Source organism: Macrococcus sp. PK (assembly GCF_022501545.1).
Lineage (GTDB): Bacteria > Bacillota > Bacilli > Staphylococcales > Staphylococcaceae > Macrococcoides > Macrococcoides epidermidis.
This window is the reverse complement of sequence record NZ_JAEPRF010000007.1, coordinates 1-57,671: the sequence shown is the minus strand read 5'-3', so window position 1 is coordinate 57,671 and position 57,671 is coordinate 1. Positions and strand designations below refer to the sequence as shown.

At 33.7% G+C, this 57,671-nt stretch carries 56 protein-coding genes (1 of these 56 running past the window's edge); 21 read left to right on the top strand and 35 right to left on the bottom strand.

From position 1 onward, the window contains the following. The 14 genes from uvrA to fakB1 all read right to left on the bottom strand — a co-directional run. A protein-coding gene (gene uvrA, locus JJJ02_RS05910) for an excinuclease ABC subunit UvrA (protein ID WP_240837955.1) crosses the window boundary here: on the bottom strand, positions 1 to 1,054 show its 5' end (the start). Its footprint begins 1,769 nt before the window's first position; 1,054 of the gene's 2,823 nt are visible here — the first part of the coding sequence; it begins with the start codon at positions 1,052 to 1,054; its stop codon lies off the left edge, out of view. Positions 1,055 to 1,058: 4 nt separating this feature from the next. Beyond that, positions 1,059 to 3,038, bottom strand: a complete 1,980-nt coding sequence (gene uvrB, locus JJJ02_RS05905) for an excinuclease ABC subunit UvrB (RefSeq protein ID WP_240837952.1) — start codon at positions 3,036 to 3,038, stop codon at positions 1,059 to 1,061. Between the two features lie 130 nt (positions 3,039 to 3,168). Further along, a complete protein-coding gene (locus tag JJJ02_RS05900) occupies positions 3,169 to 3,399 on the bottom strand; it encodes a CsbA family protein (RefSeq protein ID WP_099580343.1) in 231 nt (76 codons plus the stop codon). Next, positions 3,396 to 4,043, bottom strand: a complete 648-nt coding sequence (locus tag JJJ02_RS05895) for a YfbR-like 5'-deoxynucleotidase (RefSeq protein ID WP_096077093.1) — start codon at positions 4,041 to 4,043, stop codon at positions 3,396 to 3,398. The genes JJJ02_RS05900 and JJJ02_RS05895 overlap by 4 nt, the downstream gene beginning before the upstream one ends. 15 nt (positions 4,044 to 4,058) lie before the next feature. Next, on the bottom strand, positions 4,059 to 4,598 hold the full coding sequence (locus tag JJJ02_RS05890) for a TlpA family protein disulfide reductase (protein ID WP_096077094.1): 540 nt from the start codon (positions 4,596 to 4,598) through the stop codon (positions 4,059 to 4,061). Between the two features lie 118 nt (positions 4,599 to 4,716). After that, the gene (locus tag JJJ02_RS05885; protein ID WP_240837950.1) at positions 4,717 to 5,157 is read right to left on the bottom strand and encodes a CHAP domain-containing protein; all 441 of its coding nucleotides are present in this window, start codon (positions 5,155 to 5,157) and stop codon (positions 4,717 to 4,719) included. Between the two features lie 343 nt (positions 5,158 to 5,500). Beyond that, entirely contained in the window at positions 5,501 to 6,529 is a 1,029-nt protein-coding gene (locus JJJ02_RS05880) for a LysM peptidoglycan-binding domain-containing protein (protein WP_240837948.1), read from the bottom strand. A 123-nt stretch (positions 6,530 to 6,652) separates the two neighbouring features. Further along, positions 6,653 to 6,970: a cytochrome c551 gene (cccB, locus tag JJJ02_RS05875; RefSeq protein WP_096077097.1), complete on the bottom strand. Its 318-nt coding sequence runs from the start codon at positions 6,968 to 6,970 to the stop codon at positions 6,653 to 6,655. Between the two features lie 112 nt (positions 6,971 to 7,082). Then, positions 7,083 to 8,184, bottom strand: a protein-coding gene (prfB, locus tag JJJ02_RS05870) for a peptide chain release factor 2 (RefSeq protein WP_240837946.1) whose coding sequence is annotated in 2 segments (ribosomal slippage) — positions 7,083 to 8,120 and positions 8,122 to 8,184 — 1,101 coding nt in all. Because the reading frame shifts where the segments join, the coding sequence is not laid out codon by codon here. A gap of 5 nt (positions 8,185 to 8,189) precedes the next feature. Further along, positions 8,190 to 10,718 (bottom strand): preprotein translocase subunit SecA, encoded by a 2,529-nt coding sequence (gene secA, locus JJJ02_RS05865; RefSeq protein ID WP_240837944.1) that lies wholly within the window; start codon positions 10,716 to 10,718, stop codon positions 8,190 to 8,192. 201 nt (positions 10,719 to 10,919) lie between these two features. After that, positions 10,920 to 11,483, bottom strand: coding sequence for a ribosome hibernation-promoting factor, HPF/YfiA family (hpf, locus tag JJJ02_RS05860; protein ID WP_240837942.1), 564 nt, complete (start codon positions 11,481 to 11,483; stop codon positions 10,920 to 10,922). Positions 11,484 to 11,544: 61 nt separating this feature from the next. Then, entirely contained in the window at positions 11,545 to 12,117 is a 573-nt protein-coding gene (locus JJJ02_RS05855) for a ComF family protein (protein WP_240837940.1), read from the bottom strand. Positions 12,118 to 12,220: 103 nt separating this feature from the next. Continuing rightward, positions 12,221 to 13,450 (bottom strand): DEAD/DEAH box helicase, encoded by a 1,230-nt coding sequence (locus JJJ02_RS05850; RefSeq protein ID WP_240837938.1) that lies wholly within the window; start codon positions 13,448 to 13,450, stop codon positions 12,221 to 12,223. 68 nt (positions 13,451 to 13,518) lie between these two features. After that, positions 13,519 to 14,373, bottom strand: a complete 855-nt coding sequence (gene fakB1, locus JJJ02_RS05845; RefSeq protein ID WP_240837936.1) for a fatty acid kinase binding subunit FakB1 — start codon at positions 14,371 to 14,373, stop codon at positions 13,519 to 13,521. Between the two features lie 142 nt (positions 14,374 to 14,515). On the opposite strand from fakB1, the gene JJJ02_RS05840 reads away from it, so the two are divergent. Continuing rightward, positions 14,516 to 15,145: a YigZ family protein gene (locus JJJ02_RS05840; protein WP_240837934.1), complete on the top strand. Its 630-nt coding sequence runs from the start codon at positions 14,516 to 14,518 to the stop codon at positions 15,143 to 15,145. 61 nt (positions 15,146 to 15,206) lie between these two features. Here JJJ02_RS05840 and JJJ02_RS05835 read toward each other — a convergent pair whose 3' ends face one another. After that, entirely contained in the window at positions 15,207 to 16,250 is a 1,044-nt protein-coding gene (locus JJJ02_RS05835) for a glycosyltransferase family 4 protein (RefSeq protein WP_240837932.1), read from the bottom strand. Between the two features lie 187 nt (positions 16,251 to 16,437). Here JJJ02_RS05835 and JJJ02_RS05830 point away from each other — a divergent pair, with 187 nt between their 5' ends. From JJJ02_RS05830 to pepT, 6 genes are all read left to right on the top strand, one after another. Next, positions 16,438 to 17,394 carry an LCP family protein gene (locus JJJ02_RS05830; RefSeq protein ID WP_240837930.1) on the top strand — a complete coding sequence of 319 codons (957 nt, stop codon included), beginning with the start codon at positions 16,438 to 16,440 and terminating at the stop codon, positions 17,392 to 17,394. Positions 17,395 to 17,461: 67 nt separating this feature from the next. Beyond that, positions 17,462 to 18,316: a YitT family protein gene (locus JJJ02_RS05825; RefSeq protein ID WP_111714287.1), complete on the top strand. Its 855-nt coding sequence runs from the start codon at positions 17,462 to 17,464 to the stop codon at positions 18,314 to 18,316. Between the two features lie 11 nt (positions 18,317 to 18,327). Next, positions 18,328 to 19,392: a GGDEF domain-containing protein GdpS gene (gene gdpS, locus JJJ02_RS05820; RefSeq protein ID WP_240837928.1), complete on the top strand. Its 1,065-nt coding sequence runs from the start codon at positions 18,328 to 18,330 to the stop codon at positions 19,390 to 19,392. 43 nt (positions 19,393 to 19,435) lie between these two features. After that, positions 19,436 to 20,194: a threonine/serine exporter family protein gene (locus tag JJJ02_RS05815; RefSeq protein WP_240837926.1), complete on the top strand. Its 759-nt coding sequence runs from the start codon at positions 19,436 to 19,438 to the stop codon at positions 20,192 to 20,194. Between the two features lie 12 nt (positions 20,195 to 20,206). Further along, a complete protein-coding gene (locus tag JJJ02_RS05810; RefSeq protein WP_111714285.1) occupies positions 20,207 to 20,692 on the top strand; it encodes a threonine/serine exporter family protein in 486 nt (161 codons plus the stop codon). 115 nt (positions 20,693 to 20,807) lie between these two features. Beyond that, positions 20,808 to 22,031: a peptidase T gene (gene pepT / locus JJJ02_RS05805; protein ID WP_240837924.1), complete on the top strand. Its 1,224-nt coding sequence runs from the start codon at positions 20,808 to 20,810 to the stop codon at positions 22,029 to 22,031. A gap of 62 nt (positions 22,032 to 22,093) precedes the next feature. On the opposite strand, the gene JJJ02_RS05800 is transcribed toward pepT, so the two are convergent. Both JJJ02_RS05800 and ytxJ read right to left on the bottom strand, forming a co-directional pair. Continuing rightward, positions 22,094 to 23,176, bottom strand: a complete 1,083-nt coding sequence (locus tag JJJ02_RS05800; protein WP_240837922.1) for a glycerate kinase — start codon at positions 23,174 to 23,176, stop codon at positions 22,094 to 22,096. Between the two features lie 76 nt (positions 23,177 to 23,252). Continuing rightward, positions 23,253 to 23,573, bottom strand: coding sequence for a bacillithiol system redox-active protein YtxJ (ytxJ, locus tag JJJ02_RS05795; RefSeq protein WP_111714282.1), 321 nt, complete (start codon positions 23,571 to 23,573; stop codon positions 23,253 to 23,255). A 142-nt stretch (positions 23,574 to 23,715) separates the two neighbouring features. Here ytxJ and JJJ02_RS05790 point away from each other — a divergent pair, with 142 nt between their 5' ends. Then, the gene (locus tag JJJ02_RS05790; RefSeq protein WP_111714281.1) at positions 23,716 to 23,928 is read left to right on the top strand and encodes a hypothetical protein; all 213 of its coding nucleotides are present in this window, start codon (positions 23,716 to 23,718) and stop codon (positions 23,926 to 23,928) included. A gap of 30 nt (positions 23,929 to 23,958) precedes the next feature. Here JJJ02_RS05790 and JJJ02_RS05785 read toward each other — a convergent pair whose 3' ends face one another. Further along, positions 23,959 to 24,852, bottom strand: a complete 894-nt coding sequence (locus JJJ02_RS05785; protein ID WP_240837920.1) for an EMYY motif lipoprotein — start codon at positions 24,850 to 24,852, stop codon at positions 23,959 to 23,961. A 104-nt stretch (positions 24,853 to 24,956) separates the two neighbouring features. Here JJJ02_RS05785 and JJJ02_RS05780 point away from each other — a divergent pair, with 104 nt between their 5' ends. Next, a complete protein-coding gene (locus tag JJJ02_RS05780) occupies positions 24,957 to 25,457 on the top strand; it encodes a GrpB family protein (RefSeq protein WP_239242346.1) in 501 nt (166 codons plus the stop codon). A 57-nt stretch (positions 25,458 to 25,514) separates the two neighbouring features. Then, on the top strand, positions 25,515 to 26,429 hold the full coding sequence (gene murB, locus JJJ02_RS05775; protein WP_239242347.1) for a UDP-N-acetylmuramate dehydrogenase: 915 nt from the start codon (positions 25,515 to 25,517) through the stop codon (positions 26,427 to 26,429). Positions 26,430 to 26,488: 59 nt separating this feature from the next. Here murB and JJJ02_RS05770 read toward each other — a convergent pair whose 3' ends face one another. The 4 genes from JJJ02_RS05770 to nrdI form a co-directional block, all read right to left on the bottom strand. Further along, positions 26,489 to 26,899, bottom strand: coding sequence for a FixH family protein (locus JJJ02_RS05770; RefSeq protein WP_111714277.1), 411 nt, complete (start codon positions 26,897 to 26,899; stop codon positions 26,489 to 26,491). A 128-nt stretch (positions 26,900 to 27,027) separates the two neighbouring features. Further along, positions 27,028 to 27,996: a class 1b ribonucleoside-diphosphate reductase subunit beta gene (gene nrdF, locus JJJ02_RS05765; RefSeq protein WP_239242348.1), complete on the bottom strand. Its 969-nt coding sequence runs from the start codon at positions 27,994 to 27,996 to the stop codon at positions 27,028 to 27,030. A 108-nt stretch (positions 27,997 to 28,104) separates the two neighbouring features. Then, entirely contained in the window at positions 28,105 to 30,210 is a 2,106-nt protein-coding gene (gene nrdE, locus JJJ02_RS05760) for a class 1b ribonucleoside-diphosphate reductase subunit alpha (RefSeq protein ID WP_111714275.1), read from the bottom strand. Then, positions 30,173 to 30,568, bottom strand: coding sequence for a class Ib ribonucleoside-diphosphate reductase assembly flavoprotein NrdI (nrdI, locus tag JJJ02_RS05755; protein WP_099580290.1), 396 nt, complete (start codon positions 30,566 to 30,568; stop codon positions 30,173 to 30,175). Before nrdI ends, nrdE begins: the two co-directional genes overlap by 38 nt. A 467-nt stretch (positions 30,569 to 31,035) precedes the next feature. Here nrdI and queF point away from each other — a divergent pair, with 467 nt between their 5' ends. The 4 genes from queF (at position 31,036) to JJJ02_RS05735 (ending at position 36,246) form a co-directional block, all read left to right on the top strand. After that, positions 31,036 to 31,533 (top strand): preQ(1) synthase, encoded by a 498-nt coding sequence (queF, locus tag JJJ02_RS05750; protein WP_096077122.1) that lies wholly within the window; start codon positions 31,036 to 31,038, stop codon positions 31,531 to 31,533. Positions 31,534 to 31,675: 142 nt separating this feature from the next. Then, positions 31,676 to 33,184 carry a peptide MFS transporter gene (locus tag JJJ02_RS05745; protein WP_239242349.1) on the top strand — a complete coding sequence of 503 codons (1,509 nt, stop codon included), beginning with the start codon at positions 31,676 to 31,678 and terminating at the stop codon, positions 33,182 to 33,184. A gap of 201 nt (positions 33,185 to 33,385) precedes the next feature. Then, positions 33,386 to 34,891 carry a peptide MFS transporter gene (locus JJJ02_RS05740; RefSeq protein WP_239242350.1) on the top strand — a complete coding sequence of 502 codons (1,506 nt, stop codon included), beginning with the start codon at positions 33,386 to 33,388 and terminating at the stop codon, positions 34,889 to 34,891. Between the two features lie 440 nt (positions 34,892 to 35,331). Then, positions 35,332 to 36,246: a diacylglycerol/lipid kinase family protein gene (locus JJJ02_RS05735; protein WP_239242351.1), complete on the top strand. Its 915-nt coding sequence runs from the start codon at positions 35,332 to 35,334 to the stop codon at positions 36,244 to 36,246. A 57-nt stretch (positions 36,247 to 36,303) separates the two neighbouring features. On the opposite strand, the gene JJJ02_RS05730 is transcribed toward JJJ02_RS05735, so the two are convergent. The 6 genes from JJJ02_RS05730 to JJJ02_RS05705 form a co-directional block, all read right to left on the bottom strand. After that, complete coding sequence (locus JJJ02_RS05730; protein ID WP_239242352.1) at positions 36,304 to 36,834, bottom strand: 5' nucleotidase, NT5C type; 531 nt, start codon at positions 36,832 to 36,834, stop codon at positions 36,304 to 36,306. Between the two features lie 108 nt (positions 36,835 to 36,942). After that, positions 36,943 to 38,001, bottom strand: coding sequence for a histidinol-phosphate transaminase (gene hisC / locus JJJ02_RS05725; RefSeq protein ID WP_239242353.1), 1,059 nt, complete (start codon positions 37,999 to 38,001; stop codon positions 36,943 to 36,945). A 95-nt stretch (positions 38,002 to 38,096) separates the two neighbouring features. Next, positions 38,097 to 39,611, bottom strand: a complete 1,515-nt coding sequence (locus tag JJJ02_RS05720; protein ID WP_239242354.1) for an ABC transporter permease/substrate-binding protein — start codon at positions 39,609 to 39,611, stop codon at positions 38,097 to 38,099. Continuing rightward, positions 39,611 to 40,534, bottom strand: a complete 924-nt coding sequence (locus JJJ02_RS05715) for an ABC transporter ATP-binding protein (RefSeq protein WP_239242355.1) — start codon at positions 40,532 to 40,534, stop codon at positions 39,611 to 39,613. The genes JJJ02_RS05720 and JJJ02_RS05715 overlap by 1 nt, the downstream gene beginning before the upstream one ends. A 92-nt stretch (positions 40,535 to 40,626) precedes the next feature. Continuing rightward, positions 40,627 to 42,399, bottom strand: a complete 1,773-nt coding sequence (gene recQ / locus JJJ02_RS05710) for a DNA helicase RecQ (RefSeq protein WP_240838091.1) — start codon at positions 42,397 to 42,399, stop codon at positions 40,627 to 40,629. Then, the gene (locus JJJ02_RS05705; protein ID WP_240837919.1) at positions 42,400 to 44,274 is read right to left on the bottom strand and encodes an ABC-F family ATP-binding cassette domain-containing protein; all 1,875 of its coding nucleotides are present in this window, start codon (positions 44,272 to 44,274) and stop codon (positions 42,400 to 42,402) included. Between the two features lie 144 nt (positions 44,275 to 44,418). On the opposite strand from JJJ02_RS05705, the gene JJJ02_RS05700 reads away from it, so the two are divergent. Next, entirely contained in the window at positions 44,419 to 45,231 is an 813-nt protein-coding gene (locus JJJ02_RS05700; protein WP_188018212.1) for a ZIP family metal transporter, read from the top strand. Positions 45,232 to 45,279: 48 nt separating this feature from the next. Here the strand turns inward: JJJ02_RS05700 and ltaS are convergent, their stop codons facing one another. The 4 genes from ltaS to JJJ02_RS05680 form a co-directional block, all read right to left on the bottom strand. Next, on the bottom strand, positions 45,280 to 47,217 hold the full coding sequence (gene ltaS, locus JJJ02_RS05695) for a polyglycerol-phosphate lipoteichoic acid synthase LtaS (protein WP_239242357.1): 1,938 nt from the start codon (positions 47,215 to 47,217) through the stop codon (positions 45,280 to 45,282). A gap of 219 nt (positions 47,218 to 47,436) precedes the next feature. Then, positions 47,437 to 48,399: a 5-oxoprolinase subunit C family protein gene (locus tag JJJ02_RS05690; protein WP_111714261.1), complete on the bottom strand. Its 963-nt coding sequence runs from the start codon at positions 48,397 to 48,399 to the stop codon at positions 47,437 to 47,439. 384 nt (positions 48,400 to 48,783) lie between these two features. Further along, positions 48,784 to 50,517: a bifunctional chorismate-binding protein/class IV aminotransferase gene (locus JJJ02_RS05685; protein ID WP_240837917.1), complete on the bottom strand. Its 1,734-nt coding sequence runs from the start codon at positions 50,515 to 50,517 to the stop codon at positions 48,784 to 48,786. Further along, positions 50,507 to 51,079, bottom strand: coding sequence for an anthranilate synthase component II (locus tag JJJ02_RS05680; protein ID WP_239242360.1), 573 nt, complete (start codon positions 51,077 to 51,079; stop codon positions 50,507 to 50,509). Before JJJ02_RS05680 ends, JJJ02_RS05685 begins: the two co-directional genes overlap by 11 nt. Positions 51,080 to 51,266: 187 nt before the next feature. Between JJJ02_RS05680 and queC the strand changes: the two genes are divergently transcribed. The 5 genes from queC (at position 51,267) to JJJ02_RS05655 (ending at position 54,082) form a co-directional block, all read left to right on the top strand. Next, the gene (gene queC / locus JJJ02_RS05675; protein ID WP_255724803.1) at positions 51,267 to 51,935 is read left to right on the top strand and encodes a 7-cyano-7-deazaguanine synthase QueC; all 669 of its coding nucleotides are present in this window, start codon (positions 51,267 to 51,269) and stop codon (positions 51,933 to 51,935) included. Beyond that, the gene (gene queD / locus JJJ02_RS05670; RefSeq protein WP_239242471.1) at positions 51,935 to 52,345 is read left to right on the top strand and encodes a 6-carboxytetrahydropterin synthase QueD; all 411 of its coding nucleotides are present in this window, start codon (positions 51,935 to 51,937) and stop codon (positions 52,343 to 52,345) included. Before queC ends, queD begins: the two co-directional genes overlap by 1 nt. After that, positions 52,342 to 53,052 (top strand): 7-carboxy-7-deazaguanine synthase QueE, encoded by a 711-nt coding sequence (gene queE, locus JJJ02_RS05665; RefSeq protein WP_111714256.1) that lies wholly within the window; start codon positions 52,342 to 52,344, stop codon positions 53,050 to 53,052. Before queD ends, queE begins: the two co-directional genes overlap by 4 nt. Before the next feature lie 64 nt (positions 53,053 to 53,116). Next, the gene (locus tag JJJ02_RS05660; protein ID WP_239242361.1) at positions 53,117 to 53,719 is read left to right on the top strand and encodes a hypothetical protein; all 603 of its coding nucleotides are present in this window, start codon (positions 53,117 to 53,119) and stop codon (positions 53,717 to 53,719) included. 108 nt (positions 53,720 to 53,827) lie between these two features. Further along, on the top strand, positions 53,828 to 54,082 hold the full coding sequence (locus JJJ02_RS05655) for a GlsB/YeaQ/YmgE family stress response membrane protein (protein ID WP_111714255.1): 255 nt from the start codon (positions 53,828 to 53,830) through the stop codon (positions 54,080 to 54,082). 33 nt (positions 54,083 to 54,115) lie between these two features. Here the strand turns inward: JJJ02_RS05655 and JJJ02_RS05650 are convergent, their stop codons facing one another. Together JJJ02_RS05650 and JJJ02_RS05645 are read right to left on the bottom strand one after the other, a co-directional pair. Continuing rightward, entirely contained in the window at positions 54,116 to 54,844 is a 729-nt protein-coding gene (locus JJJ02_RS05650) for a YwiC-like family protein (protein WP_239242362.1), read from the bottom strand. 114 nt (positions 54,845 to 54,958) lie between these two features. Further along, the gene (locus JJJ02_RS05645) at positions 54,959 to 55,795 is read right to left on the bottom strand and encodes an aldo/keto reductase (RefSeq protein ID WP_239242363.1); all 837 of its coding nucleotides are present in this window, start codon (positions 55,793 to 55,795) and stop codon (positions 54,959 to 54,961) included. Between the two features lie 127 nt (positions 55,796 to 55,922). Between JJJ02_RS05645 and JJJ02_RS05640 the strand changes: the two genes are divergently transcribed. Beyond that, entirely contained in the window at positions 55,923 to 56,708 is a 786-nt protein-coding gene (locus JJJ02_RS05640; protein ID WP_111714252.1) for a TIGR00266 family protein, read from the top strand. A gap of 67 nt (positions 56,709 to 56,775) precedes the next feature. On the opposite strand, the gene JJJ02_RS05635 is transcribed toward JJJ02_RS05640, so the two are convergent. Further along, positions 56,776 to 57,671: IS3 family transposase (locus tag JJJ02_RS05635; protein ID WP_240837915.1), on the bottom strand; the 896-nt coding region annotated here is incomplete at its 5' end.

Below are 57,671 nucleotides of genomic sequence, written 5' to 3'. Positions count from 1 at the left end.
TATGACCATATAAAATAATATGCTGTTCTTCTTCTGTTAACTTTTCGAAAGGTTTTTTCATACTGATATTAAAATGTTTACATGCTTGCTTTAGCAAAGTTGGATAGTAGTTAGAACTAATCGGTTCCCATGGTAGAATCGCTCCTTTATCAAGTGTGAGCGATTTATCCGGAATAACAAGGTCGACATCAACCGATAATTTAGTGCCTAATCCATCGCAATCAGGACAAGCACCAAACGGCGAATTAAACGAGAACATTCTCGGTTCTAGTTTCTCAATTGAAAAACCACAAATCGGACATGCATGATGTTCTGAAAACTTTACCTGCTCACCACCAATAACATCTACCACGACATTCCCTTCTGCAAGTTTTAAAGCATTCTCTAAAGAGTCTGCAAGTCTTGCTTCGATACCTGGCTTTACAACAAGACGATCGACTACTACATCAATATCGTGATTTTGATTTTTATTTAAATCAATTTCGTCGGTAACATCATATACTTCGCCATCAACCTGTATACGTGCATAACCTTTTTTAGAAATTTCTTCTATCAACTTCTTATGTGTCCCTTTTCGCCCACGAATAACTGGTGCGAAAATCTGAATCTTTGTACGCTCTTCCATCGCCATAACTTTATCTACCATCTGTTGAATCGTTTGTGATTCAATCGCAATACCGTGAATCGGACAATAAGGTATACCGATACGTGCATATAACAATCTCAGATAATCATAAATTTCAGTAACTGTCGCAACTGTACTTCGTGGATTCTTGCTCGTCGTTTTCTGATCAATTGATATCGCAGGCGATAACCCTTCTATCACATCGACATCAGGTTTATCCATTTGGCCTAAGAACATTCTGGCATAAGCACTTAGTGATTCTACATATCTTCTTTGACCTTCAGCATAAATAGTGTCGAAAGCTAAACTTGATTTACCTGATCCTGAAAGTCCAGTCATAACGACCAGTTTATCACGAGGTATTTCTATATCTATATTCTTTAAATTATGTGCTCTCGCACCTTTAACTACGATTGATTTATTTTTCATATTGTCACCCTTCAGCTTTAAGCTCAAATAAAATGTCTCTCAGCTCAGTAGCACGTTCAAAATCAAGTGCTTTTGCTGCTTCTTTCATTTCATGCTCAACTTTTTCAATCATTGCATTACGCTCTTTTACCGTTAATTTTTTCTTTTTCTTATCTTTAGTCGGTAAATCTTCTGCAACATCTGGTGTTGCACTAATGATATCGCGTACTTTTTTATTAATGGTCATCGGTGTGATGCCATGTTCTGTATTATAACGCTCCTGAATTTCACGACGACGATTGGTTTCATCAATCGCTATCTTCATTGAATCAGTCATTTTATCTGCGTACATGATAACTTTCCCTTGATCGTTACGTGCAGCACGACCGATTATCTGAATTAAAGAACGATGACTGCGTAAGAAACCTTCTTTATCCGCATCAAGAATTGCAACGAGAGATACTTCAGGAATATCTAATCCTTCTCTTAATAAGTTGATTCCGACAAGTACATCGAAAACACCTAATCTTAGATCACGAATGATTTCTATACGTTCTAAAGTTTTTATTTCAGAATGAAGATAGTTAACTTTAATTCCTGCTTCCTTTAAATAGGTCGTTAAATCTTCACTCATCTTCTTCGTTAATGTCGTAATGAGTACACGTTCATTTTTTTCAATACGTTGTCTAATTTCTTCCATTAAGTCATCAATTTGATGTTCAGATTTACGTACTTCAACAATTGGATCAAGTAATCCAGTTGGTCGAATAATCTGTTCTACCATTTCATCTGTATGTTCAATTTCATAAGGCCCTGGTGTTGCAGAAACATAGACAAACTGATGTCCTTTTGCTTCAAATTCTTCAAATTTAAGCGGTCGGTTATCAAGCGCACTCGGCAATCTGAATCCGTGATCTACCAACACATTTTTACGTGCCTGGTCACCATTATACATACCCCTAACCTGTGGCAATGTAACGTGACTTTCATCCATCATGATTAACCAGTCATCACCGAAATAATCAAGTAAAGTATACGGTGTTGCACCTAGTGGACGTAATGTCAAATGCACAGAATAATTCTCAATGCCTGAACAGAATCCCATCTCACGCATCATTTCTAAATCATAGTTCGTACGTTGCTCTAGACGTTGTGCTTCAAGTAATTTACCTTCTTCTCTAAATTTTTTCAGCTGTTCTTCCAATTCTTTCTCGATACGTTCAATTGCAATCTGCATTTTTTCTTCACGTGTAACGAAGTGACTGGCTGGAAATAATGCGAAGTGTTCACGTTCTTTAAGAACTTCTCCTGTTAAGTAGTTAATTTCGCGAATTCGTTCTATTTCATCTCCAAAGAATTCAACACGTACACATTGCTCGTCACGAGAAGCAGGAAAAATTTCGACGACATCTCCACGCACACGGAATGTACCACGTTTAAAATCGATGTCATTTCGTGCATACTGAATATCAATTAATTTACGTAATAATTGATTGCGTTCAATCTCCATCCCTACACGCATACTTACAACCATATCTTTATATTCTTCAGGGTTTCCTAATCCATAGATACAGCTTACTGAAGCGATGATGATCACATCATCACGTTCAAATAAAGCACTCGTTGCCGAATGTCGTAATTTATCAATCTCATCGTTAATCGATGCATCTTTCTCGATAAAAGTATCTGTAGAAGGCACATACGCTTCAGGTTGATAATAATCATAATAACTAACGAAATATTCAACACGATTATCAGGAAAAAACTCTTTAAACTCACTATATAATTGACCTGCTAAAGTCTTATTGTGAGCCATAATTAACGTAGGTTTACCAACCTCTTTAATAACATTACTCATTGTAAACGTCTTACCTGTACCTGTTGCACCAAGTAAAGTCTGATGACGCTTACCTTCTTTAATACTTTCTACGATTTTTTTAATCGCTTCTGGCTGGTCGCCAGCAGGCTTATAATCTGATTTAATAACAAACGGATGATGTTCCATATGCGCCCTCCTTTTCGATAATATTTTACCAAAAAAAAAATAAAAAATACAAACATTTGTTCGGACGAGATATTACACTAACTTTATCATATAAAAAGAAAACAGCTCAGAACATAAAATGTTTGAACTGTTAGTCATTTCCTTTATCTAATTTATAAAAGTCCACAATTAAATAACCAATAATTAGACTCATCGTATCTAAAAATACGATCATCTGTGAATGAAAAAATCCTTTATAGACTGATACACCGATTACTATAGTAGATAGTATCATGCCCGTGTATTTATTTCTGACAATCATACTAAATATAACGACCATAAGCGCTGGTAATAATGATGCTAACCAATACCATATCGTCATAGATCTGACTCTTTTACTTCTAATATTGATACCGTTAATTCCTTTAATTCTGAACGTGGAATAAATTTTTCCTGTAACATTTCAGGAAGTATATTTTCAAGGAAATCCTGTACACAATGTAAGTGGTCAAATTGTATAATTGTGCGTAAGCTCTTTTCATATATTTCAAAGAATAGCGGTTCTGGATTTCTTTTCTGGATTTCTCCAAAAGACTCGTATAGTAAATCAATTTTATCAGCCACTGAAAGGATTTGACCTTCTATCGTTTCATCTTTTCCTTCTTTTAATCGTTCATGATAAATCGCTCGATAGCTTTCCGGAAATTCAGAGTCTATAAAACGTGCAATCATCTGTTCTTCCACATCACTGAATAATTGCTTAAGCTCTTTAGAAGCATATTTAACAGGTGTTTTTATATCACCTGTAAAAATTTCAGGATAATCGTGGTTGAGTGCTTTTTCATAGACATTTTTCCAGTTAATCTCAGTGCCATGATATTCTTCAACTGTAGCAAGATACTGCGCAATTTTTGTAACTTTAAATGAGTGACTTGCTACATTATGCTCCTGATATTTGAACTTACCTGGACAGCGTATCAGCTTTTCTAAGTCAGATAAACTTTTAAAATATTGATGTACACCCACTACAATCACTCCTCTTTATTTTAAATCTGCTATTATTTTTTCTAACTTATTTCTATTGAGTTCACCAATATAAGTTTTTAAAACCTTACCATTTTTATCAACAAAAATTGTTGTAGGAATATTGTTAATCTTATATTGTTTCATTTGAGCTTCATCTAAAACTAACATCGGGTATTTCGCTTTATACTGCTGTATAAACGCAGTTCGCTTTTTCTCTTTGTCCTGCACATTCATACCGATTAATCCTACATGATTAGGTTTCTCGTTATCAAAAGCAACAAGTTCAGGCATCTCTTCATTACATGGGCCACACCATGATGCCCAGAAATTAATGATATTGATATCATGTTTTAATTGTTCTTTCAATTTAAATTGATTTGATTCTAAATCATTTACCGTTACATTACTAATATTTTGATTGTTGATAGGATGTTCATGGGTTGTTACCTGCTTTGCATCATCTGAAGCTGTATTAAATTGTGTCGCTTGATAAATACTATATCCCACTAAACTTAAAAATATAAAAAGAAGTATTGCCGTGATTAAATGCTTCATCTTTCCACCTCAATATTTATTATGTCTATCATAACGTAATTAGAAATAAGTTTAAACCTAAGTCAATATAAAAACAAAAAAGAAGATGAACTATTTAATGTTCATCTTCTGTATAATTTTAATAAATATATTGATAGTTTCCTTTTTGATATTTAGAAATCACACGATACGTCTTAACACCTTGACGAGGATAATTCATTTCTGATACTAAAATTGATCCATTTCTATATGTTCTTTCCACTACTGCAACATGACCATAATATCCACTTCGAGAAACAAGTACAGCACCTTTAATTGGTGATCTTCTAACTTTATATCCTGCATAACGTGCTTTATATGCCCAGTTTGCCGCATTGCCCCAATACTTACCAACCGGTCTTCCTAATTGTGCACGACGTTGGTATGCATAATATGCGCAACTTCCCCAGTAATAAGGATTTGAATATCCATAAGAACCAGCCTCAGCTGTTTTAACTTGTGATTGTGGCATAACTTCAGTAAGCTCGGCAGTAGTCAATAACATCATAGTAGTAATAAATGATAAAACGATTTTTTTCATGATTTCTTTTTCCTCCGAATAATATATTTATGTATAAATAATGAATTATTTATCAACAGAAATTATATTACCATAAAGAAAGTATTAAGAATTCAATGTTACGGATATGTAATACAAGTGTCATGACACACGTAATTTTTTTCATCAATATTACAAAAGTATGTTTAGTTTGTAATACTATAGTAGATTTATGCTTTAAATATTACTTCTCTCATTAAGGTTTCAAATTTTCAAATTATTATATATATATTTATATTTTATTAATTTATAGCATCGAAAATCGGAAAAACTAAAAAATAAAAACGCATGACATAATAGACACGCGCTTCTATTAAACACCATATTAATAACGATAATATCCTGTAATCGATCCACTAATGTAATTTACTGCTCGCTGGCCCACTCCAGCTTTTGGATTCAATGCATCAACCATCTGGCCATTGCCAATGTAAACTCCAACATGACTTCCATTATTAAAAAATACAAGGTCTCCTGGCTGTGGCTGTAGAACTCTTGTACCGACTGCCATCTGTTCATAAGTTGTTCGTGGAATTGATTTACCTAAAGCCTTTAAGACTTGTTGCGCAAATGCTGAACAATCTACAGCACTATTACTGTTGGCACCATAAACATATGATTTACCTTCAGCAATGCGATGGGCTATTCGTGCAACATCGCCTTCAATCATATTGAATGGTTTTTTTTGAGTCGACTTATCTACTAGTGTATTTGATTGAGTATTTTCTTCTGATATTGCATTCGATGACTCATTCAATGACTGACTATTTTGAGTATAATATTCAGCATCAATATTTTGGGCATCCGATACAGATGAATAGTTTTCATCTACTGTGACTTGAATATCAGTACTATCCATTTCTTCATTAATATCAGTTTCTTCTTTGTTTATAGATTCTTTTAATTCTTTTTGATCAATTTCATCAAGTATTCTTGCCGAATCCGGTGAAAGCGCCGGCGTTACATGATGATTTTTACGTTTTTTTTCTTTATATTTACGATAAGCATCTTCAGAAACAATTAGTTTTTTATCTATTGTCAACTCATTTGAAGATAATCTGTTCCAGAATCTAACTTCAAATGGTGTAATCTTAAATTTCTTCGCGATACTCTGTACTGTATCATCTTTTGTCACTTTATAATAATCTGATGAAATCTTTATTTTTTGTCCTGGCGTAAGCTGTGTTTCATTCAAATTGTTTAAAAGCTTTAATTCATAGACACTTGTACCATTTTCTTTTGCAATCGTATAAAGTGTATCACCTTGCTTCACATGATAATTACTTGCTTGTGCCTGTGAAGCAACTGTAATGATTGTTGTTAAGCCAACAATCGATAAAACTAATCTTTTCATATTGTACAAATGCCTCCTGTAAGCCCATGTGTTTACTTAAAAATAATATATCATATGTTCATCTAATTTCAGGCATTTGTTACGTACTTGTAATATTATCTTTAAGTATTCTATAAAATTTTATTATTTTTGTTTTGCTAAATACTTCGCTATATTTTCTGCATCTTTACCTTCAACTAAATTCTTTGGCATAGAGCCTTTACCATTCTTTATAATTTCTAAAATTTCCTGTTCAGAATATTTTCCTCCGACCTTTGTTAAGTTTGGTCCGCTTCCACCTTCTAAGTCTTTACCATGACATCCAATACATGAACTATTGGCAAATGCTTCTCTGCCTGGATCATTTGAAGTTGTTTTGTCCGTTGTTTTTTCTTCTTCACCATTTCCACATGCCCCGAGTACTAATGCTGAAAGTGCAAGTCCTGTAAATAATTTTTTCATGATAATACCCCCATATTTTATATTACTTTAATTATACCCAAAAAAGAGATAGTGACAAATGATTGTCTCTATCTCTTTTATCGTTAATACTTTTATTAAACATTTGGAATGCTTATAATTGGCTTTTTAAATAAGCATCAATAAATAAATCAAGATCGCCATCCATCACTGCTCCTGTATTTCCAGTTTCCGCATTTGTTCTGTGATCTTTCACCATTGAATAAGGATGGAATACATAAGAACGAATTTGTGATCCCCAGCCGATTTCTTTTTGTTCACCACGAATTGCCGCAAGCTCAGCTTCTTGTTCTTCAATCTTACGCTGATATAATTTCGCCTTTAACATTTTCATAGCCTGATCTCTGTTCTTAATTTGAGAGCGTTCGTTCTGACAAGTAACAACAATTCCTGTTGGAGTATGGGTGATTCGGACAGCAGAGTCTGTCGTATTGATGTGCTGTCCACCTGCACCACTAGCACGATACGTATCGACTTTAATATCTTCTGTCCTAACCTCAATTTCAATATTCTCATTATTTAGTTCTGGTGTTACATCGCATGATACAAATGATGTATGACGTCTTCCAGAAGAATCAAATGGAGAGATACGCACTAATCGATGAACACCTTTTTCAGCTTTTAAATAACCATAAGCATTATGGCCTTTAATTAAGATTGTGACACTCTTTATTCCAGCTTCATCCCCCGGTAAATAATCAAGTGTTTCAACTTTAAATCCACGTTTATCTGAAAATCGCTGATACATACGTAAGAGCATTTCTCCCCAGTCTTGTGACTCTGTTCCACCAGCACCTGGATGTAACTCTAAAATCGCATTATTTGCATCAAACTCACCATTCAGTAACATTTTAAGTTCAAATTCATTTGTATCTTCGGTTAAACTTTGAAGTTGTTGAATCAGCTCTGCTTCACTTTCTTTATCTGATTCTTCCTTCAACATTTCTATTAATACTTCAATGTTTTCATACTTTTCTACTAATGCATTAAAGCCATTTACAACTTCTTTTAAAGCATTATTTTTATTGATAATCTCTTGGGCTTTATCCCCATCATTCCAGAAATCCGGATTAGCCATCATCTCTTCATATTCCTGAATGTTTGTCTCTTTTTCTTCTAAGTCAAAGAGACCCCCTAAAGCTATCTATTTTCTCTTTAATCTCATTTAAAGCATTGTTAATTTCAAATTGTTCCATTCAGACTACTCTCTTCCGTGACAGTTTTTATACTTTTTTCCGCTACCACATGGACATGGGTCGTTTCGACCAATGTCTGGCTCAGTTTTTGTTTTCGGTTGTTTCTTCACTTTTTCTTTTCCGTCATTTGCAACCATTGCTTGTCCTATTGCAACTTGTTCACGTTCAACATGTTCATCTTTTTCGACGATAGATTTTAATACATATTTACTCACATCGTCTTCAATATTTTCAAGCATTGCATCAAACATCGTTAAGCCTTCATTTTGATATTCACGTAACGGGTTAATTTGTCCATAACTTCTTAAATGGATACCTGTACGTAACTGATCCATTGTATCGATATGATCCGTCCATTTCATATCAATTGTGCGAAGCAGAATCATACGTTCAAATTCTAAGAATTGTTCGCCCAATTCATCTTGTTGATGTAATAATTGTTTCTCAACAGCTTTCATAACAATTTCATATATTTCATCATTATCTCGTCGATTAATATCATCAACATTCAGTGCACCTTCAGTAAGGTACATATCTTCAACATAATTGATAAACGTTTCATAGTCATGCGTATCTTCTTCACCAGCAAAATGGAAGTCAACTGCGCGTCGTACAGATTGCTCAATCATGCCATGAACCATTGCTGAACAATCTTCAGTTTCTAGGATTTCATTACGTTCTTCATAAATAATTTCACGTTGTTTACGTAAAACATCGTCATATTCTAATACACGTTTACGGCTATCGTAGTTGTTACCTTCAACACGTTTTTGTGCGGATTCAACTGCTCGTGAAACCATTTTTGATTCAATCGGTGCTTCATCATTCATACCTAGCTTCGTCATCATTGTCTGCATACGTTCTGAACCGAAACGCACCATCAGTTCATCCTGAAGTGAAAGGTAGAATCTTGAGAAACCTGGATCACCTTGACGTCCAGAACGACCACGTAACTGATCATCGATACGACGTGATTCATGACGTTCAGTACCAATAACAGCTAATCCACCTAATTCTTTAACACCTTCACCTAATTTAATATCCGTACCACGTCCAGCCATATTGGTAGCAATCGTTACAGCACCTTTTTCACCGGCATATTGAACGATTTCTGCTTCTCGTTCATGGTTTTTAGCATTTAATACATTATGTCGAATACCGCGTTTCTTAAGTAAATCAGAAATATATTCACTCGTCTCAACTGCAACAGTACCAAGTAACACTGGTTGTCCTTGTTTATGACGTTCAATGACTTCATCGACTACAGCATGGAATTTACCTTTTTCAGAAGCAAAGATTAAGTCAGCTGCATCAACACGGGCAATTGGATTATTCGTCGGGATTTGTGTAACTGCCATATTATAGATATTCATTAATTCTTCTTCTTCTGTTTTTGCTGTACCTGTCATACCAGACAATTTATTATACATACGGAAGAAGTTCTGGAATGTAATTGAAGCCATTGTTTTTGATTCGTTTTGAATTTCAACTGCTTCTTTTGCTTCAATTGCCTGATGTACCCCATCTGAGAAACGACGACCAGGCATCGTACGACCAGTAAACTGATCGACGATAACAATCTCGCCATCCTGTACAACATAATCTACATCTTTCAGCATTGAACGATTTGCTTTTAAAGCGATATTAATATGATGCATTAAGTTAACGTTCTTAACATCATAAAGGTTATCTACTTTAAACATTTTCTCAGCTTTATCTATACCCTGCTCAGTAAGCTGAATCCCTTTAGTCTTCTCATCATAGTTATAATCTTCTTCATCACGTAACATCTTGACAAAGACATTCGCCTGAATATAAAGACTCGTTGATTTCTCAGCCTGACCTGAAATAATTAATGGCGTACGTGCTTCATCAATTAAGATTGAGTCAACCTCATCAATGATAGCGAAGTTTAAAGGACGCATAACACGTTCTTCCTTATACGTAACCATGTTGTCACGTAAGTAATCGAATCCTAATTCATTGTTCGTACTATACGTAATATCTGCATTATATGCAGCACGTTTTTCTTCAGTAGATAAATGATTTAAGTTAACACCTACTGATAGGCCTAAGAAATTATATAATTGAGACATTTCTTCTGCTTGTGTGCTAGATAAGTATTCGTTGACAGTTACAACGTGAACGCCTCGGCCTGTTAATGCGTTTAAATAAACCGGCATTGTAGCAGTTAACGTTTTACCTTCCCCAGTTCTCATTTCCGCAATATCTCCACGATGTATCGCTGTACCACCCATAATTTGAACTTTAAATGGACGCATACCTAACACACGCGTTGAAGCCTCACGGACAATCGCATATGCTTCAGGTAGAATATCATCTAAATATTTTTCTTGTTTTCTATAATCTTCAATCTCTTTTAAATCAGCTTGAAATTTCGCTGTTCTATTTTTAAGATCTTCATCGGATAATGAAGCAATTTCTTCTGCAAATGTTTCTACTTTATCAGCAATTTTAGATAACGTTTTAAGTTCTCTTTTATTGCCATCTAACATCTTTTTAATGAATCCCATTGTGTTCTCTCCTTTTAATACGTATACATACGTCTTCAACTAATAATAATAGCACTTATCGTGATTTTATAAAAATATTTCGTATATTTTATCTGTTAAAATAAACCATAAAAATTAAATATAAATAAATGATATATATTTATAGCGAGAAAAAAAACTGAAGCGAAAAATCGCTTCAGTTTGATATATACTTTAATTCAATTATTGGTTAACGGTTGTTTCAATAAGGCCATATTTACCATCTTTACGTTTGTAGACGATATTTGTATCGTTTGTTTCAGCATCATTAAAGATGTAGAAATCATGTCCTAAAAGATTCATTTGTAAAACCGCCTCTTCAGCATCCATCGGTTTTAAGTCAAACTGTTTAGAACGGATGATTTCAATTTCATCCTCTTTTTCAGCTGGTACTTCTTCAACTTCCGGTAAACTTGGGAAAACTTCTTTTTCAATACCTTTTTCACGGAATTTACGATTTACTTTTGTTTTGTGTTTACGTACTTGACGCTCTAATTTTTCAACAATTAAGTCAACTGCTGCATATAAATCATCGTGACGTTCTTCGGCACGTAATGTAACATTTTTAAGAGGAATTGTTACTTCTACTTTAGACTTTCCATCTTGATAAGTTTTAATCTTTACGTGTGCATTCGTATCCGGCACGTTTGTAAAGTATCTTTCAAGTTTGCTTAATTTCTCTTCGATGTAATTTCTGATCGCTTCTGTTACTGAGATGTTATCTCCATGGATTTCATATCTAATCATAATGAATCGCTCCTTTGAAACTATTCTTGTTGTTTCTTCCTACTTATATTTTACCAAATATTCAGGCTCTTGCAAACGCTAACACTTTGATTTCACAATGTTTATAGGATAAAAATACACTGCGCGCATGGCTGATCGTCAAACCTGTCGTATAAATATCATCAACTAATAAGATGCGTGAATTATCTTTAATAGGATGATTTAATCGAAAAGGATTTTCTTGACGCATTCGTTCAGTTTTACTAAGATTCATTTGTTTCTCACGAAATTCTGTCTCAATTATCTGATGATATGGCACTTTAACATATTTCATAATTTCTGTTATATGATTAAACCCTCTCACCTTTAGACGTTCTGCTGATATAGGCAATGGGATAATATAATCAAACTGTCTGAAATAGCGCCGATTAAATTTGGCATTTATACATGATGCAAATGCTTGTGCAAGTAGAATATCGAAATTCGATTTATACTGATGTATTAGATTAGCTGCCATTTCATGATAATCGCACACATAGTCGACTTTATTCACAAATCCGAAATGTTTCTCAAAAAACATACAGTCCAGACAGTTAGCTTCTCCTTCTTCAAGTTTTTTCTTGCAATTTGGACAACGTCTACACTCCGTTGTCATAAGCATTTTATCAATACAACTTTGACAGACAACATCAAGCTTTGAAAATAGATTGTCGATGGTTAAGGGATTGGCTATTCTCTCATGACAAATAATACATTGATTATGATACATGAGCACCCCTTATATTCATCTGTCGTATGTCTCTAACTGCTGCTAACATTGATAAACTAATGCCATCATGAAAGAAGATGACTTCTCCATTACTTTCATCACCTTTTCGATCTACCCTACCTGCAATTTGAATTAAACTGTCACTTCGAAATAGATGACTATTCATAACCCAGACACTTAATCCATGCATCGTAAACCCTCGTTCCAGTATTGTCGTCGTAAAAACAAATTGATAGCTTACATTTCTAATCGCTTCAATTTTCTCGTGACGTTCATCATCACCTGAATATACACATACAGTCTTTGTTTGTATATTTTTATTTAAAGAACGAAAAGTCTGTTCCATTAATCGTATATCATGGAAGAAGATTAAAATGATTTTATCTCCTTTGATATTTCTTAACATTTCATCAAGTTTCTTCTTTACTGATTCATGACTTAAATATTTAAACTGTGGGACAGGTAATGGTCTTTTGTGATGTCTCAACGGTAAATAAACAATATTTTCATTACAAGCGCGAATAATATTTTTTGGTGGTGTCGCTGACAAGTACACAAAAATACCTTTTGGCGTCAATGCTCTTTCTAATAATTTCATCAATCTAGGATCGTGTTGTGCTGGAAAGGCATCAATTTCATCAACAATAATCAAATCGAAGTGTGATTTAAAATACATCAACTGATGAATCGTACTGATAATAAAGTACGGCTGTGTTATTTCAGAATGACCCGCATATAGCGTACTGATTTGCTCTGTCTTCAAATAAATATTAAGTCGTAACGATAATTCTTTTACAACATCTGTACGAGGAGAAACAACAGCAACGTTTCCTCCTTCTCCTCTAACTTTCACGATACCTTCAAGGATCATCTCCGTTTTACCTGCACCGGTTACTGCATATAATAAACAAGATTGCTGAAGTGTTATTTGTTCTTTAATAAATTGAGAGGCATTACGTTGCTGTTCAGTAAGCTTAAATGGTAGATCAATCTTTATCTGTTCACTATTTTGTGGTGTTTCGTAATAGTGAATAAATAGCCTGGAATTTATACTTTGTGTAATACAGTTTCTGCAGTAATATATTATTTCTTTAAAGCCATGATGATAATAGTGATAGAATAGTTTTTTATCTTCATTCAAACAAAAATTACACTTTATTTTTCTTTCTATTTCGATTGCCGGAATCTCTGACTTCTGTTCTGAAACTAATTTTCTCATCATTTCCTCCATAAAAAAAAGCACACAAATAAATGTGTGCCGGTAATATAAAATATAAGACGATAATGTTATAAAATATCAAACTTTTTATTCGTAAATCCAAGACCTATCGACTTTTCTCCAAGGTGCGTTCCGATAACAGGTCCGAAATAACTTTTAATAAATTTAACATGTGGAAATTCTGCTTTTAAATCAGCGAGAATTGCATCCGCTTCTTCTTCAGCATTTGCGTGAATTAATACAGCCGTTACATGTTCGTAATCTTTAATTTCCTGTGCAAACAAATCTTTAATCTGCTTAAGTGCTTTCTTTTTTGTACGCACTTTGTCAAATGGTACAATTTTAGTATCTTCAAAGTGCAGGATTGGTTTTACTTGTAACATACTGCCGATTAATGCCTGAGCTCCAGTTAGTCGTCCGCCTTTATGCAGATTTTTTAAATCATCTACAATAAAATAAGCATTTGTATGTTGCTTCATCTCTTCTAAATCAGCAATAATCGCTTCAGGACTAAGTTTATCTTTCAGTTCTGTTGCACGTAAAACATAAAAGCCCATTGCCATCGCTGCAATTTCTGAATCAAACGCATGAAGATTAATACCATCAACCATCGATCCAGCTGTTATGGCATTTTGATAAGTACCACTGATACCACTAGATAGATGTATTGCAATACAATCGGTAAAACCTTCTGCTTTCAATTCCTCTAAAAGAGCGACATACGCACCTGTTGTCGGTTGACTTGTCGTTGGCAATTCTTTTTCAGTACGCATTCTTTCATAGAAAGTTTGCGCATCATACTTTTCTTCTAAATATATTTCATCCTTAAAGATAACATTCAGTGAAATGATACGAATATCCTCTGACTTCAGGATTGATTCAGGAATATATGCAGTTGAATCTGTAATAATAGCTGTTTTCATAAAATACCTCCGTCCCAATACATCCCAACATATATTTTATACCGTTTATTACTAAAAATAAAGTAATACAAATAGTCTAATAATATTTTGATGACTCTGTTAAAATGATATTACAAATAATTAATCAGTTATGAGGGATAAGATGCAAAATTATATCACGATAAAAAAAGAGATTGAAAATGAAGAGATTATTAATAAATCTCGCTTTATAACCTATCTATTTAAGATAGAAAATGAAGATGAAGCAAAAGAAAAAATTGCTGAAATTAAGAAAAAACATAAGGATGCTAATCATAATTGTTCAGCATATACTATCGGTGACCAGCATCAGATTCAAAAAGCAAGTGATGATGGGGAACCGAGTGGTACAGCGGGAGTCCCTATGCTTGAAGCATTAAAGAAGAATGATGTGCATAATACACTTGCTATTGTCACACGCTATTTTGGTGGCGTTAAATTAGGTACAGGAGGACTTATTCGTGCTTATCAGGGTGGCGTCGTTGAAGGGATTAAAGTCGCTGAAAAAGTTATTATAAAAAATGCATTAAAATATCATGTGATATTGAGTTATGAGAATACCGGTAAATTTGAGCATCTGATAGCAAGTGAACCTTTCGTTATTCTCGATACAATCTATACCGATAAAGTTACGTACGTTGTCCAGATCACAGCTGAGGATAAAGAGCAGTTTGAGCAGTTTATTATTGAGACAACACAGGATTCAGCCCAATACTCAATTGAAGAAGAAATGATGCTGCCCTTTGACCTGTAAAAAAAAGCAAGGAGAACAATATAAATTGTTCCTCTTGCTTGTTTAATTTATGTAATAAACATTATTTTAATAAACGACGTATCGTCTTTAACATCGGTTTATGATCATCGTCTATTAAACCAGTAAATTCTACAATTAATTCAATCGTTATAATAATAAGTGTCACAATTAATATTGCTCCAATTCGGGTAGAAAGATAAAGAATTATTGATGCGATGCTAAATAAAATCGCAATTGAATAAATTAAAATGACCGTTTGGGCATGTGTATAGCCTAAGCCGAGTAATTTATGATGTAAATGAGATTTATCTGCCTGCATAATGGGTTTACCTTGACGATACCTTCTAATCATCGCAAAACTCATATCAATAAATGGAACCGCTAATATAATAATTGGAAAGAACAGTGAGATTAAAGTGATGTTCTTAAACCCAAGTAAACTTAATACACCTATTATGAATCCTAGCATTAAAGCGCCATTGTCACCTAGAAAAATCTTTGCTGGATAAAAATTATATCGTAAAAATCCTATTAATGAACCTATTAATACACTGCATAACATCATAATAAAAATATTTTGTTGTAGTATCGCAATAAAACCTATCGTTCCTAAAGCAATCATCGATACGCCCGCAGCAAGTCCGTCTAATCCATCGACTAAATTGATTGCATTTGTAACAGCTACAATCCAGAGAATCGTCATCGGTATACTTAAATATCCGAATTCTATAACGACACCAAAAGGTAACGTTATGAGATCCAGCGTTATACCATGCATCACAACAATTAATGCCACACCTATTTGACCAATTAATTTAACAATTGCTGATAAATCAAACAAATCATCAATGATTCCAAGCATATTAATTAATACTGCACCAATAATAATCGGTTTAATTTCAGGTTCAACAGGATGTCCTATCCAGATTCCAATAAGAAAAGAAATTAGAATGACTACACCACCCAATACTGAAACTGGCTTTGTATGTACTTTACGAAAATTAGGCTTATCCAGTGCACCAACAACATGTGAAAATTTGATAATAACCGGTGTTAGAATAAACGAAATTATAATTGTTATCATTATTAATTTTAATGTAAACATAAGCCACCTCAAGCTCTTCATTCTTTTTTACTATAGCACATTATACGTATGTCGCCTATCAAATTATATGTAATAAATATGAAACAATATATTTTTAAGTTGAACATTTGTTTGACGAATGCTTAAATTTGTTACATAATAATACGGTTAAAAGAAAGTATCTTCAATTTAATGAAGGAGTTTTATTATGAGTTCTCGCGCACGAGTTAGAACACAAAGAAAACTATTTTTTATACTTGCCTCACTATTTATGGTTTGTATATTTATATTTGCATTACTTTTTATATATGTTTTTTTTCAGCTGAAACATACAACGGATACTTTACAAGATCCAAAATATTCACGTACAACATCTGAACTTCGCAACGCTAATATTGACTTAAATTCTGGTCAGCCTATTTCAATTGCTTTATTTGGTCTTGACTCGGATGCCGGTAGAGCTTTTCGTCAGGAAGGCAAGCGATCAGATACAATGATACTAGCAACGGTTAATCCATCTAAACAGCTTACGACAATTATAAGTATACCGAGAGATACGAAAGCAGATATTGTCGGGCATGGTACTAAAGAAAAAATAAATCACGCTTATGCTTATGGTGGCCCTAAAATGGCGATAGATTCAATTGAAAAATACTTCAATATGCCGATCGATTATTATGCAACTGTCGATATGGATGATTTCGTATTTATCATCGATAATATCGGAGGAATAGATGTCACAAGTCCACATACTTTCAAATTCGCTGAGTATGACTTTAAGGCCGGCAAGCAATATCACCTAAATGGAAAAGATGCATTAGCTTTTGCACGCAGCCGAAAAGAAGCGGGTGCAATGGGAGACGAAGGACGTCAAGTACGTCAACAGGTCATTGTAAAAGCTGTGTCTGATAAACTACTCAGCATAGAGTCCGTACCCAAATTCAATCAAATATTAAAGACGATTTCTGCTAGTGTTACAACAAATATAGCCTTTCAGGACATCAATAAATTAAGAAGACATTATCCCCCTGCTATCGGTACAATTAAGAAGTTGCAATTAAACGGCGAAAATAAAATTGATTCAGATGGTCTATGGTACTTCATCCCTAACGAAGCTTCTAAAGAAGATGTCAAACAGCAGATGAAAGATAATCTCGGGATTTAATCTTCAAAAATGTGTAAAGCAATGATCACACTGCTTTACTATTTTTTTGACAAAAAGGAGTAAAGATATGAATAAAACAGTGCTTATTGATATTTTATATACAGTAATAGGTTCAATCATCGTTGGTATTAGCTATAATTTATTTTTACTACCTGGTCAGATTGCAGCTGGTGGTATTTCGGGTCTGAGTACCATTTTAAATAAAATGATAGGATCAGATCCTGCAATGATTCAATTTCTATTTAATATCCCTATATTCATTATCGGTTGGTTTACATTAGGTAAATCATTCAGTTTAAAAACTGTTATCGCAACATTTATTGTACCACTCACAATATTTTTAACATCTAGCCTCGTCGAAAAAGGAACAACTGATGCATTATTAGCATCACTTTATGGTGGCATTGTGCTAGGTATTGGTCTAGGGCTCGTTTATCGTGGTAATGGTTCCACTGGTGGTACTGCTACGCTTGCTCAAATCGTAAAAAAATATACTGGTTTATCAAGTGGTTTCTGTCAATTAATCGTAGATGCATTTGTAGTAATTCTTAGTGCATTCGTATTTAATTTTGAACTTGCATTATATGCACTAATCTCAATATATGTTACAAGTAAAGTCATTGATATCGTACAATTACATGCTGGAGATAATAAACTTGTATTTATCATTACAACTAAAGAACAGGAAATCATTAAACTCATACATGAGCATGTTGAACGTGGTGTTACAAGCGTTAATGCATTCGGTGGATATAACCGAGAAGGAAAAAGTTTATTATTTTCTGTGATGGAACAAAAAGAAGCGATTTATTTCAAGCAGATTATTACACGCGAAGAACCCGATTCATTTGTCATCTTCATCAATACATCTGAAATAATTGGCAGAGGCTTTTCTAAGGCAAAAATTTATCGTAGTAAGTAAGGAGGAATTTTATGATTGAAGCAATTATCTTTAATGCTGCTGTCACTGTTAGTGGAATCTATTTATTTCATAGATTTCAATTTTTTGAAGAGAAAGAAATCGTTTTTTCAAAAAATTATATTACATTACTGATGACACTTATTTCATTTTTACTAATGACTTATCCCATTACATATCATACGATATCGTTTCATCTGGCTTTTATTCCACTTTTATTTCTTGGCCGCTATACTAATTTTTTCTATACATTATTTAGTGCCATTATCTTAGTCCTTGCAGAAATTTATATTTTTAATGAACCGCCAGTCGAAACATTCGATCTATTGATTATTGCAACACTTGCTAGTATGATTGGTCCCTTTATTAAACAAAGTGATTTTAATGCAATTCAGTGGTTAACTTTGATGAGTATTCTTATCACAGGTTTATACAATTTTTATAACAATAACTTTAATGGTTTAGAAATAATTCTGCTCGCTATTTCCAGCTTTATTTTATCTTTAACGTCAAGTATGATGTTTGTAGATATATGGCGCATATACAAAGTGATACAACGCTATGAAAAAGAAGATGAAATCGATCATCTAACTGGCCTAGGAAATGTTCGTGAGTTTGATCGTTATCTCAATATCGTGAGTAAAAATGCATCGGAAACGAAACATTCATTATCTTTACTATTAATAGATATTGATGATTTTAAAGAGGTCAATGATCGTTTTGGACATGATGCAGGAGATGCTGTATTAAAACAAATGGCACAAGTTGTAAAAAATTATGTGCCGACAGATTCCAAAACATTCAGAAATGCCGGTGAAGAATTTAGTGTCATCTTTACGAATCACTCACTTGATGATACTGTAAAAATAGCTGAAAGCATTCGACTCGGCGTAATGAACGCAACATTTCATCTCCCAAACAAAGAAGTGATTAACTTATCTGTAACAATTGGTATAGGTTATATTACGAATGAAGAGGTCAAGACGCACCGTAAAATATTTAAAGAAGCAGATGAAATGTTACATGCTGCAAAGCATCAAGGACAAAATACTGTAATGTTTAATCCCATCATAAAATAACAGGAAGTATACTTTCTGTTATTTTTTTATTAAGGAGGTCTATATGGTTTCTATTCAGTTATATGATGAAAAAAAAGTAAAAGATGTTGCAATGCTTGCCGGTAAAATATTATTGGAGTCTGGTGCAGAAACCTACCGAGTTGAAGATACAATGACCCGCATTGCCACTCACTATGGTTTACACAATACACATAGTTTCGTAACGCCCACAGCAATTATATTTTCACTCAATGAAAAAAGTTCTACGCGATTATATCGTATTTCCAGTCGTACCACCGATCTCGAAAAAATCTCAGAAGTTAATGATATTTCCCGTGCGATTACGAGTGGAAAAGTGACGTTAGAAGCTGCGAAACTTGCATTAGATGAATTGGAAAAAGCAAATTTGCAATATCCATTTTGGTTAAAAGTATTATCGAGTGCTCTTGTCTGTGCATTATTCCTTTTAATGTTCAAAGGTCAACCTGCAGATATTGTACCCTCTTTTATTGCTGGAGCGATTGGGTATTTTGTCTGTGATTATTTTAGTAAAATATATAAAATCCAGTTTTTCGCAGAATATGCCGGTGCGATGGCCATCGCACTTTTCGGATTATTCTTTGTAAATTATATATATAAAGGGGAATTTGATAAGATTATTATTTCAGCAGTGATGCCCCTTGTACCAGGGGTACCGATAACAAATGCTATACGTGATATGATGGCGGGTCAATTAATAGCTGGTATTTCTAAAGGGGTAGAAGCTGCCTTAACCGCATTTGCCATCGGTGCAGGTGTTGCCACAGTTCTTATAATATTCTAGGAGGATTAATCGATGACGTTATTATTTCAAACAATCATTAGTTTCTTTGCATCTGTATTTTTTGCAATCGTATTTAATGCTCCGCGTAAACTACTGATGGCATGTGGATTTGTCGGTGCAATTGGCTGGATGGTATTTACGATTGCAGAATCTACAAAACTTACTCTTGCTGTCGGAGTATTTTTAGGATCCCTATCGCTCAGTTTATGTGCACATCTTTTTGCGAGATATTATAAACGTCCTGTAATTATCTTTAACGTTGCAGGTATTATTCCACTCGTACCAGGAGGCGTTGCCTATGATGCAACAAAGAATCTTATTATTTCGGACTTTAGTGAAGCATTAGCGAAAGGTATGGAAGCCACACTTGCATCTGGTGCAATTGCATTCGGATTATTAATTGCAGAAATATTGTTCCAGACATTTCTTAAAGGTTATTCCCGTTTTAAATATAATAAACATCGCAGAAAGAAAGGCCAAAAACCAATCAAACTATAAATCGCATTTATTTTTAGTTTTCTATTTTCAAGAAAATTAAAAATAAGTGTGATTTTTTTGACATTTAAGATTAAAATAATTATATTAACTTATATTCACAACAGGAGGATTACAAATGAAAGATAAATTAATTGAACGATTAACACGCTATGTAACAATTGATACGCAATCGAATGCAGCAAGCACTACTACCCCATCAACAGAAAAACAATGGGATTTACTTAACTTGTTACAAATTGAAATAGAATCTTTAGGTCTTGAAACTGATGTCGATGAATATGGTTATTTATTTGCTACACTACCAGCAAATACAGACAAAGAAGTACCGACTATCGGGTTACTTGCACACGTTGATACTGCTACTGATTTCACAGGGACGAATGTGTCTCCACAAATTATCGACAACTTTAATGGAGAAGATATTACTTTAAAGAGTGGTTTAGTCATTGAAAAAGCAAAGTTCCCTGAACTAGAAATTTATACAGGTCATACATTGATGACAACTGACGGAACAACACTTTTAGGTGCTGATAATAAAGCCGGAATTACTGAAATCATGACAGCAATTGAATACTTAATCAATCATCCAGAAATCAAGCACGGAAAAATTCGTTTCGGTTTCACTCCTGATGAAGAAATTGGTCGCGGACCGCACAAATTTGATGTTGAACGTTTTGGTGCACAATTTGCATATACTATTGACGGTGGACGTCGTGGTGAATTGCAATATGAAAGCTTTAACGCTGCAGGTGTTGAAGTTGAATTTAATGGTGTTAACGTGCATCCAGGAAGTGCGAAAGACAAAATGGTTAACGCATTAAACTTAGCTGTGCGTTTCCAAAGTACATTACCTGAGCAGGATCGTCCAGAGCATACAGAAGGATATGAAGGATTCTATCACTTAATGGATATGAACGGTAACGTCGAACATGCGAAACTTTCATACATTATCCGTGATCATGACCGTGAAAAGTTCGAAGCACGTAAAACAACTATGGAAGACATTATTAAATCATTCCAAACTGAATATGGTAATGATGCAGCGAGCATTTCAATTAAAGATCAATACTTCAATATGGGCGAGAAAATCACACCTCATAAAGCGCTAATCGATGTACCGTTAGAAGTTATGAAATCATTAAATATCGAACCAATTGTTGAACCGATACGAGGGGGTACAGATGGTAGTCAGTTATCATTTATGGGGTTACCTACTCCAAATATCTTTACAGGGGCTGAAAACTTCCATGGACCATATGAATACGTATCAATCGATGATATGGAAAAATCAGTGATGACGATTGTTGGTATATTAGCTAAATTTGAAGAAATCGCATAAATCATATAAAAAGGGAAGAGGGCTAAGACTTATGTCTCACCCTCTTCCCTTTTAATAAATAATTATTGTTTTCTTGTAGCCATCACAATTTGCTTTGCAGTATTCTGTAATTGAATACCGATTTGAATATCTTCAGTATCCAAGCTTACTTCAGGATAAATATTAAGCTCAATCGCTTCTTTATCATTACTCATTTGCTTATATTGTTTTCCACCCATTAAATATATGTTTATCTTATCAGGATTCTGCAGCTTATTAATTTCACTAACGACTAGAGAACCCGTCGTTTCATTCACACTTCCACCACCATATATCACCATATCTGCTTCGTTTATCAAACTGCCGATGTGTGTACGCATAAAAATTAGTTCAGCAGATGTTTTCGTCTCAGCATTGAATAGCTGTTCAAACACAGCGCGAAGGCCACCACCATCGCCACCATAAATTGAAGCATTTAAATCAATACCAAATTTCTTAAATTGCTCTGAAATATACCAAATACTATTATCTATAGTCTGTTTCGTTTCAAAATCAAACTCACTATTCGCAATATGACTTTCTTTACCATATATCTTATACTGGTGGTCACTCACTACTGTAAATGAAACTTCTTTTAAACGATCATCCATATCACCCAACTCAATATGTCTAATTTCTTTTAGATCACTCTGTTTAAGTGAACCATCTATTAATATGTAATCTCGATTATAGAATTTTGCACCGAATGCATTGAGCATCCCAAGACCTGCATCAAAAGTGGTGATGCCACCAATTGATATGATAAATGATTTTACCCCCATATCTAACCCTTGTGTAATCAATTGGCCAAGACCATAACTCGAAGCTGCTAATGGATTTTTACTGCTTAAAATCATCTTTCCATCAATGAGCATAGTGTCCTGTTCTAAAATAGCCACTTCTACTTCAATCGGCATTAATAAATCACTGCTGACATTTCGTTTGATTTTACGACCTTTTTCCCATACTAATAAAGCGTCTATCATATTTTTATCGCTCTCAAATAACGGGACCATTACGATATTTGCAGTATTATCAACTGCTTTAATACCATCAAAAACATATTGATTCGCGTGATGAGAGAATAAAATATCAAAAAATGAATCCATAGCAACTAATATCTTCATCTTTTCCTCCAAAATAAATAACTAATAGTAGCACTATTAGTTAATATAATTATTATTTATTTCTGAATCTTCTTCACTATTCTTCTGCTTTAGAAAGATTAGCAATTGTTATATTTTTATGACTGTCATGCCACATAACTTCTCCATTATTAAAGTAAAATGCTTGAGGTGATTCATGTTTGATGTTTGTCTTCGCTTCAATATAATTGGATAAATCACGTGCATCCTGAACGATTAAATAATATGCGTTAATATCGCGTTCATAAGCAAAATTATCAAATTGATCATATGCACTCGCAGATATTGGGCATGTGTTTGAATGCTTCAGAAAAAATACCTTACTATTCGATTCAAGCATCTCTTCAAACTGTTCAATCGTATTCAATTTTATAATCATGATTTCACCCCATAATTGTGCTTTCGATTTTTAAAATATATCATGGTAAGATTATTTTTGCAATGTATTATTTAATATTACCCCTATCTCAAATAATTACACATTGGTATAATGACTTTAACAAATATTTGGAGGTTACACGATGAATAACAATAAATTCCCTCTTAAACGCTGGACCTTTATCGATACATTAAATACTTGCGTTTTAATTTATGTGTTACTCTTTTTTAAGGATATTAATAAAAATCCTACGCTTACTATCGTTATATTTATTGCAATAGCAATCTGGATATTAACCGTGATTGCAAAGAATATCATTATTTCTAAACATGATAAAAATGAAACACTCAAATAAAAGTATAAAAGGCAGTTGCCTTTTATACTTTTATTGTTTTGCTTCTAAACTATTTAAAGCATCATAATACTTTTCATCAATCGACTTAATATATTTCGTATTTTCTAAAATATTTTGAATCGGTAATTTTTGAAGTTCACTTTCTGTCTTCATGGCAACTTTGCGTTCTTTATAATAATTAATTAAACTGTAATATGTTTCAATTGTAGCTTTGCGCATCCCGATTACATTTTTAGATTTCAGTTTCGTTTGATTCAATTTATTGACGCTTGATTTTAGTAATGGAATTAACGTTTCATCAATATACACTTGTTTCTCGTTCACACTTCCACTTGATGTTAAATAAGCTACTTTTTCTTTTAAAATATCGCTATTGTCATTTACTAATTTAGTTAATGTATCAAAATCTTCGGACTCATTACTATTGCTTTCTGCTTTTTTTGCATACTTTTCATTTAAAGCTTTATTTTTTTCAAATACTTTCGTATATTCTAAAATTTTTTCATTGGATAATATTGACTGATTAAATAGCTTCATATATCGATCAAGTTCAGAAATGAATTGTTTCTTTTTATTTAAGTTTCTCACGTATATACTATGAACATCTTTAACTTCTTTCGTATCAGGATTAACTGCCATAACTTTTTTCTCATAAGTTTTAAGTTGTGGTTTTATTTTTTCCTTGATATCTAATTCCATCTTTTTTAACTTTTTCTTTTTCTCTTCTGTAACTTCTGAGCCTAGTAATTGGTCGGCTTTATCCAATCCTAAACCATCGATTTGTTGAACCAGTTTCTTTTCTTCAGATTGTACATCTTTCATTTGAGCTTTATAATCATTAATATCAGACTTTACTTTATTACCGCAACCTGCAATAACTGTACTTATAAATAATATTAATACAATAGAATATAATTTTTTCATATATGCTCTCCTCAATATCAATATTATACCTAATTTAGCCGAGAAATAAAACCTACATTCATTAATCAAAGGGCTATAGTTACTTATGAAAGGAAAAATGGTACATGCAAAAACAGAAACCAATACTTACAATCAATAATAGAACAGAACAATACAGAAAAAAATTTGAAGAGATTAATAAAATGCTAAGCACACTATTAGACACTCCTATTATCAAAACATTGCATGTCGGTTCTACTTCCGTAGACGGAGCCTTAACAAGTGGTATTATTGATATACTTGTTGTAGTAAAAAGTTTGCATGCAATGACAACACTTGATGAAAAACGTCTAAACCTGCAACACTTTTATCGATTACATCACCCCTATCGAAAGAAGTGTGTATATGCACAGTTTAGTGATTTACAATCACTAACTGAAGTTGTGCGTTTACATATCGTAGAAGAAGACAGTAAAAAATTAAATCATTACTTAACTGGCCAAGCTATTTTAATAGAACAAATTCAAGCGTTTAATCAATATAAGAAAGATCTTAATCATGAAATTTCTGTGAAAGAATATGAAAATAAAAAGTCAGAATGGTTCAAACGAAAACTGTCAGTTTAAAATCATTCCTTTAACTGATATAATTAAGTTTGAATTCACCGAAAGGGCGTAATAAGAATGCAAGTAACTGAAATATATAATCAATTGACTACAATTATCGATCCTATCCATATTAAAATGAATGAACCATTAAAAAATTACACGTATACAAAAACAGGTGGTAATGCTGATATATATATTACGCCGATAAAATATTCCGAAATACAAAAAACAATTCAGTACGCTAATGAACACAATATAACAGTAACTTTCCTAGGCAACGGATCAAATATTATCATCAGAGATGGTGGCATACGTGGTATCGTTATTAGCCTGCTCGGATTAACGGATGTACAGGTTGAATACGATACGATTATTGCCAGCAGTGGTGCAGCGATTATCGACGTATCACGTATTGCACGCGACCATCATTTAACAGGATTAGAATTTGCCTGTGGAATACCTGGTTCTGTTGGTGGGGCAGTTTATATGAACGCTGGTGCTTATGGCGGAGAAGTTAAAGATGTTATTGAAAGTGCCACTGTAGTCAATCAGCACGGAGAAATCCTTACATTAACGAATGAAGCGCTAGCCCTAGATTACAGAACTAGTATTATTCAATCAGAACATTATGTCGTACTTGAAGCAACATTTAAATTACAACGTGGCGATATTAATTTAATACAATCTCAAATGGATATCTTAACAGAACGTCGTGAAGACAAACAACCATTAGAATATCCTTCTTGTGGTAGCGTTTTTAGAAGACCACCAGGACATTTTGCCGGTCAACTGATACAAGAAGCTGGGTTACAGGGCTATCGTATCGGAGGAGTGGAAGTCTCTAAAAAGCATGCTGGTTTTATTGTAAATGTCGATAATGGTACTGCAACAGATTATGAAGAAATGATTGCGCATGTACAAAAGGTCGTATTAGAAAATAGTGGTATTGAATTACAGCCTGAAGTTCGCGTTATTGGTGATAAGATTTAAAGGGATATGGACACGCGTGTCCACATCCCTTTTTATAATACAATAATAAATTTTAGAACTTATTCAACAACGATATCTGCATTAGGCATCGTATGCTGATTGTGTGCAGTCACATGACTAATGACATTATAGTTTCCTTTTTCTTTAAATGTATATTCTAAAGTATATACGCCATCTTTAGCTTTTTTAACTTTTTCTTTCACAGAATTTTTCATATCTTTATCTTTAATGATTTCAAACATGACTTCATCCGCTTCGTTTACAAAAGTCTTACCATGTTTAACCGTTGCAGTTATCTTCACTGAATCACCTGCTTTTGCTTTAGCAGGCACCTTTAAATCAACAGTTAAAGGTGTTACTGATTTAGATTCTGAATGCGTTCCGTGCCCTTCATGACCTTCTTGTTGTGTTTCCTGACCACATGCTGTAAGCATTAATGCACTTGCTGCAATGATGAATAATTTCTTCATAGTTATCCCCCAAAAATTTAATGTCCATACTATTATCATGAACTTCATTCTGTTATTCAATGAACAAACTGTGACAAAGCATAAAAAAACAAGCTAATGCAAAATTTGTCATTAGCTTGTCAAATTATTTAATTTTCGAAGACAAAATCTTCATCAGTCAAAGCTTCAACATTTAATGCAATAACATATCCATCACCTTTTACACTAAAGAAATCGTGATTTTTCGTCGATGTATTTAAAGCATTTTCAATGATCGGATTAAAATCCTTTTCGTCAAAGTATGGTTCGAATCCTAAATTCGCTAAAGCTTTATTCCCATTGTATTGTACATAGTTTAAGACATCTTCAGTTAAATCTACACGATCATACAACATCTTTGTATAGCTTTCTTCATTCGCATATAACTTTTGAAGCATATCATACATATCTTTATCCGCTCGTAGCTTCTCATCATCTGTTAATTCATTGCGCAGACTTTGTGCGTCAAGACCTGTAAATACACCGTGAATAGATTCATCAAGTAAAATTTTTCGGATAATTTCTCCTGAAGTTGTCATTTTCCCTTGTCCAGCTAGGAATAATGGGTAGTAGAAACCACTATAGAATAAAAATGTCTCAAGAAATACTGATGCTACACGTGCCATGTACTGATCATATATAGAGGCATCTTTAGCCCATAATTTATGGTAACGACCAACGATTATATCGGATTTAAATTTAAGATGTGGTTCATTAACTACCCAGTTGTCTAATAAGTCATTTGTTTCAGAAGACGGTAGTAATGTCGTAAAAATATGTGAATAACTCTTCGCATGAATTTGTTCCATCATGCCCATAAATGAGTACACTGCCTTTTTACGTAAATCCTGTGTGTGTAATCCGATTAACGGCATACCATCATCTGCCTGATGCGTATCTAGCCCTGTTAAACCTGCAAGTGCATGATTAAACGTGTACTTCTCATCTTCAGTTAGTTCTTTCCAGCTTGCAATATCTTTTGATACTTTAAATTCAGATTCTACCCACATTTGTGAGATATTTTGACGCCAGAACATATTCGTCATATCTTCTTGTGTATTCCAGTTAACAGCTTTCATTTTGTCAGTCCTTTGTATAAGTGATTTTAAAAGCAGTAATAAGAGACCTTGCGGCCTCTTTATAATTTAATTATTCATTGTAGTTATCGTTTATTATTAATACAGATATTACACTGCACAGCTTGTACATTCTTCTACACTTAATAATTTATTACGTGTATAGTACAGAGATTTTAACCCTTTATGATGCGCATAGACATAAAGTCTAGATAATTCTCTTGTAGAAATATCAGAGTTAACAAATAAAATTGTTGATATCCCTTGATCCACGTGCTCCTGAATTGTTGCGATTAAATCAATCAATTTCATTTGGTTCGTATTGAATGCTGATTTATAGAACCACATAGACTCCGGAGATAAGAATGGCATTGGATAGAATGTCTCTGCATTACCATATGTTCTACGTTCAATCTGATCAACTATCGGCATTACTGAACTTGTTGCATTTTGAACATATGAGATACTTTGCGTCGGTGCAATCGCTAAACGGTATGCATGGAATAAACCATTTTTCATCACAGCTTCTTTTAATGTCGTCCAGTCTGCTTGTGTCGGTACATCCATACCTTCAAATAAAGCTTTCACTTTATCTGATTTCGGTGCATAATCAGTCGTTTCATATTTCACGAAGTACTCACCTGTTGCATAGTTTGATTTTTCAAAATCTGCATAACGTTCGTTGCGTTCCATCGCAATCTGCATTGAACGTTCAATTGAATAATAGTTCATCATCATAAAGAATGTTGCAGCAAATTCCTTCGCTTCTTCACTTTCATAGCCAATTTTATTTTTTGCTAAGTAACCGTGTAAGTTCATCACACCTAGCCCTACAGAATGTAGTTCACGGTTTGCTTTTGCAACACCAGGAGCGTTCTTAATATCAGCAGCATCACTAACTGTCGTTAATGCGTCCATACCGATATGTACTGAATCCTGGAATTTCTTAGATTCCATAACATTAACGATATTAAGTGAGCCCAGGTTACACGAAATATCACGTTTAATTTCATCTTCTGTACCATAATCATTTATCACTGAAGTTTCTTGTAACTGGAAGATTTCAGTACATAAGTTACTCATCTTAATTTGACCGAGGTTAGAATTTGCGTGAACTTTATTCGCGTTATCTTTAAACATTAAGTAAGGATACCCTGATTGTAATTGTGTTTGGGCTATTAAGTTTAACATCTCACGTGCGTCTTTTGATTTCTTCATCACATTCGGATTTTGAACAAGCTCTTCGTACATTACTTCGATATCTAAATCGTCTAATGTTTGCCCATATTCACGCTCTACAGTATGCGGCGCAAACATAAAGAATTCTTTTCCTTCTTTAGCGAGTTCAAAGAATTTCGATGGAACGATTAATCCAGTAGAAATTGTTGATAATCTTAAATCTTCATCCGCATTTACTTTCTTAGTGTCCAAAAATTCTAATACATCATAATGGAAGATATTTAAATATACAGCACCAGCACCTGGGCGTTGTCCTAATTGATCAGCATAGCTAAATCCACCTTCTAAAGCTTTCGCTACAGGTAACACACCTTTTGCTACACCTTTAATACCTTTAATAGCTTCACCACGTGCACGTAACTTTGATAAGTTAATCGCTACACCGCCACCAATTTTAGATAATTGTTTCGCTGTGGAATCGATATAGTTGATTGAATTTAGACTGTCATCTACTTCAAGTAAGAAACAAGACACTAGTTCACCACGACGCGCACGACCTGCATTTAAAAATGTCGGTGTCGCCGGCTGATAACGCTGTTCAATCATTGCAGAAACTAATGCTTTTGCTTTTTCTTTATCGCCTTTTGCTAAGTATAATGCAACGATAATAACGTGTTGTTTATAGTCCTCTAAATATTGTTTCTTATCATTTGTCTTTAATGCATAATCTTTAAAGAATTTACTTGCAGACATGTAGCTTGCAAATTGGAAAGGAATGTTCTCAGCATATTTAATGATTTCCATTAAATCTAACTCCGAATATTCTTCAAACAAATTATAGTAAAAATCCTGATCTACTAAAAAACGTAATCGCTCTAATGGCGTGTCAAAATGGATTGTAAAGTCATGAATTTCTTCTAAATAAACAGCTAATGCCTCCTGATCTTTCTCTAAATCAAAGAAACCATCTTCACGGCGCTTTGTAACCTGGTTATTTAATTCAATATGATTGTATTGTTTCTCTTCTACTGTTTTCATAACATTCTTCCACCTTTTTATTAAATAATTCTACGTCTCGATTATTTCCATGAAGTTCAAACTTCATAAGAAGCGGAACGTGGTATGTTTCACTAATCGTATCACCAGCTTTGGCGAAGTTTTGTCCCCAATTACGGTTTCCACTTCCTACTACTGCCGTTAAATGATGATGATATCTTTCTAAAAATTGCGATACTGCATCTGGAACTTGTCCAAAACCAATAGTACCAGTGACTATGATAAATGGTTCTGACACACCTTCTTCCATGGCAGTTTCAAGAGGTATCACACGAGGTTGTCCTGACTTTTGAATAAAACGACGCACATTCCCTGTTAATGAATAATATACAATTAACATTGGCCTCACTCCTAACTGTAAGGAATGTCACTAAAAAATACATGAAACATTTCAAACCAATAATGTATGTATTATGAAACGTAATTTTCTATTTTTAGTTTAATATTATCTTGTGTTGTTTTTCTTTTTTAACACAAGATATAGTGGTGCATTCGAAACACACACACAAGATATACGATTAATTATAGCACTTAAAAATTGCTTTTCAATCTTAACAACTCCAAAAAAAATTAATTTTAATGTTGACTTTTTATCAAATTTTTTAATCCATTGATACGACTATATTTAATTGACTTGAAAATTTGTAAGGTTAATAATGAAATTTAATTCTATAAAATTCTGTTGAAATTTCATTTAAAAAATGATATAAATTAACAACTTCTCTTCACTAAAGGTGTATATATGTCTTTTTACATATATCGAGATATCTATTATAATAGAACAATCAAAAATATCGGAGGCAGAAAATGACTGGCAGACAAAAAGAAGAACTACAAGATATCACATTACTCGGTAATCAAAACAATAAATATCTTTATGAATACGATCCATCAATTTTAGAATCGTTCGATAACAAACACCAGGGCAGAGATTATTTCGTAAAATTCAATTGTCCTGAGTTTACAAGCCTTTGCCCTATTACAGGTCAACCTGATTTTGCAGCCATCTATATCAGCTACATCCCAAATATAAAGATGGTCGAGTCAAAATCTCTTAAACTTTATTTATTCAGCTTTAGAAATCATGGTGACTTTCATGAAGACTGTATGAATATTATTATGAATGATTTAATTGATCTTATGGATCCACACTACATCGAAGTATGGGGAAAATTCACGCCACGTGGTGGAATTTCAATTGATCCTTATACAAATTATGGACGTCCAGGGACGAAATATGAAGAAATCGCGAATTATAGATTAATGAACCATGATCTATATCCTGAAACAATTACTAATAGATAAATTTGCATTTTTAAAATGATTACTATTCAAAAAGTTGAATTGTCTTAAAATTAAAATAAGTGTATTATATATGAATAGTTTATGTGTATAAACTATTCGTCTTTTATTTGTACAACTTTATTTGAAACAAGGGGGAAATGGTATGGCGCAACACACGCGCGAAGAAGTGGTCAACAGTATGCCGAGAACAGGTTTCTTCGGTCATCCTAAAGGCTTATTTACATTAATGGTCACTGAGTTTTGGGAGCGTTTCAGTTATTATGGTATGAAAGCAATCTTGGTGTACTATCTTTATTACTCAGTTAAAGATGGTGGATTCGGATTACCAGATGCTTTAGCTATGCAGATTGTATCAATATACGGTGCACTTATTTATATGAGTGGTGTAATTGGTGGATGGCTTGCCGATCGCTTTATCGGAACTCGTAAATCTATTTTTTATGGTGCTATTCTGATCATGATTGGTCATATATTATTATCATTGCCTAATAACTTTACTTTATTATTAGTTGCTCTATTATTTATTATATTAGGTACAGGTTTACTCAAACCTAATATCTCATCAAACGTAGGAGAATTGTATCAAAAGAATGATCCTAAAGTTGATTCAGCATTTACATTATTTGTAATGTCCATTAACTTAGGAGCCTTTATATCCCCATTATTTGTTGGTTGGCTGCAGGAAAATATAGGTTTCCATGCCGGCTTTATGGTAGCTGCTGTAGGTATGTTCTTCGGACTTATAATTTATGTCTTTCGAGCAAAGCCAACTTTAGGTTTATCAGGTTTAGATGTTCCTAATCCAGTTACGCCAGAAGAAAAGAAGAAAACATTTACGATTGTAGCAATCTTGATTGTTATCGTAGCATTATACTTCATCATTAGCGCAGCTTTAGGTAAATTATCATTAGCAAGCTTTATGTATTTAGTATCAATCGTCGGTGTAGTATTACCGTTCTACTATTTTGCAAGTATGTTGTTGTCAAAGAAAGCAACATCAGATGAGAAAGCACGCGTAAAAGCGTATGTGCCTTTATTTTTAGCAGCAGTAGCATTTTGGAGTATACAGGAACAAGGATCAACTGTCCTCGCGACATTTGCTGATAAAAATACGCAGCTCAATTTAAATACTCTGACTAATGGAGCGATTGATTTTAAAATACCAGCAGCTTGGTTCCAATCATTAAATCCATTATTTATCGTTACTTTAGCCCCATTATTCGCATGGTTATGGGTTAAACTTGGACGTTTTAATCCACCGACAGTAATCAAATTCAGTATCGCTTTATTTTTAGCGGCATTCAGTTATTTAGTGATGGTCTACCCGTTAACGCATGGTGGTAACTTAATGCATCCTGCATGGTTAGTCCTTAGTTATCTTCTCGTAACAATGGCAGAATTATGCTTATCACCTGTAGGGCTCGCTACTACTACAAAACTTGCGCCACAAGCATTTTCATCACAAATGATGAGTATATGGTTCTTAGCTAATACAGTTGCACAAATTGTTAATGCGCGATTAGTCACTTACTATGACTCAGTTGAAAAGTATCAATATTTTAATAATATTGGACTTGTCACACTAGGTATAGGCTTTCTATTATTAATCGTCAGTCCATTTATGAAGAAATACATGCGTGGTATACATTAATACCTTTGATTTGTTTATCAATGAGGATGATTCCGTATCGGATCATCCTCATTTTTATATTGTTACAAACAATTGAACAAGTCTTGTTTAGAAAATTTCGACTATTAACTGAAAGATTGAATGTAACAATAATAATGGTAAAATAATATTCTAAAATAATATAAATTTTCGAAATATTTATAAATCGAAAGGGATGAAAAAATGAAGTATACAAGAGAACAGATGGTTGAAAGTGTGCCTCAAACCGGTTTCTTCGGCCATCCGAAGGGGTTAGGAATTCTTTTCTTCGTAGAATTCTGGGAACGATTTAGTTATTATGGGATGAGAGCGATATTAGTTTACTACATGTATGATACTGTAGCTAACGGCGGTTTAGGAATGAGTGAAACTACAGCTGCGAGTATTGGATCAATGTATGGTGCTTTAATCTTTATGACTGGTATATTAGGTGGATGGCTTGCTGACCGAATATTAGGTTCAAGACGTGCCTTACTATACGGTGCGACACTTATTATGCTGGGTCATATTGCAATGAGTTTACCATTTGGGATTCCTGCATTTTTAGCTTCAATGTTTTTAATTATTGTGGGATCCGGATTAATGAAACCTAATATTTCAAATGTACTAGGTGGTTTGTATCATAAAAATGATAACCGCATGGATGCAGGTTTCGTAATTTTCTATATGTCAGTGAATATGGGGGCATTCTTATCTCCATTAATTGTTGGTGAATTACAAAAGCAATATAACTATCATATCGGATTTTTAGCTGCTGCAATCGGTATGGCATTAGCTTTGATCGCCTATGTTGTATTTAACCGTAAATCTTTAGGTTTAGTTGGTGTTGAACCGACACATATTCTTGAAGGTGAAGAAAAATCAAAATATAAAAAAGTATTTTCAATTGCATTTTTAGTGATTGTTTTACTCGTTGCAATCGGTATTTATAGTGGATTCCTTACTTTCAATACTTTCTCAATTATAGTAACGATTCTTGGTGTGGTAATCCCAATCATTTACTGGACAACAATGTATCGTAGTAAAGATGTAGATGATATCGAGCGCTCTCGACTAGTTGCATATGTTCCATTATTCTTAGCGAGCGTTATGTTCTGGTCTATTCAAGAGCAAGGTGCTAATACGTTAGCAATATTTGCTGCGAAATTTACTCAGCTCGACCTTAATAAAGTTTCAGGAATTGATTACTTAGTACCTGCAGCATGGTTCCAGTCATTGAATCCATTATTTGTTGTCGCTTTAGCACCTGTCATTTCTGCTTTATGGTCTAAATTAGGTAAATTTAATCCATCTACTCCGATTAAATTTGCGATAGGAATATTAATGGCAGGTATCAGTTTCTTAATCATGGTTATCCCTGCCCAAGATGCAAGTTCTACGAATTTAATTAACCCAATGTGGTTAGTTGCTTCATTCTTTATCTGTGTTATTGGTGAACTTTGTTTATCACCAACAGGTTCTTCTACTTCAGTTAAATTAGCACCAGTTGCATTTAACTCACAAATGTTAAGCTTGTGGTTCCTATCAAATGCGACAGCACAAGGGATAAACGCTCAATTAGTTAAATTAATCGAACCACTTGGATACGCGAACTACTTCTTATTTATTGGTAGTCTGGCAATTGGATTATTTGTCATTATTCTCTTATTAAGTCGATTTATTTCTAGAAAAATGCAGGGTATTCACTAACTTGCTCATTATGTTAAGCATTTATTCTTTTCAAAATAAAACATAGAAAAGCAGGATGGCCAATTAAAGTCATCCTGCTTTTCTATGTTTATTCATTGTTTTAAATCTTTAATCGCTTTGTTCTCTTCCATTTCCAATGGCTTATGATAATGTTCGCAATCTTCCCATTCCAGATAGTCTTTAAACGAATCATAAGAGGCTTATGTTTATGCATTTTTTATTCCTCCATAAAATAGATAGTTGATATACAAAATATATTATAGTATATTTTGTATATCAACTATTTTATTTCCTTTTCTGAAATATAAGTATTATATTCTTAACTCAGTGCCAATAATTCTGAATTATCATAGAGATGAAATGCGTATAATTATTGATTAGTCACATACAAAACGGGAATAGTAGGATATGATAATATATTGAGAATGGGGTGAAACTTTATGCAAAAATTTAAAACAGGTATATTATTCTATCATGATCATTCAGGACAAGGCGATGTTCATCAAATCATCGGTGAAGTATCTAAAAGTTTAACAAGATTTATCGATCATTTAACAATTTATCGCAGTGCAGAACAAGGTGAAATATATACTTACTTAAAAGAAGGTAAATCAGATTTTGATATTTATCTTATACTAGGTGGGGATGGTACTGTACATGAACTCATAAATGGTATTATCGATGGCGATCATCATGTACCAATCGGTATACTGCCTGGCGGTACATTTAATGACTTTACAAAGACTTTAAATCTTCTTTCAAACCCAGTAAGAGCGGTTGAACAATTATTAACTGCAGAAGTGAAATATTATGATGTTATGCAAACGAATGAGCGATATGCACTCAACTTTGCAGGAATGGGTCTTATCGTTGAAAATTCAAATAGTGTTAATCCAGATTCTAAAAGTAAAATCGGGAAATTCAGCTATCTTTTTTCAACGATAAAAAATGTTACAAACCCAACTTTCTTTAAATATGATATCGAGATTGATGGTACAAAATATCATGGAGAATCTTCTATGATTGTTGTAGCGAACGGTGCTTTCGTCGGTGGTAATAAAATTCCTTTAATTGAACTATCACCTAATGACGGCAAGCTAAATGTATTTATCTTCAAAGAAAGTGGTTTGAAGCTATTTACTGAAATGATTGCTATGAAGTCTGAAATTAACTGGAATGAAATCAGCCAGAATATCGAACATTATTCGGGAGAAAATATTACGATCAATACAAATAAAGAGATGGATGTCGATGTGGATGGCGAAATTGATCTTGAAACACCACTTTCAATTCAAGTAATACCTAGTAAACTTAAAATACTCACGGCAACAGATCGTGTTGTTATCAATGAATAATATTTAAGGCAAGTGACTTTTGTCACCTGCCTTTTATTTTTATATTAGATTAACGCATTAATCTTCAAAGAAATACTTTTCAACATCCAGCCAGCTCTTCATTCTGTCGTATTCCTTTATACTTTGGTTATGCACAGCGTCAAAGATTAGACCAGTACCTTTAAAAGCTGCCAGTTGTCTTGGGTTATCATCAATTAAATAATCCGTTCCCACTACACCTTTATTACCACAGAAAATGAAATGCTGAGGATCTAAAAATGGAAAGTGTTCGCGTAACCATTCATACTTCGCATCAAATGAAGTTGGAACATCCATCGCTGCTGTTGCAATATAAACATCAAAGTGCTCATTTAATCGTTCAACGACACGAATTGCATCAGGTAAAACTTCTAAATCTCTAAAAAATGCACGATCAAGTAATAATTCATCTAGTTTATCGACATGCTCTGGATATTCAGTACGCAATTTTTTCTCATATAAATCTTCTTTCGTTAAAGACATTCCCGTACTTTCATTAAATTGAAAGATTACTTTCTTTAGCGTATCAGCTAATACTTCATCCATATCAATTGCAATTGACTTTTTCATTCTTCCACCTCATTTAAATTTTTAAAGAAATTTATCGCTTAATTTCTATTATAAATCAATGCATTTAAAAAGCTAAACGATACGTTTACCATATCGTTTAGCTTAGTATTATTCACCAAAGAATGCTGTTAAGGCAGCATCAATCTTTCTATTATCCTCAACTTGTCCAATGGTTACGCGAACACCAATTGGCATAGGACGAGATATGACACCATGTTGAATGAAAGTGTCAAACAACGCTTGTGGCTGATTTGTCTTAATAAAGATAAAGTTCGTCTGACTCGGCAGAAAATGTTTGCTGTATGGTTTTGCAAATAATTGCTCACGTTGTGCTTTATTTAATGCAACATATTTCTTTAAATGGGCCTGATCTTCTAAAGCAGTAATAGCAGCCAGTAAAGACAAAGTAGTAACATTAAAAGGTAGCTTTACCTTATTAAATTCACTTACGTATGCTTTCGAAGTCATTGCGTAGCCTACACGCATTGCTGCTAATCCATACGCTTTAGAAAATGTACGTAATATAATTAAATTTGGAAATTCTTTTAGTAACTTGACGCCATCCGGATAATCTTTTGCATCTACAAATTCAAAGTAAGCTTCATCTAACACAACAGTAATTGATTGAGGTACTTTACTTAAGAATGTTCTTAATTCAGTTTCAGTTACATACGTTCCAGTAGGATTATTCGGATTACAGATCCATATTATATTCGTATTATCTGTTATCGCTTCCGCCATTGCATCTAGATCAAAGTAACCATCTTTTAGTGGGACTGTTTTTAAATGTGTACCTTCAATTAATGCATGTGTAGCATACTGTACAAAAGTACCTTCACTTGTTAAAACATCGCCTTCAGGAACAAGTACTGCTCGAGATATCGACATAATGACTTCATCAAGACCTGCACCGACAAAAATCTGTTCAGCCGGTACATCATAAAATGCAGATAATTTTTCTTTTAATGCATTCGCTTCTGGATCCGGATAATAATTTAAACCTGTCAGAGACTTTGCTAACATTTCTTTTACTTTAGGCGTTGGGCCAATTGGATTTTCATTTGAAGCAAGTCTGCTAAATTCACCTTCATAACCGGTCTTACGTTTTAAAGCTTCATCAGATAATCCAGCCGAATACACTTGTAACGATTTTAATTGTGGTTTCAAAAATATCCCTACCTTCTCTAATATATAAAAGTATATTAGAATCATGATATATGAAATGACAATTTGATACAAATATTTCGATGATATGACCTTTATTACTTAATCAGTTTTTCTTTCTTTAAATACGCACGCGCTATACTTTCTGGTGATTTATTCTGATAAGTTACAGCATAGTTCATCGTCTGCATTTCTTCATCAGTGATCTTACCGGCTAATTGATTGAGTGCCTTCACAACTTCCGGATGTTCTTTAATCGTTTCATCTTTTAATAATGGTGCCCCTTGATAAGGAGGGAATAGATGTTTATCATCTTTTAATACGACCATGCCATATTTTTTTAATTCAGCATCGGTAGAATATGCATCAATCAAATCAATTTTTCCTTGCTCGATTGCCTGATAACGAATTTTTGGTTCCATCGTTCTTACATTATCAAACTTAATCCCATATTTCTTCTGAATCCCTTTATAACCATCCATACGATCGTTAAATTCTAAAGTAAACCCTGCACGGACTGTGGATTCTATTTTTTGTAGATCACTGATGGATTTCAATTGATATTTATCTGCATATTCTTTTTTTACAGCCAGTGCATACGTATTATTATATTGCATTGGCTTTAATAGAGACATCTGATACTTTTTATTGATACTGTCATTTGCCTGTTGATATACTTCTTTTTCAGTCGTAAATTTTGCATCTTCTTTTGTAATCTCACCTAATACTGTCCCCGTAAATTCCAGGTAACCATCGATATTATCTGATTTCAATGCGTTAAATAAGAATGTTGTCTTACCCATACCAGGTTCAATATCAACATTAACATCGGTCTTGTCTTCAATGATTAATTTATACATGTTGGTAATGATCTCTGGTTCAGTACCTAATTTACCTGCAAATTTCATTTGGTTATCCTTCTGGAAGAATAATGGCCAAACTGCGACTAATAGAAATGTTAATAACAGTAATCCTGTAACAATCATCATCTTACGATAACTTAATTTCTCCATACGTTTTAGTACAAAATCAAATAACAGCGCAAGTAAGGCTGCAGGTATTGCACCGAGCAATAATATATTCATATTATTTCTATCAATACCCAGTAAAATTAAATCTCCCAGACCACCTGCACCGATAAATGCAGCTAGTGTTGCTGTACCTATGATTAGCACCATAGCAGTTCGTATGCCTGCCATTATTACAGGCATGGCAATAGGAATTTCTACATTTTTTAACTGTCGGTATGTATTCATACCGATACCTTGTGCAGCTTCTTTTAAAGAAGGATCCACTTCTTTAATGCCGGTATAAGTATTACGCAGGATGGGTAGTAAGGCATAAATTACTAAGGCAATAATAGCTGGAACTCGACCAATACCGAAAAACGGTATCATTAAACCAAGCAGTGCTAATGAAGGTATTGTCTGCATGATAGCAGCAATATTAATAATCGGTTCAGCGATCTTTGTATGTCTCGTCAGCCATATTCCAATCGGAATAGCGATTAAAGTTGCAATCAGTAAAGCAATAAATGATATTTGAATATGCTCAAATAATGTTTGTAGCAATTCCCATTTACGTTCTTGAAAAGTATTAATAAATGCCTTCATTATTTCGCCTCCTGACTTAATTGTTTAAATACATTGTCACGCGAAATAATACCAATCGTTTGTCCCGCTTCAGTAACAGTCAAATATTCATGCTGACTTAATAGTATAAACATTTCTTTAGCAGATGCATTGGCGTCAATTGCAGCAGTAGTAACAATATTTCTATCAGATTCAATATAATTGCGTACGTATGTAACATGATTTGCATTATCACCGATAAATGATTTTACGAATTCATTGTTTGGATGATTGATAAAAGAGTCTGGTGTACCAATCTGTTCAATATGTCCTTCGTTCATCAAACAAATGCGATCTCCTAATTTCAAAGCTTCGCTAATATCATGTGTAACAAAAACGATTGTCTTATGTATTTCTGATTGCAGGCGAATTAAATCATCCTGTAACTTCTCTCTTGATAATGGGTCAAGAGCGCTAAAGGGTTCATCCATCAGTATAACAGGTGGATCAGCCATTAAAGCACGGACTACACCTACACGTTGTTGTTGTCCTCCTGACAGTTCACTTGGATATCTGTTTTTAAATTCAGCAGCAGGCAATCCAACCATATCAAGCAGTCGGTCAGCTTGAGCATCTATTTTATCCTTTGACCATTTCTTCATCAATGGCACCTGACTAATATTTTCTTTAATCGTCATATGCGGAAATAATGCAATTTGCTGTAGCACATAACCAATATCCCAGCGCATTTCATCCAGCTTATAATCACTTATCGGTTGCTCTTTAAAGTATATATAACCTTTTGACAATGGAATCAATCGATTGATCATCTTTAACGTCGTTGTCTTACCACTACCAGAAGGTCCTATTAAAACAAAAAACTCTCCTTCAGCAATATCAAAGGAAATATTATCAACAGCAATTTTATCATTATACTGCTTTGTCACATTTTCAAAACGTATCATATGCCACCTCTTAAAAAGTTTAATGTTAACTTATAGCCTATTATATTGAATTAAAACACATATTTTTAAAAAAAAGACATGACAATTGCTTGTCATGCCGAATATGTTTTGATTGCGTCAATAAATTCTGGACAGTAATGTTTTAATTTATATGACCCTACACCTTCAATAAGAATCATTTCATCTTTTGACACTGGTTTTTTCGTGGCAAATAACTGCAGCGTATGATCTGAAAATATCGTAAATGGCGGCACAGATAAATCATCAGATAAACGTTTACGCACATCCTTTAAAGTTTTGAGTAATATTTCATCCACTGTTTCAATCGTAGTGATTTTTACACGTTCATTATAAGATGCGTGCTTGTAATATGTCATCACCTGCTTATCTCCGGTTAATATTTCTCTAGCACTTTCGTGACAAAATAGTTTACCTTGCTGTTCAATGATATATCCATTGAATAATAACGTTTCGATAAAAGACTGAATTGCATTTGTAGGATAATTTTTCAATAATCCAAATGTACTGAGCTGATGGTATCCCGGATGCGTCACTGAATCATCTTCCTCACCATGCAATACTTTAGTAATCAATAATTTATGAACCGGTTGCTTTATACGAATCATACAGCTTAATATTTTCTTTGCTTCAGTCGTCATATTATAATTTTCTATTTCATGTATACAGTTAGAACATTTCCCACATTTATTAAGATGTTCATCAGGGTTAAAATAATGAATAATGGTCGACTGTAAACATTGTTTCGTCTTTGTATATGCGATCATCTTATTTAGTTTTTCTTTTTTTAGCTCCTGCACATTTTCATCATTGCTCGTCTCGATAAAAAACTGCTGTAATTTAATATCCTGCTCACCAAACATGAGTAAACATTCACTATCTAATCCGTCACGTCCCGCACGACCTGCTTCCTGATAATAACTTTCGATGTCCTGAGGTAGATTATAATGGACAACGTAACGCACATTGGATTTATCGATTCCCATGCCAAAAGCATTGGTAGCAATCATGACTTTAACATCATCTTTAACAAACTTTGATTGATGTTCATCTTTCATATCTTTATTTAAACCTGCATGATAGATGACATGATCAATAGCTTCTAAATGTAGCACTTCACTTAAACTTTCGACTTGTTTTCTCGTATTGGCATATATAATGCCTGAATCTTCTTTATGTGTTCCAATGAATTCTAATAGTCGCTTTTGCTTCTGATACGTTGGGTCGATCATAAACTTTAAATTATCGCGTTTCGTACTTGTTTCAATCACATATTGGTTTTCAATATATAATAAATTACATATATCTTCTTTGACATCCACAGTTGCTGTTGCAGTAAGCGCCATTATAGTAAACGGATGCGGTAAGCTCATTACAGCTTTGATCGATTCGCGATAGCTTGGTCTAAAGTCGTGTCCCCACTTTGAAATACAGTGTGCTTCATCAAAAGCTATCAAATTGATATTTAATTGGTACAACAAATGAATAAAATGACGTTGATTAAATCGTTCAGGTGCCACATAAACAAACTGATAATCACCGTTTATCAAACCCGTTTCTATCTGTTTTGTTTCCTTTATTTTTTGTGTTGAATTTAAAAATGCCGCATGAATACCACTCGCATTCAAGCTATCAACCTGATCTTTCATCAAGGAAATCAAAGGACTTATCACAAGCGTTAATCCGCCTTTTAATATACCTGGTATTTGATAACAGATTGATTTACCTCCACCTGTCGGCAAAATACCTAATGTTGCATGATTATCCAATGCATTTTGAATCAATTCGCTTTGACCAGGTCTGAACGTTTCATAACCATAGTACTCTTTTAATACTTTCTCCATGATTTACTCCATTCGCTCACTTAATTCGTCCCATTCTTCATAGTATGCTTCATATTCCTCTTCCAAAGCTTGTCTTTCATTCGTTAATTGATTGAGTTTATCATAATTTGTCGTCTCTGCTGCAATGGATTGATCGATTGCTTCTAACTTAGTTTCCAGTGTTTCAATTGCTTCAGATAGAAACTCAAAACGACGTTTATCTTTATAAGATACACGTGTTGATTGCTTAGCTTGTTCTGGCATTGCTTTCTCCTGAACAAGCGCTTCCTGTTTCTTCTGCTCATCTGCTATTTGTTTAAAACTTAAATAATCGTTAAAATCTCCAAGTACTTTATCAATATGCTGATGATTAATAAACCAGTATGTATCCACTACTTTATTTAAGAAGTAACGATCATGACTAACAGTAATGACTGCACCACTAAAACTTTCTAAATAATCCTCTAAAATCGTTAATATCTCTGTATCAAGATCATTTGTCGGCTCATCCAGTAATAAAACATTTGGTCCTTCAATCAATATACTGAGTAGATATAATCGTTTACGTTCTCCACCACTTAAACGATGAATATATGTACCATGCATACTTGAAGGGAATAAGAATCGTTCAAGTAGTTGGGTAACAGATATTTTTTCTCCAGTCGATGTCGTTGCAGCTTCTGCCTTTTCACGCAGGAAATCGATGACACGTAAATCCTGATTTAACTTAACATCTTCCTGTTTATAATAACCGAGCTTCACTGTCTGACCTGTGATCATCTCTCCGTATGTTGGCTTCATTACGTTTGCAATAATATTTAGCAATGTAGATTTTCCAGTACCATTTTGTCCGACGATACCGATACGATCTGATGTTTGAACGATTGTGCTGAAATCTTTAAATAAGATTTTATCTTCAAACTGCATTCCGATTGATTCGAATTCAAAGACTTGTTTCCCTAAACGTTTGTGCGCAAGATTGATTTCCATCGTCTCTTTCGTTTGATGCTGTTTAACTTTATCCTCAATATTTGCGAAACGGTCAATACGTGCCTGTTGTTTTGTAGTACGTGCCTTTGCACCTTTTCGCATCCAGTCGAGCTCTTGTTTGTATAGCTGTTTCTCTTTTTGTTCCTGTTTGCTTTCAATGATTTCTAATTCTGCTTTGTGTGTGATGTAATCGTTGTAATTACCTTTATATAAATAAAGTTTTCCGTTTCTTAGTTCGACGATACGATTCGTTACTTCATTCAGGAAATAACGATCATGTGTCACAACTAATACAGACTTTTTATACTGTTTAATAAACGTAATCAACCAGTGAATCGATTCGAAATCAAGATGGTTTGTAGGTTCATCAAGCAGTAATAAATCTGGTGCTTTTAAAAGTGACTTCGCAAGTGCTACACGTTTTTTCTGACCACCAGAAAGTGAGGTAATGGGCTGAGATAAATCTTTTATACCAAGCTTCGTTAAGATTGATTCTGCTTCAGCACGATAACTGAAACCATCAAGCTGTTCTATTTGTTGTTGAATAATACTTAACTGTTCAATAAGTTGATCATTCACTTCTGTTTCCATTTGCTTGAGCAGTGCATCATACTTTTTAAATTTCTGCATAACCGGATGTGTTTCATCGATAACGTTATCCACGATTGAAAGCGACTCATTTAACTCTGGTTGTTGCGCTGCATACTCAATTGTAAAATCTTTCGGATGCGTTACTACGCCATGATGATCTTCTATTTCTGCAATACACTTCAGAAGTGCACTTTTTCCTGTGCCATTTATACCAACAAGTGCAATTTTATCTCCAACAGAAATGCTTAATGATATATCATCAAATACTGTTTTAAGACCGTATTGTTTAGTTAAATTTTCTATTTTATATGCTTCCATATTCGCTCTCCTCACATATAATACATTTCACTATCTCATAGTATGATATTCAAATTCGATATTCTGGTTTGTTTTTTTATGATATAGTAATGTATTATAAACTTCAGTATTATATTATACACTTTTTTACCTAAGGAGGTACACATGTTCGAATGGTTTAGTCAATTATCTCCTGTTGCTCAAGCTGGAATAGCCGGTTTATTTACATGGTCTATGACTGGACTTGGTGCAGCAGTTGTATTTTTATTTAAATCTGTAAATATGAAAGTATTAAACACAATGCAGGGATTTGCTGCAGGTGTTATGATTGCAGCATCATTCTGGTCACTATTAGCACCTGCAATTGAATTCAGTGAAGAAAATGGACAGATTCCCTGGATTCCTGCAGCAATCGGATTTCTATTAGGTGGTGTGTTTATCAGATTACTCGATGTCATCATCCCACATATCCATCCGAAAGCTCAGCCTAGCCATATGCACGAAGGTCCAAAAACGAATTTAAAGAAGTCAACTTTACTATTCTTAGCGATTACTATGCACAATATACCTGAAGGACTTGCACTTGGTGTTGGTTTTGGTGGTGTTGTTTCAGGCAATGAACAGATGCTCCTAGCAGCAATTGGTCTTGCTATCGGGATTGGCATTCAGAATATTCCTGAAGGAAGTGCTTTATCATTACCGATACATGGTGACGGCAAATCAAAATGGTTTTCTTTTAATATGGGGCATGGATCCGCAATCGTAGAGCCTATCTTTGCAATGATCGGTGCTGGTGCTGTGTTATTAATCACCCCGATGTTGCCCTATGCATTAGCATTTGCTGCTGGCGCGATGATATTCGTTGTCGTTGAGGAGTTAATTCCTGAATCACAATCTGGAGATAATACGGACCTTGCAACTTTAGGTTTGATGCTAGGTTTTACAATCATGATGATATTAGATGTGTCGTTAGGATAATCATTACATAGAAAAAGACGAGGAAAATTTTCCTCGTCTTTTTGTATTTTATTTTTCTTTCCCTTTAGTACCATTGATGTACTCATATTTTGATGGGTCAACTTTTTTGAAGTCTTTATTTTTATAGAAGCGTAATAAGTCACCATTTAATAATGAATCTGACATTTCTAATTCTTTTTCTACACTTCTTTTAATTTCAACTGCTTGTTGCTTTTTAGCTTCATCTTCAATCGGTAAGTTCGTTTTATTATCATAATAAACGCCATTGATAGATTTAACTTCTGGACTAATAAAGTCACCATTTCTAAACACGACAGTATCTTTATGCGCTTTAGAAAGTAAGTCTGTACCAAACATAACGTATGGTTTAGCATCAATTCCTAATAAGTGTAATAGCGTTGGTGCGACGTCGACTTGTCCGGCATACGTATGATCAACTCTTCCTTCTATGCCTGGTACTTTCATAAATAATCCAGTACGTTGTAAATCCATAAATTTAGTAGGCGTAATCTCTTCACCTAATAATTTTTCCATTGCTTTGTTATGATTTTCAGAAATACCGTAATGGTCACCGTAAATAATGATTACAGAATCATCATAAAGACCTTCTTTCTTCAAATCATTGATAAAATCACGTACAGCTTCATCTAAATAACGTGCTGTCTGAACATATCCATCAACTGTTGGATTGCCTGTATTCGGTGAATCAATCGTTGCTTCTGTCTTATCAATAGTGAAAGGATAATGATTCGTTAACGTTATTAAATGAGAATAAAATGGTTGTTTTTCTTCTTTTAAGAATGGAATAGATTCATCAAAGAATTCTTTATCTTTAAGACCTAGATTTTCTAGATTCTTCTCAGACATATCATAATACGATGCATCATAAAACTTATCTACACCGAAGTGTTTGTAAATTTGATCACGGTTCCAGAATGTTTTGTAGTCTCCGTGCATCACTGAAGTTGAATATCCTTGTTGTTGATGCATGATTGCTGGTAATGACTGATATGTGTTATCGCCTTTTAAGCTGAAGGCTGAACCTTGAGGTAAACCATATGTACTGTTATCCATCGTAAGTTCTGAGTCACTCGTCTTACCTTGTCCAGTTTGATGGAAGAAATTATCATAATAGATAAAATCCTTTTGTCCACTTGCTAGTGAATTTAAGAAAGGTGTTACTTCTTCACCATTGACTTTGTAATTAATTAAGAATGTCTGGAAACTTTCTAAATGAATTTTAATGACATTTTTCTCTTTAGCAATCCCAAATGTTGCGCCATTTGGTGCAGCATATTTTGTCTTTGTATAAGATTGTACTTTTGCTAAGTCATCTGAACTTGCTAATGCTTTTTGCTGGTTATTTTGAATCGTCTTTACCCCGTCATATACCGTAAAATTAAACGGTCCTAAATATTTTACTAAATATTTATGATCAAATGTTCTTGTTAAAAGCTCTGGTCTGTCTGTTTCAGCAAATGCTAAGTTTAAGAAAAATAATGAAATTGAAACTCCCATTAATACAGGGACATATTTTTTCTTAAATGATTTAGTTGATAACTTCTCTTTTCTAAACAATAAAATAAACAGAAAAGCAAAAGTATCAATAAAGTATACAAAATCATACCACTCAAACGAACTCCATAAAGCCCCGCTCATTGATTCAACATTACTTACTTGATTTAATGTACTGAAAGTAATGAAATCCGAGAAAAATCTAAAGTAAACGACATTAGCATACAATAAGAATGTCAGTAAGAAACCACCAATAAACACAAACCAATAAGATTTTCTACCTTTAAAAAATAGAAAAACACTTAAGATTAACGCTACTAAACTATAAGGGTTCATGAGTAATATTAAATTTTGAACGAGTCCTTTAACACCTAGTGACAAATCAATATAATATGCAAAATATGTTTTTAGTGAGACAGCAAGTACTGTCAACAAAAAAAACATAAATATCGATATTTTCTTTTCTTTCATACGTTTTCCTCCATTAAACAAACATTTCTTTCGTGATGCTATTTATAATATTAATCATAACTTAGTTACATTTACACTTTATTATATATTGTAACATAAACGTAATGTTTTTTCTGTGTACAATATATTAATTTATACCGTTTCCACAAAATTTTCAAGTGTTTTTACTTCATAAGTATCTTTTTCGTGTAAAAAGTGACCGAATTGTGACAAACTTGTCTATACATTCAATTCCTTTTGATGGAGAAACTCAATTTGTGCTAATACCGTCTTTAGCCAGTTTTCATAACTCTTTTGTTGTCGTTCTAATTCACTTTTGGAAACCCATTTAAAGTACAATTTTGACCCAGGTTTCTTTTGGGAAAGTTTTGGTAAATGATACGGTGCAATATTAGCGATATATGAGAAATCATTGTCCTGATGCATACTCTTTAATACAATAACAAGATCCCCGTCCTGTGTGAGCTGTAAAGCGCCACTTTGTTTTATACGGATATCTGTGGTGCATGCTGGACAATTTATCATATTCCCTTCAAGAATAAAGCCGGTTCTATCAAACCGATTCGTTACGATATAAATATCTTCCTGTAATGCTTGTTTCGTTTCACCTGATAATTCATTCTCACTTACTGACTCCAGATGAAAAACATCTGAATAATAAATGCGTGCCAGTGAATAAGCATCAATACCCCATGTCGTTTCTTTTCGTTTCGCTATATTTTCGAACAATTTTTTCTGAAATGGTGTGTAACTACGCGCCAATTCAAAACGAGCACCTGCTTGAATAATATAATCTTCTGTATCTTTTAAACGACAACTATCGATTTGCAGACCACCGGCAATTGCCATATAAACACGTGTACCTTTTTTAGGTTGACCAAAATAAAGCGTTTCTCCTCTTTCCATAAGATGCACTTTCATTGGCATAATACGTCTTTCATCAGTATAAGCGTAAAACTCAGCTCCCATTAAAGCGATTAACGTCGGTTCACGAAAGTGTATGGTCGGCGCCTGGAAAGTCATTTCAATCGTTGGTGTATTAACCGGATTACCTACTAATGCATTTCCTAATATATGAGATAATGCATCACATGGGCCATCTAAAGATAATGAAGCATTTTCTTTAGTTTCTAACTGTTGAAAAGTTGTATAAATACCTGCTGTTTGAAATATGATAGACATCGTTATATTTCCCTTCTCATTTAATTTACAATATTAATATAACCTTTACATCGGCCAAAAGTCGTAAAAAAATTCTACCGCTTATGATCGGTAGAATATATTGGTGATATCAATCAATATGGTTCTAAAACAAAAAGCGATAAACGTAACAATTATTATAGATGCGATCATCGTCACATATAACATCACCAGAGCATTATTCGTCTTATCATCTTTAAAAAGTTTGATGATATATCGATTCATTATATAGACTAATAGCGATAAACCTGCTAGTAGAAATAAAATCATGAGGAAATTCATCATTCGCTTCACCTATTTTCGGATTTTACACTTTAATAGCATTTATTATAACGCTTTTGAGTGTATTAATAAACCAGGAATATATTATTTTAATTGTAATGTTACCTGAACCCATTCTCTTAAACTATTAATCATATATAATTTAACTTCTCCAGCGCGATACTTTTCAATAAACGTCGCTACTTCAATTTCCGCTTCTTTCACTTCACCACGATCCAGTAGCGCACTTCTCATACATCCATTCAGTATGTAGTCATGCTTTGGGGTATAGTACACCCCTTCACTTTCGATAACCGCATTGCCAATATTAAACTCAAGTAGATATGTATCATCATGAAATAATGTTAAGCCCTCAGATTCATATTGACTACGCACTGACGTTTTATTTTGATGGAACGCTTTTTTATTAAAATGCATCAAACGTAATGCGGCATTATGATTAAATGTGACAATGGACTTAATTGATGAAGAAATATTACCATTACAATCAACTGTGATTCGCAACATGAAAGGTTCAACTTCTTTTATATCATGAAAGGTTGAATCAAAGAGACTATCTAGTTCATTTTCATCATAATCAATCTTAAAATGATTCAATGCTTTCATCATTCGAGCTTTATGATACGCTTTTCTTTTAATTTCTCCACGTTCAACACGCATCGTTTCAATAAGATGGAAATCATCTGGTAAAGTTACGCTTGTATCACGGATATAATCTAGTATTTTGGACTTAGCTACCATTTCGTCATACTCAAGTTCAGGATTCGAATCAATTGTGATTCCTCCACCGACGCCATACGTCACTACTTCCTCATTATGATTATATTCAAGCGTTCTAATCGGTACGTTAAAGATTGCAACTTCATTTGGTACGATTAAACCAATTGTGCCGCAATATACTGAACGTTCTGTGTCTTCAAGACGATTGATGATGTTCATCGTTGACTGTTTCGGTGCTCCTGTGATCGAACCACACGGAAACAATGCTTTCATGATATCATATAAACCTTTGTCTTCTAATGTAGCAGTGATTGTTGAAGTCATTTGGTAGACCGATTTAAATCGCTCAATCGTAAAGAGATGTGGTACCTTTACACTACCTTTCTTTGCGATTTTACTCAAATCATTGCGTAATAAGTCGACAATCATCACATTTTCAGCTCTATCTTTGACTGATTCTTTTAAAAACTGAAAGTTTTGTGTGTCTTTCACTGGATTGCTGTCCGTTGGCATCGTACCCTTCATCGGTTTCGTCAGAACCTCTTTTGTGCTGAAATCATACTGAAAGAAAAGTTCTGGCGAGATACTGACGATTGTTTGTGTGTCATCTTCAATATATGCGGTATAATCACCATGCTGCTTTGAGAGCTTTTCATAAACGTGATAAAGATTGCGTTCATTATTCTTCGCCAGCAGTCTTGTCGTGTAATTCACCTGATATGTATTGCCTAATCTGATTTCCTGCTGAATAGCTTCAATCTGTTTTATGATATGTGCTTTATCATTCATAAATTGAAAATCAAGAGTTATATTTGGTGCCTCTTCATTGAAAGACTTATTTATCACACTCTCACGATTGAAATAATAAAATTTTATTAACTGGTCGCTATCTTTTGTACTAAGCAAAGGATCGAACAATCTACTCGCTTCATATTTCATCACTGTAAGCACAATATATCCACTTGTTTCCGCTTCACGCAGTGCTGCTTCAACTTTATCTGCATCGTTAACAACAACAATCTTAAATGGTTGTTCGAACTTAAAATGATAGTTCCTATCTTTTTCAGCAATATATTTAAAGTTAATTTCAGCTTTCATATATATCTCCTTTAATGAATGATGCTAACATCTTTAATCCATCAGTTGTAAGAATCGATTCCGGATGAAACTGAATGCCGTAAATCGCTAACGCTTCATGACGAATACCCATAATAATGTTATCTTCTGTCCAGGCAGTCTTTTTAAGTGGTAATTCTACTTCTCCATTTTGCCCTAACGAGTGATATCTAGCTACTTTTGTAGGTGAAGCAATGTCTTTAAAAATCATATTACCATCATGAAAGATATCTACCTGATGACCGTGTACCGGTCTTAACTGCTTTATTACATTATTATAATGCATCATAATAACCTGAAACCCTAAACAGACACCAAGTATCGGTATTGTTCCACCAAATTTATCTAAAATGTCATGCGCCAATTTCGCATCTCTAGGATGACCTGGTCCTGGCGATAAAATAATATGCGATGGATTTATTTTTCTTATATCTTCTATAGTGATTTCATCTATTGTCTTTGTCACGACATTTTCATCTAACTGCTCTATGTAATGCACAATATTATATGTAAACGAATCGTGATGATCAATCATAAGTATCATTTAAATGCCTCATTTATTTTTTTAATGGAAAACGCTTTTATTGATTTAATGATTTTATTATAGCTGTAATATGTTATAATGAGAAACGAAATTTAATAAGAGGTTCCTAGCACATACCCTCTATAAAAAACTAGTTTGACATCTTGCTAGGGGAAGGTGTCTTTTTTTATTGAAAAGAGGAATTATAATGGAAAAACAATTAAACAACAACAAAGCACTTGTCGTATTCAGTGGTGGACAAGATAGTACAACTTGTCTATTCTGGGCGATGGAAAGATATAGTGATGTTGAAGTTGTGACATTTAATTATGGTCAACGACATGCTCTAGAAATTGATATCGCCAAACAAATTGCAAATGAGCAAGGCATAAAACATCATATTTTAGATATGTCATTGTTATCGCAGCTCTCACCTAATGCATTAACACATCATAATGTTGCAATCACTCATGATAATAATGTTCCGAATACGTTTGTGCCGGCACGTAATTTATTATTTATGAGCTTTGCTGCAGCACTTGCTTATCAAATAGAAGCAAAACACATTATTACAGGTGTATGCGAAACAGACTTCTCAGGATATCCTGACTGTCGGGATAACTTTATAAAGTCATTAAATGTAACGATAAATTTATCGATGGATGTTAATTTTGAAATTCACACACCTTTAATGTGGCTCGACAAGAAAGAAACATGGGCACTCGCTGATGCACTCGGTAAACTAGATTACGTTAGAAATAAAACGCTCACTTGTTATGAAGGGATACCTGCAGACGGTTGTGGAGAATGTCCAAGCTGTAAACTTCGTAACAAAGGTCTCAATGATTATTTAAATGAAAAGGAAGTTTTATCATGATGCAACAGATATATCCTCAAGTTAATCATAACTATGCGTTTGAATTAAATAAAGATATGAACTTTTCAGCAGCGCATTATATTCCTGACGAACGCGCTGGTGTATGTAGCAGAACGCATGGACATACGTACTTTGTCAATGTGACAATCGCTGGCAATCACTTAGATGAAATGGGTTTCTTAGTGAATTTCAGAGATATTAAATCCATTATTAATGATACATTTGATCATACTCTAATCAATGATTTACCCGAGTTAAAAGATAAAATGCCATCAACAGAACTTGTCGCGAAAACCATCTTCGATATGATTGACAATCATTTAAATACACTGCCACATGCACCAAAAGTGTTACAAGTCTTCTTACGCGAAACACCAACAAGCTATGTTATTTATAGAGGTGTACGATGAAAATACCAGTACTCGAAATATTTGGCCCTACAATACAAGGTGAAGGTGCTGTTATCGGCCGTAAAACAATGTTTGTTAGAACAGCTGGCTGTGACTTTAAATGTGATTGGTGTGATTCAAAATTTACATGGGATGGTAGCGCAAAAGATGACATTGAAATGCTTACAGCAGATATTATCTTTGAACGCCTGCAGCAACTCGCACCGAATAACTTTAATCACGTAACGATTTCCGGTGGTAATCCTGCATTAATTAAAAATATTGCTGCACTCGTCGAATTATTACACGCACATAATATAGAAGTCGCACTTGAAACACAAGGGAGTAAGTTTCAGCCATGGATGACTGAGATTGATCAATTGACACTAAGTCCAAAACCGCCAAGTTCAAAGATGCAACAGGATATCAATCAACTCGATTTTGTCATCAATCAATTAGAATATAATAAAGTCTCGTTAAAAATAGTAATTTTTAATGATGATGACTATAAATTTGCACAGATGATTCATCATCGTTATCCGAATATAAAATTTTACTTGCAGGTTGGTAATCCATATTTAGATGAAACTGTTAATGACCACACAGAAAAATTACTCGCTAGATATGAAGCATTGATTGACAAAGTGATGCAGGATAATACGATGAATGATTGCTATGTTTTACCTCAACTACATACATTATTATGGAGTAATAAAAAAGGCGTTTAATCTATGCATTAAACGCCTTACTTGTTATAATTCATTTATGTGGCTAAAAAAGGAGGTAGAAATGATGGAAAAAGTAATATTACTCAATATTTTGATTACATGCACCTTATTTCTATACTTCTATAAAAAAGAATTAAAACCTTCCTATATACCACTCATATTTAGCAGTTTGCTTGTTACGCTCATCAACTATCCTGTGATAGGAACAAGTAACTTTATATCAAAGACAGTTGTATTATTTGTAATGGTGACAAGCATCGTTCATATTTATTTAAGATATTATCATTATGAACATTATCATATTTATATTCATAATCGTTTCATACATTTGATATTTGCGATAATATTTAATATATCTATACCATTTATCTTGATAACATCACCACAATCTATCTATCAATCTAGTGCATATTTAAGTGTGTCAGTTTTTATACTTGGATTGATTCTATATCAGCTTTCAGAAATTGATCGCCCTGTACGTTGGTTCCAAATCGAACGCATCAATACATATCGCTACATTAAACACCCGAAGCAACTAGGTGAAATATTTTTTGTAATAAGTTATTGCTTACTCACGCTATTTCTACCATATAGTTTCTTCTATGTCATTATCGGAATAACATACATATTCTATATAAAGAAAAACCACCTATTCAAGGAAACCTAAATAAATTGCATATAAATGTTTATACAATTTTCGTACGGGTATTAACTACTATAAGCAAAAGCTTATTATGTTTTTATTCTATACTTAAATTATTAGGAGGTTTATCATATGGGCTTAATTATTATGTTAATTGTTGGTGGACTTGTAGGTTGGGTTGCCGGAATGATTATGGGAACTGATATCCCAGGCGGAAAAATTGGTAACATTATCGCAGGTTTACTTGGCGCATCTATAGGTGGCTATTTAATCCCAGGATTCGGACCTGAATGGGGTGGCGTTCATATTATTCCAGCATTAGTTGGTACAATATTATTAATCGCTATCGTGTCTATCGTTTTACAAATGATGCACAAACGTCGTTAATAAAAAAAGCCCATTTGGGCTTTTTTTTATGCATTAATTTAAATATTGTGTGATAAAAATTCCAACAAAGACTGTTATAAATACTGCATTCGCAATTTCTGCAATACCAATCTTCATTGGTTTCATCTGTTTACCATAAAATAAGACTGCTCTTATTAAACTTGGAATAAATGCGACACCTATCAATGGATGTACAATAAATGCGAGTAACAGCCCTATTAAGTGATAACTAAATGAAATATATTTATATTTAATATTTTTCTTCTCACGAATCATCGTCTTCACATAAAATGTTGTTCCTACAAAATAAAGAAAACTAATCAAAAAGATATAACTCATCTTTGTATCAAATTGACCTTCTCCGATAAAGTATGATAGTAATCCCGCAATCGAAAAAATTATAATTGCACTAAAGTCATTAAGTAGATGACGTTCATTACGTTTAGAGGCAAAATATAAGTTAATCGCTCCAAACGGAAGCATTGCAGCGAAAAATAATAATATACGGTAATCATATAATACAACAGGAATAAGCAACACAATAGCAATCGTTAAAAATAATAGACTTCCTTTAATATAGGCAAAATTTTTCTTACGCTGTTTGACATAAAATAATACATTATCGATAAAGAAGAAGATCATAAACCAGGCAGCAAAAAATAATAATTGATACACATTAAATTGACTTGCAAACATTCCGAACAATACCGGCATAATAATCATTGCCCATGCACCGTGTTGATTTGGTTTTTTAAATTTCATCATTATCACCTCAACACCTATTGTACTAAAAGGTGTATATAAAATACCTCTTTAAATATATCAATTTAATGACGATATTAAAGAGGTATGAAAAATATGAATAAACATTAGCAATTATTTCAAATCTCCCATATTCACTACATCAGGATCTTTAAACTGTCTTTCATTCTTGTTTAGTGTATCAATTGCTTCTATATCCGCTTCATTTAATTCGAAATCAAAAATATCATAATTCTCTGCTATTCTTTCAGGATTGCTGGATTTAGGAATAACGATACGACCACTATCAATATGCCAGCGTAAAATAATTTGAGGCACAGTTTTGTTATATTGCTCTGCGATACTTTGTAATACTTCGTTATTAAACATATCGCCACCTCGCATTAACGGACTCCATGCTGTCACTAAAATATCCTGCGCCTCACAATACGCTTGTAAATCTTTCTGATTAAATATCGGATGATATTCGATTTGATTGACTACAGGTTTAACTTTAGCTACTGCTAGTAATTTTTCCAGGTGATGTTGTTTAAAGTTCGCAACCCCTAAAGATTTTATCTTACCTTCAGCGTATAACGCTTCCATCGCCTGATAACTTTCGATAAATAGATCATTATCCGGACATGGCCAATGTATTAAATATAAATCGATATAATCAAGTCCTAACTTCTCTAAAGAATCATTGAACGCTTGCTTAGTATTCTCATAGCCTTGATCATCATTCCAGAGTTTCGTTGTCACAAATAAAGATTCACGCGGTACACCACTATTTTTCAATGCTTTACCAAGAGACGCTTCATTAAAATAAAAGTGTGCTGTATCAAATGCTCGGTACCCTGCTTTGATTGCAGCGTCAACTGCATCCTGCATCTCTTCATCCGTTATTTTGTATACACCTAGCCCTAACATTGGCATTTCAATACCATTGTTTAATGTCACTGTCTTTGTCATATGATTCACTCCTTTACTTAATAGTACGACTAACATATTATTTATTCAAAAGTTATGTGTTTATATAAGCGAAGAAATCAATTGTTTTGTATAATGAAAGTGAAATAATATATTGGAGGCGACTATTGTGAATAACCACGAAATTGATTACAAGATTTACGGCGATGATATGCAATATGTAGAAATCGAATTAGATCCGAACGAAACTGTCGTTTCAGAAGCTGGATCAATGATGATGATTAATCCATCGATTGAAATGCAAACTATCTTTGGTGATGGTTCTTCATCAGGTGGCAGTGGATTTATGGATAAATTATTTGCAGCAGGTAAACGAACGTTAACTGGTGAAAGTTTGTTTATGACAACATTTACGAACCGTGGACACGGCAAAGAACATGTATATTTTGCAGCGCCATATCCAGGTAAAATCATTCCTATAGATTTATCTGAAGTTGATGGGGAATTTATTTGTCAAAAAGATGCGTTCTTAGCAGCAGCTCAAGGTGTAAGCGTTGGTATTGCGTTCCAAAAACGATTAGGTGCAGGCTTCTTCGGTGGTGAAGGTTTTATTATGCAACGTTTGCAAGGTGACGGTATGGCGTTTATTCATGCAGGTGGTGCAATCATGCGTAAGAATTTACAACCCGGTGAAGTATTACTTGTCGATACAGGATGTCTTGTAGGTATGTCTAAAGATGTTGATTATGATATTCAAACCGTGCCAGGACTTAAAACAAAATTGTTTGGTGGCGAAGGTATCTTCTTAGCAAGGCTACAAGGTCCAGGCACTGTATACATTCAATCTCTACCATTCTCTAGATTTGCATCAAGAATCTTTGCTGCAGCACCAGTGACAGGTAAACAAACAGGCGAAAGCGGTATCGGTGGATTATTCGATATGTTTAGTGATTAATTGATTAATTATAATATTTGAAAAAGCATCCCTTGGTTGTAGTGAACCCAAAAAGTTGAACTTTTTATTAAGCTACTTTCATTAAAGCAAGATTTCTGTATTCTACAGGAGTCTTGCTTTTTAATTTTCTCTTCTTTCTGACGAAATTATAATATTCCATATAATCATTAATTTCCTCTTCTAACTCATCATACGAATCAAATGATTCACCATAAAACATTTCTTGTTTCAATATTCCAAAGAAATTCTCCATTGGAGAATTATCTAGACAATTACCTTTTCTAGACATGCTTTGAATAATTCTATTCTTTTTCAAAGATTGTACCCAAGATTTATGCTGATATTGCCACCCTTGATCGGAATGGATTGTAGTTCTATAGGGAAGGTCTGGAATTACATTAATTGCTTTTAACAATGATTCCATAACGAATTCCAATGTTGGACGCTTACTAATTGAATAAGAAATAATCTCTTTCGAACATACATCAAAAATTGTTGACAGATATAGCTTAGTTCCATTTTTAATGTTGAATTGTGTTACATCAGTAAGTAATTTTTGATATGGGCGATTAGTTACGAATCTGCGATTCAATTTATTCTTAGCTGTTTTGCCAACTTTCCCTTTGTACGACTTATATGTTCTATTTCTATGCTTAAACTTTGTACAAAGTAAATTATTTTCTCTCATTATTCTAAGAACTTTTTTATGGTTAACTACAAAACCTAACTCTCTTAGTTCGTCGGTTACTGTACGATAACCTATCCTATTTTTATGTTTGTTAATGATTTCTTTAATCAAAGTAATTAAATAATTGTCTTTATGTTTAGTGACACTAAGTCGTAATTTCCAATAATGGTATACACTTTTCGCTATCATAGCTACTGATAATATTTCTTTTAACTTATAGTTAGATTCATTCCTTAACTCAATAATAGCAGCTACTATTTCTTTGTTTGATTTTT

What these genes read in the sequence shown, in the direction of transcription:
- ytxJ (WP_111714282.1), bottom strand. Translation starts at nt 23,573, where the DNA reads ATGATTATAAAATTGAATACGATTGAACAGTTTGAAGAGATGCTTGAA.
- JJJ02_RS05700 (WP_188018212.1), top strand. Translation starts at nt 44,419, where the DNA reads ATGTTCGAATGGTTTAGTCAATTATCTCCTGTTGCTCAAGCTGGAATA.
- JJJ02_RS05690 (WP_111714261.1), bottom strand. Translation starts at nt 48,399, where the DNA reads ATGTCTATCATATTTCAAACAGCAGGTATTTATACAACTTTTCAACAG.
- hpf (WP_240837942.1), bottom strand. Translation starts at nt 11,483, where the DNA reads ATGATTAGATATGAAATCCATGGAGATAACATCTCAGTAACAGAAGCG.
- nrdF (WP_239242348.1), bottom strand. Translation starts at nt 27,996, where the DNA reads ATGAAAGCTGTTAACTGGAATACACAAGAAGATATGACGAATATGTTC.
- JJJ02_RS05720 (WP_239242354.1), bottom strand. Translation starts at nt 39,611, where the DNA reads ATGAAGGCATTTATTAATACTTTTCAAGAACGTAAATGGGAATTGCTA.
- cccB (WP_096077097.1), bottom strand. Translation starts at nt 6,970, where the DNA reads ATGAAAAAATTATTTACAGGACTTGCACTTTCAGCATTAGTACTCGGG.
- JJJ02_RS05705 (WP_240837919.1), bottom strand. Translation starts at nt 44,274, where the DNA reads ATGGAAGCATATAAAATAGAAAATTTAACTAAACAATACGGTCTTAAA.
- queD (WP_239242471.1), top strand. Translation starts at nt 51,935, where the DNA reads ATGCAACAGATATATCCTCAAGTTAATCATAACTATGCGTTTGAATTA.
- JJJ02_RS05785 (WP_240837920.1), bottom strand. Translation starts at nt 24,852, where the DNA reads ATGAAAAAATTATATTCTATTGTATTAATATTATTTATAAGTACAGTT.
- queE (WP_111714256.1), top strand. Translation starts at nt 52,342, where the DNA reads ATGAAAATACCAGTACTCGAAATATTTGGCCCTACAATACAAGGTGAA.
- JJJ02_RS05830 (WP_240837930.1), top strand. Translation starts at nt 16,438, where the DNA reads ATGAGTTCTCGCGCACGAGTTAGAACACAAAGAAAACTATTTTTTATA.
- JJJ02_RS05740 (WP_239242350.1), top strand. Translation starts at nt 33,386, where the DNA reads ATGAAGTATACAAGAGAACAGATGGTTGAAAGTGTGCCTCAAACCGGT.
- JJJ02_RS05715 (WP_239242355.1), bottom strand. Translation starts at nt 40,534, where the DNA reads ATGATACGTTTTGAAAATGTGACAAAGCAGTATAATGATAAAATTGCT.
- JJJ02_RS05890 (WP_096077094.1), bottom strand. Translation starts at nt 4,598, where the DNA reads ATGAAGCATTTAATCACGGCAATACTTCTTTTTATATTTTTAAGTTTA.
- JJJ02_RS05850 (WP_240837938.1), bottom strand. Translation starts at nt 13,450, where the DNA reads ATGAGAAAATTAGTTTCAGAACAGAAGTCAGAGATTCCGGCAATCGAA.
- nrdE (WP_111714275.1), bottom strand. Translation starts at nt 30,210, where the DNA reads ATGAAAACAGTAGAAGAGAAACAATACAATCATATTGAATTAAATAAC.
- murB (WP_239242347.1), top strand. Translation starts at nt 25,515, where the DNA reads ATGCAAGTAACTGAAATATATAATCAATTGACTACAATTATCGATCCT.
- ltaS (WP_239242357.1), bottom strand. Translation starts at nt 47,217, where the DNA reads ATGAAAGAAAAGAAAATATCGATATTTATGTTTTTTTTGTTGACAGTA.
- JJJ02_RS05790 (WP_111714281.1), top strand. Translation starts at nt 23,716, where the DNA reads ATGAATAACAATAAATTCCCTCTTAAACGCTGGACCTTTATCGATACA.
- JJJ02_RS05645 (WP_239242363.1), bottom strand. Translation starts at nt 55,795, where the DNA reads ATGACAAAGACAGTGACATTAAACAATGGTATTGAAATGCCAATGTTA.
- JJJ02_RS05660 (WP_239242361.1), top strand. Translation starts at nt 53,117, where the DNA reads ATGGAAAAAGTAATATTACTCAATATTTTGATTACATGCACCTTATTT.
- JJJ02_RS05880 (WP_240837948.1), bottom strand. Translation starts at nt 6,529, where the DNA reads ATGAAAAGATTAGTTTTATCGATTGTTGGCTTAACAACAATCATTACA.
- JJJ02_RS05815 (WP_240837926.1), top strand. Translation starts at nt 19,436, where the DNA reads ATGGTTTCTATTCAGTTATATGATGAAAAAAAAGTAAAAGATGTTGCA.
- JJJ02_RS05825 (WP_111714287.1), top strand. Translation starts at nt 17,462, where the DNA reads ATGAATAAAACAGTGCTTATTGATATTTTATATACAGTAATAGGTTCA.
- JJJ02_RS05730 (WP_239242352.1), bottom strand. Translation starts at nt 36,834, where the DNA reads ATGAAAAAGTCAATTGCAATTGATATGGATGAAGTATTAGCTGATACG.
- JJJ02_RS05770 (WP_111714277.1), bottom strand. Translation starts at nt 26,899, where the DNA reads ATGAAGAAATTATTCATCATTGCAGCAAGTGCATTAATGCTTACAGCA.
- nrdI (WP_099580290.1), bottom strand. Translation starts at nt 30,568, where the DNA reads ATGTTAATTGTATATTATTCATTAACAGGGAATGTGCGTCGTTTTATT.
- pepT (WP_240837924.1), top strand. Translation starts at nt 20,808, where the DNA reads ATGAAAGATAAATTAATTGAACGATTAACACGCTATGTAACAATTGAT.
- JJJ02_RS05800 (WP_240837922.1), bottom strand. Translation starts at nt 23,176, where the DNA reads ATGAAGATATTAGTTGCTATGGATTCATTTTTTGATATTTTATTCTCT.
- JJJ02_RS05685 (WP_240837917.1), bottom strand. Translation starts at nt 50,517, where the DNA reads ATGAAAGCTGAAATTAACTTTAAATATATTGCTGAAAAAGATAGGAAC.
- JJJ02_RS05735 (WP_239242351.1), top strand. Translation starts at nt 35,332, where the DNA reads ATGCAAAAATTTAAAACAGGTATATTATTCTATCATGATCATTCAGGA.
- JJJ02_RS05835 (WP_240837932.1), bottom strand. Translation starts at nt 16,250, where the DNA reads ATGTTTACATTAAAATTAATAATGATAACAATTATAATTTCGTTTATT.
- secA (WP_240837944.1), bottom strand. Translation starts at nt 10,718, where the DNA reads ATGGGATTCATTAAAAAGATGTTAGATGGCAATAAAAGAGAACTTAAA.
- JJJ02_RS05885 (WP_240837950.1), bottom strand. Translation starts at nt 5,157, where the DNA reads ATGAAAAAAATCGTTTTATCATTTATTACTACTATGATGTTATTGACT.
- gdpS (WP_240837928.1), top strand. Translation starts at nt 18,328, where the DNA reads ATGATTGAAGCAATTATCTTTAATGCTGCTGTCACTGTTAGTGGAATC.
- JJJ02_RS05655 (WP_111714255.1), top strand. Translation starts at nt 53,828, where the DNA reads ATGGGCTTAATTATTATGTTAATTGTTGGTGGACTTGTAGGTTGGGTT.
- JJJ02_RS05900 (WP_099580343.1), bottom strand. Translation starts at nt 3,399, where the DNA reads ATGACGATATGGTATTGGTTAGCATCATTATTACCAGCGCTTATGGTC.
- JJJ02_RS05680 (WP_239242360.1), bottom strand. Translation starts at nt 51,079, where the DNA reads ATGATACTTATGATTGATCATCACGATTCGTTTACATATAATATTGTG.
- queC (WP_255724803.1), top strand. Translation starts at nt 51,267, where the DNA reads ATGGAAAAACAATTAAACAACAACAAAGCACTTGTCGTATTCAGTGGT.
- JJJ02_RS05745 (WP_239242349.1), top strand. Translation starts at nt 31,676, where the DNA reads ATGGCGCAACACACGCGCGAAGAAGTGGTCAACAGTATGCCGAGAACA.
- JJJ02_RS05780 (WP_239242346.1), top strand. Translation starts at nt 24,957, where the DNA reads ATGCAAAAACAGAAACCAATACTTACAATCAATAATAGAACAGAACAA.
- queF (WP_096077122.1), top strand. Translation starts at nt 31,036, where the DNA reads ATGACTGGCAGACAAAAAGAAGAACTACAAGATATCACATTACTCGGT.
- JJJ02_RS05840 (WP_240837934.1), top strand. Translation starts at nt 14,516, where the DNA reads ATGCAAAATTATATCACGATAAAAAAAGAGATTGAAAATGAAGAGATT.
- JJJ02_RS05650 (WP_239242362.1), bottom strand. Translation starts at nt 54,844, where the DNA reads ATGAAATTTAAAAAACCAAATCAACACGGTGCATGGGCAATGATTATT.
- fakB1 (WP_240837936.1), bottom strand. Translation starts at nt 14,373, where the DNA reads ATGAAAACAGCTATTATTACAGATTCAACTGCATATATTCCTGAATCA.
- JJJ02_RS05855 (WP_240837940.1), bottom strand. Translation starts at nt 12,117, where the DNA reads ATGACAACGGAGTGTAGACGTTGTCCAAATTGCAAGAAAAAACTTGAA.
- JJJ02_RS05810 (WP_111714285.1), top strand. Translation starts at nt 20,207, where the DNA reads ATGACGTTATTATTTCAAACAATCATTAGTTTCTTTGCATCTGTATTT.
- uvrB (WP_240837952.1), bottom strand. Translation starts at nt 3,038, where the DNA reads ATGGAACATCATCCGTTTGTTATTAAATCAGATTATAAGCCTGCTGGC.